Origin of the sequence: Agromyces hippuratus (genome assembly GCF_013410355.1) — a bacterium.
GTDB classification, from domain to species: domain Bacteria; phylum Actinomycetota; class Actinomycetes; order Actinomycetales; family Microbacteriaceae; genus Agromyces; species Agromyces hippuratus.
The window spans coordinates 3,801,962-3,857,383 of record NZ_JACCFI010000001.1 but is presented as its reverse complement, the minus strand read 5'-3'; the positions used below and the strand labels follow the sequence as shown (position 1 = coordinate 3,857,383).

The following is a 55,422-nucleotide window of genomic DNA, read 5'->3' as shown; positions in this document are numbered from 1 at the left end:
TCGCCGAGCCGGTGCGGATCTCGACCGCGGAGCTCGCCGACGCCGTGCCCGGATTGTGCGAGTAGTTCACGACGAGCGACTTGAGCGGCGACGCGGAGAAGTCGAGACCGCGGAACGCGAGCCATGCCCCGGGCGAGATCCCGCCCACCGTGGTTCCGCTGCCGCCGCTCTCGGTCTTGAGCGAACCACCGGACCACTGATCGTAGCTCTCGGCCTGCAGTACGCGGTAACTGTCGCCGGCGATCGCGAGACCATCGGCCGCGACCCTGATGAGGGCAGCGGCAGTGGAAAGCGTGCGCTCCGACGAGTTCTCGTCGTCCAGGGCCGACTTCGCCTTCGCAACCGCCGCCTCGAGCTTCGCGAACGTCGCTGCGGAATACCCGTCGGCCGTCACGAGGCGCGCGTCGTCGAACAGCGTCTGCAACTCGGCGCGAGTGCTCGAGGACGGCGACAACGTGAACGGCACGAGCGCCGTCGTTCCGGCACCGGTCACCTGGGCAGCCGTCGCGCCTTCGAGTGCGGAGTCGGCGAGCAGCAGGGTGAACTGCGTGCTCGTCGGGCTCTCCAGCTTGCCCTTGAACGTGATCTGGGCCGTGGTGTCGCTCATCCGCCTGACGGCGGCCGTGACGCCCCGGTCGAGACCGGGGAACGTGATCTCACCGTTCGAGAGTGCCGGACGGTTCTTGCCGGCGAACGTCGCGCCACCGCTGAGGGTGATGTCGATCGTGCTCCGCACGTCGCCCTTCGCGTCGGCCGCGAGTGTCGTCGTACTCGGTGCGAGACGGTGTCCGGCGTAGCGGACCTTGAGCGCGAGTGCACGCTCGTCGGCGCTGGGCACCGTGCCCGAGAAGGCGGCGGGCTCGAAGGTGACCGCGAGTGCGTCGGTCGAATCGTCGACGAGGTGGCGAGCAGCCGTGCCCGCCAAGGTCAGGTCGACCGAGTCCTCACCGGATTTCGTCGCCACGAGGGTCAGACCCGTCGGAACGCCGGTGACGTCGACCTGGGAAGACAGGTCCGAACCGATCTCGCCGGCGAACGTCGCCCCGCTCACCTTCACGGAGATGGCGTCGTCGATCGAACCGTCGTTCGCGCCGGACTCCTCGAAGACCTGCGATGTCGTGGAGACTGCGTCGTCCGGGTGGTACAGCGCACTGTCGACGTGGTCGTTGAGCGAGTCCGCGGCGACGCCGTCGGCTCCCCACGACGACGGGTTCGAACCCATCGTGAAGTGCAGGACGCCGCCCGCATTCATCTCCGCGGCGGTGAGCCAGGTGCGGTCCAGCGGCTGGCCGTTGAGCGTCGCGCTCTGGATGAAGTGGTTCGTCGTGCTGACGCCGGGCGCCTCGACGACGAAGTCCTTGCCGCCGGGGTAGTTGATCGTCGTGCGGTCGAAGATCGGCGTCGTGATCTGGAAGGAGTCGCCGCCCGCCATCACGGGGTACAGCCCGATCGAGCTCGACACGAAGTACCCCGACATGGTTCCCGCATCGTTGTCCATCGTCTGGAGCAGACCCTTGGGCTCGTTCTGGAACACCATGCGCTTCGACGGTGTCGTGCCACTGCCGTCGGCGGTGTACCGGACGCACACCGGTTCCGTGACCGCACGGTACGTCCAGTCCTGCGTGTTCGCGGGCTCTCCGACGTAGTTGAAGAGGAACGGGGCGTGAACCGAGATCTCGTTGGCGAAGAGGTGGAGATTGCGAGAGCAGTCGTCGGGCGCCTGGTTGCCGAAGAAGTAGTTCACGGCCTTCGCAGCGTCCTCCTTGCCGCCCATGAGATCGACCATGCCGCCGAGGTCCTGGGCGTCGTACCAGTTGTACTGCCAGAACGTGCCCTGGTAGAGGCCACTGCTCCAGCTCTCCGCGTTCTTCACCGTGAAGTCCGCCGAATCGTCGTTGCTCGAGCGCGGCATGAGGAGGCCGACTTCGTCGACACCCGCGGCGACACCGGTCGCCGCGGTCGCGTTCGCGTCCTTCTTCAGGGCGTTCTCATCGAATGCCTTCGCCCAGCGCGCGCCCTCGACGCGGTAGTGCTCGGCGTCGGCGGTCTCGCCGATCGCGTCGGCGATCACCGACAGGCCATACGCGTCGTAGGAGTAGCCGAGGAGGCCGCCGCTGACGGAGTTGAGGTTCGTCAGGCTCGCCGAGCCTCCCGTCTGTGCGACGAGCGCCGGGTAGGCCTGTTCGAGTCCCTGCAGTTCGACGCCCTTCGAGATCGCATCCGCCACGACGACCGGTGCACGCTCCCATCGCACCGTCGGCACGGACTGCACCAGGCCGCCGACCGAGCCCTTTCCGCTCTCCGCGACGCTGGCGTAGAGATCGACGAGCGACTGCACGACGTCCCGATAGACGTCGGGGAAGACCGAAGCCACGGCCGCGTACTTGTGGAAGTCGTCCCACAGCGACCACGAGTCGTAGTGCGTGTACCCCGTCGCCTCGTAGATGGCGCCGTCGGCTCCCCGATACGTCCCATCCGTCGAGGTCGCGTTCATCGGGGTGTTGGCGAGCCGGTAGAGGTGCGTGTAGAACTGGGCCTTCAGGTCACCGGTGGGGTCGTTCGTCTCGGTGGCATCGACCTCGACCTTGCCGAGGCGATCGTTCCACTCGTGCTTCGTCGCGGCACGAATGTCGTCGAACGTCTTCCCGCCGACCTCGACGGCCGCGTCGCGTTCCGCCTGCTCGGCGCTCACCGGGGAGAGCGTGATCCTGAGACCCACGTGCTCGCCGGCGGCGGCGTCGAAGTTGAGCACCGCCCCGATGTCCGTGCCGTCCTGCTTGGTCGCGGTGGAGCTGAGCCCGCCGCTCCCCCACGTCTGGACGGAGGATGTCGGAACCGTGGTCTCCGCGTAGTAGAACAACTTGTACGACGAGTTGTAGAAGAATCCGGTGAAGGATCCCGCGATCGTCGTGTTGCCGTCCGCGCTCGTGCCGATCACGAGGTCGGTGGCCTTGCGACCGTTGCCGGTGTGCTTGAGGTCGACCACGAGGGCCGCGTGTCCACCGGCATCGAAGGCGTAGTCGTGAACGCCCGTGCGAGTGGCGGCGGTCACCTGGGCGTCGATGTCCTTGCCCGACTCGTCGAGGCCGACCCGGTAGTAGCCCGCCGTGGCCGATTCGTCCTTGACGTCGTCGCTCGTGCGGATCGCCTTGTCATAGCTGCTGGTCGACGGTCGGGACGTGTAGTTCTGGTAGGTGGGTACGACGAGCACGTCGCCGGCGCCGCCTCCGCCGCCGACCCCATCGAGGGCGATGTTCGTGAAGCCCCGGAGCGTGTCCGCCGTGTACTCGTAGCCCACGTGGTTGCCGGGCGTCGTCGTCGGGGTGACGGTCGCCAGCCCGTATGGCGCGAAGGCCCCGGGGCCGTCCTGCCCGTGATCGCCCTCGGTGCCGATGAAGGGGTTGACGTACTGGGTGTAGTCCGTCGGGTCGGTTGCGGCATGCGCCGCGTTCGCCGGCCCCGCCAGGGGCACGACGACCGACGACAGCAGCGCAAGCGCGACGGTCAGGGCGACGAGTCGTGGACGGGGGGCGCGGATCGACGTGCCGGTGTTCGCCGTGGCCGGATCCGGATATGGCAGCGCTGTCATGCGGTGGACTGTAGCATACCCATCGGGCGTGCGGGTGAACTTCTCCATCACTCATCGACGCGAGCGACCCGACGCTCCACGTCATGCGCGCGGTGCCCCTCGCTACCCTTGAGGCATGCCCGCGAACAACGACGCCATCACTCCTCCCCGCACGGCCTCCGCCACCGGACTCACGACGATCGCCGGCGACGGCACGGTGCTCGACGCCTGGTTCCCAGCGCCGAGGCTCGGGGCCGAGGCATCCCCGCTCGCAGCAGAGCACGCGGCGCTCGCGGGTGACGATGCTCGCCGCAACGTGCGCGTCGACGTCGTCGAACTGACGATCGACCTCGACGCTGCACCCGTGGGCACGAGCGACGCGTACCTGCGCCTGCACGTGCTCTCCCACCTGCTCGCGGCGCCGAACACCGTGAACCTCGACGGCATCTTCGCCCACCTTCCCGCCGTGGTCTGGACCAACGCGGGCCCGGTGCATCCGACCGACTTCGACCGCTTGCGGCCCGCCCTGCAGCGCGCCGGCATCCACGCCGTCAGCGTCGACAAGTTCCCGCGCCTGCTCGACTACGTGACCCCCGAGCGAGTGCGCATCGCCGACGCCGCGCGCGTGCGCCTCGGCGCGCACCTCGCACCGGGCACGACCGTCATGCACGAGGGCTTCGTGAACTTCAACGCCGGCACGCTCGGCGCCTCGATGGTCGAGGGCCGCATCTCGCAGGGCGTCGTCGTCGGCGACGGCTCCGACATCGGCGGCGGGGCATCCATCATGGGCACCCTCTCAGGCGGCGGCACGCAGCGCGTCGTCATCGGCGAGCGGGCCCTCCTCGGCGCGAACTCGGGCATCGGCATCTCGATCGGCGACGACAGCGTCGTCGAAGCCGGCCTCTACGTCACCGCGGGCACGAAGGTCGTGCTGCATGGTGGCCCCGGCGAACGGCCGAACACCGTCAAGGCCGTCGTGCTCTCGGGCGTGCCGAACCTGCTCTTCCGCCGCAACTCGCTGAACGGCCAGGTCGAAGCGCTCTCCCGCTCCGGCGAGGGTGTGCAGCTGAACGCCGCGCTGCACGCGTAGGGACAGTCGGGTTCCGAGGCGCGTGCTCCGTCGTCGGGCGCGCCGCAGCCCGCGAAGCTCCCCCGAACCCCAGCGGTTCGGCCCACATCACAGCCCTGCAACGACCCGCCGCAACCCGAGGACTCTCGGCTACAGTTGGTGACTCGGGCCGCCATGGGGCGGCCCCTCGTCTTGCGCAGCACGAAGGAGTGGCGTGGGTACCGACGCACCGCGAACAGGCCGGCATCGGGCGATGAGATTCGTCATCGGCCTGCTCATCACCGTGCTCGTGCTGGCCGTCGTCGCGGCCGGGATCGGCTGGTGGACCGCGCAGCGCTCCTTCCCGACGACGAACGGTGCGATCGACGTTCCCGGACTCGGCGCAGAGGTGACCGTCATCCGCGACGACGCCGGCATTCCGCAGCTCTACGCCGAGACCGATCACGACCTGTTCTTCGCGCAGGGATACGTGCATGCGCAGGACCGCTTCTGGGAGATGGACTTCCGTCGGCACGTCACCGCCGGCCGGCTCGCCGAGATGTTCGGCGAGTCCCAGATCGGCACCGACACGTTCATCCGCACGCTCGACTGGCGGGGCATCGCCCAACAGGAGTACGACGCGCTCGGCGAGGTCTCGAAGGCGTACTACGACGCCTACGCCGAGGGCGTGAATGCCTACCTCGACCAGCGCGGCGGCGCCGACCTCTCGCTCGAGTACGCCGTGCTCGGGCTGCAGAATCCCGGCTACTCCCCCGAACCCTGGTCGGGAGTCGACTCGATCGCGTGGCTGAAGGCGATGGCCTGGGACCTGCGCTCGAACCTCGGCGACGAGATCGACCGCGCCATGCTCTCGACCGTGCTTCCGCCCGAAGAGGTCGCGCGCCTCCACCCCGACTTCCCCTGGGAGACCATGCCCACGATCGTGGGCGGACAGCCCGCGGCGGCCACCGCGGCGCTGTCGACGGTCCCGCTTCCGGGTGAAGCCGACACGATCGAGACGGATGCCGCCGCGGCATCCGCGCCCGACTACGTCGCCGCCCTCGCCACGCTGCGGGCGGCGATCGACGGCGTGCCCGAACTACTCGGCCCCGAGGGCGGCGACATCGGCTCGAACTCCTGGGTGGTGGGCGGTGCGCTGACCGAGTCGGGACTGCCGCTGCTCGCGAACGACCCGCACCTCGGCCCGGCGATGCCCTCCATCTGGACCCAGATGGGCCTGCACTGCGTCGAGATCACCGAGACCTGCGGCTTCGACGTCGCCGGCTACTCGTTCTCGGGCCTGCCCGGCATCGTCATCGGGCAGAACGCCGCCGTCGCATGGGGCTTCACCAATCTCGGGCCCGACGTGGCCGATCTGTACCTCGAGCGCATCGACGGCGACTCCTACGAGCTCGACGGCACGCTCATGCCCCTGACGCTCCGCGAGGAGACGATCGAGGTCGCCGGTGGCGATCCCGTCACGATCACCGTGCGATCGACGGCTCGCGGTCCGATCGTGACCGACATCGGCGACGACTTCGCGGACGTCGCGGCCGAGTACCCCGCCGCCTCCGGCCAGCCCGGAGGCGAGTACGCGGTGTCGCTGCAGTGGACCGCCCTGACGCCCGGCACGACGGCCGGGGCGATCTTCGCCCTCGACCGGGCGCAGGACTGGGAGGGCTTCCGCGCCGCTGCGGCGCTCTTCGACGTTCCCGCGCAGAACCTCATCTACGCCGATACCGCGGGCAACATCGGCTACCAGGCACCGGGCCGCATCCCCGTGCGCAAGAGCGGCGACGGTACCGTGCCCATGCCCGGATGGACGAGCGACAACGGCTGGTCGGGCACGATCCCCTTCGACGAGCTGCCCTCGGTGCTGAACCCTGCCGCCGGATACCTCGTCACGGCCAACAACGCCGCCGCCGGACCCGACGGCCCGATGCTCACGAAGGACTGGGACTACGGCTATCGCGCCGCCGGCATCGAGCGCCTGATCCGCGAACGCATCGACACCGGCGAGCCGTTCACGGTCGATTCGCTCGCCGAGATCCAACTCGACACCGGCGACGCGAACGCCGACGCCTTCCTCCCGGTCATCGCGTCGCTCGATCTCATCGGCGACGCCGGACGCGGGGCCGACCTCCTCCGCGGCTGGGACGGCAGCGCCGACGTCGAGAGCGCGCAGGCCGCCTACTTCGCCGTGTTCTGGCGCACCCTGCTCGACGATATGTTCTCCGGACTGCCCGAGTCGGCGCAGCCGCAGGGCGGCGACCGCTGGTTCAACGTCGTCGGCACCCTGCTCGGCGAACCCGAGTCCTCGTGGTGGACGAACGACGAGCTCGGCGTCGCCGGCCGCGACGCGATGATCGCGCATGCACTCGGCGCCGCCTGGGCCGAGTCGACGAGTCGCATGGGGTCGAACCCCGACTCCTGGCGCTGGGGCCGCCTGCACACGCTGACGCTCACGAACCAGAGCTTCGGCGAGTCTGGCATCGCCCCGATCGAATGGCTCTTCAACCGGGGGCCCTTCGAGCTCGGCGGCGGCTCGGCGGTCGTGAACGCGATCGGCTGGGACGCGAGCGTCGGGTACGGCGTCGACTGGGTGCCGTCGATGCGCATGGTGGTCGACCTGGCCGACCGCGACGCGTCGCGCTGGATCAACCTCACGGGCGCGTCTGGCCACGCCTTCCACGAGAACTACGCCGACCAGGCGCCACTCTGGCAGCACGGCGAGCTGCGCGACTGGGCGTTCACCCGCGAGGCCGTCGAGGCCGACGCGCAGGACACGCTCACGCTGACCCCCGCGAGCTGACCCACCCGAGACGCGAAACGCCGGCCCCGCCCGAGGGCGGGACCGGCGTTCGGTCGTGTGCTGCGGCTCAGACCGAGGGGTAGTGCCGCTCGGTCTCGCCGATGTAGAGCTGCTGCGGGCGCCCGATCTTCGTCTGCGGGTCGAGGTTCATCTCGCGCCAGTGGGCCATCCATCCGGGCAGGCGGCCGATCGCGAAGAGCACGGTGAACATGCGCGTCGGGAAGCCCATCGCCTTGTAGATGACGCCGGTGTAGAAGTCGACGTTCGGGTAGAGACGACGCTCCTTGAAGTAGTCGTCCTGCAGGGCGAACTGCTCGAGCTCCTTGGCGATGTCGAGCAGCGGGTCGGCGACGCCGAGCCCGGCGAGCACCTCGTCGGCCGACTGCTTGACGATCGTCGCCCGCGGGTCGTAGTTCTTGTAGACGCGGTGCCCGAAGCCCATGAGCTTCACGCCGTCTTCCTTGTTCTTCACGCGCTCGACGAACTTCTCGACGCCTTCGCCGGAGTCGCGGATGCGACCGAGCATCTGCAGCACGGCCTCATTGGCGCCGCCGTGGAGCGGGCCCGAGAGCGCCTGGATGCCCGCCGAGATCGAGGCGTAGAGGTTCGCACCGGTCGAACCGACGAGCCGCACGGTCGAGGTCGAAGCGTTCTGCTCGTGGTCTTCATGCAGGATGAGCAGCCGGTCGAGCGCGGTGGAGAGCACCGGGTCGACCTGGAACGGCTCCGCCATGTTGCCGAAGTTGAGCTTCAGGAAGTTGTCGACGAACGACAGCGAGTTGTCGGGGTACAGGAACGCCTGACCGATCGACTTCTTGTGCGCATAGGCCGCGATGACCGGCAGCTTCGCGAGCAGGCGCACCATGGTGAGCTCGACCTGCTCGGGGTCGTTCGGGTCGGTCGAGTCCTCGTAGTACGTCGAGAGGGCCGACACCGCGCTCGAGAGCACCGACATGGGGTGCGCCGTGTGCGGCAGCGACGAGAAGAAGCGCTTCAGGTCTTCGTGCAGCAGCGTGTGGTGGCGGATCTTCTCGTCGAACTCGCCCAGCTGGTCGGCGGTCGGCAGCTCACCGTAGATGAGCAGCCACGCGACCTCGAGGAACGTCGAGTTCGCCGCGAGTTCTTCGATCGGGTACCCGCGGTAGCGCAGGATGCCCTGCTCGCCGTCGATGTACGTGATCGCGGACCGCGTCGACGCGGTGTTGACGAACCCGTAGTCGAGCGCGGTGAGCCCGGTCTGACGGGTCAGCGTCGACACGTCGATGCTCGAGTTGCCCTGCACTGCACCATGGACGGGCAGTTCGGCGGTCGTGCTGCCGAAGCTCAGGGTCGCGGTCTGGGGGGTCTCCCCTGCCGCATTGTTCCGGACGTCGCTCACGGCGCCTCCTGTGATCGTCACTTGCGCGGTCACCTGCTTTCCGGTCTCGATCGCTCTGGCGGTCTCGACCCGAATACAGCCTAGACGGGCTCCGAACACACTGTCGCACCCGCCAACAGATCATCCTATCCGTTGGCGAGAGTCACAGTTGGCGCGGCGACACCTCACGCGATGCAGCGGATGTCACGCCGCGGCGGCGGCCCGAAGGCGCTCGGCCGCGGCGGCGATGCGCTCATCGGTCGCCGTCAGTGAGAGCCGCACATGTTCGGGGTGGTGCACGCCGTAGAAGTGGCCGGGGCCGGCGACGATGCCGAGATCGGCGAGCCTGCCGATCGAGTCCCAGCCATCGCACCCCTCGGTCGCCCAGAGGTAGAGTCCGGCCTCGCTGTGGTCGACGCGGAAGCCCGCGGACTCGAGTGCGGGCAGCAGCTGCTCGCGACGCGCGCGGTAGCGCGCCTTCTGCTCGGCGACGTGCTCGTCGTCGCGGAGCGCCGCGATCATCGCGGCCTGCAGCGGCTGCGGGAGCATGAGTCCCGCGTGCTTGCGCACGGTCGTGATGCGGCCGATGACGGTGCGGCAGCCCGCGATGAAGGCGGTGCGGTAGCCGGCCATGTTCGACTGCTTCGACAGCGAGTAGGCGACGAGCGTGTTGCGGCGGCTGTCGCCGACGACCCGCGGGTCGAGCAGGCTCGGGATCGGGGCATCCGCCCAGTCGCCCTCCCAGCCGAGCTCGGCGTAGCACTCGTCGCCGACGATGATCGCGTCGAGTTCGAGGGCGCGCTCGCGCGCGGCGCGCAACTCGTCGATCGTGAGCACGCGCCCGTCGGGGTTGCCCGGGCTGTTCAGCCACACGAGCTTCGTCGCGGCCGGCCACTCGGCGGGGTCGTCGGATGCCATCGACGTGGCGCCGACGAGCACGGCGCCCATCTCGTAGCTCGGGTAGGCCGCACGGGGGTGCACGACGACGTCGCCTTCGCCGAGTCCCAGCAGGAACGGCAGGAGCGCGACGAGCTCCTTGGATCCGACCGTGGGCAGCACGTTGGCCTCGGTGAGCCCGGTCACGCCTCGGCGGCGGGCGAACCAGTCGATGATGGCGCCGCGCAGTTCGTCGGTGCCCGTCGTCAGCGGATAGGCGTGGCCATCGGTCGCGTTCGCGAGCGCCTCGCGAACGAGCGCAGGGGTGGGGTCGACCGGCGAGCCGATCGACAGGTCGACGACCCCCTCGGGGTGCGCGGCGGCGCGCTCACGGAACGGCGCCATGAGGTCCCACGGGTAGTCGGGCAGTTCGCCGCGAGCCATGCTCAGTGCGCCTGGGGAGGGAGCACCGCGATCACGGGGTGGTCCTTCGGGATGACGCCGATCTTGGCCGCGCCGCCGGGCGAGCCGATGTCGTCGAAGAATTCGACGTTGGCCTTGTAGTAGTCGGCCCAGACGTCGGGCAGGTCGTCTTCGTAGTAGATGGCCTCGACGGGGCAGACCGGCTCGCACGCACCGCAGTCGACGCACTCGTCGGGGTGGATGTAGAGCGAGCGCTCACCCTCGTAGATGCAGTCGACGGGGCATTCGTCGATGCAGGCGCGGTCTTTGACGTCGACGCACGGAAGGGCGATGACATAGGTCACGGTGTTCGCTGTCCCTTCGAGAGGCTGGGATTCCAGTCTAGGCGTCGCGCGGCTGCCGTGACGGCAGCTTCGGCCACGCGACGACGAACACCGCGATGAGTGCGGGTGCGACCGACCAGATGGTGCCGGTGAGATCGCCCACGATCAGCACCGATCCTCCGGGCCCCGGCAGGGTGAGCACGGCGACCGCCACGATGATGCCGGCGCCGGCAGCGGCCGCGGCCGTTCGCCCGCCTGCGACGAGACGCATGCCGAGCAGCAGGGCCGCGACGCCGACGAGTGCGGCGACGAGGCCCCACGGGATCGAGACCTCGCCGAGCTGCAGCGTTGCGCGATGTCCGACCGTGCCGAGGGTGCCGTAGGCGAGTCCGACCAGGAAGGCCACGACGATCGTGCCGATTCGGCTGCTCCGGTTCGTCATTCGGGCTGCTGCGTGACGGTGTACGTGACGACCTCGCCGTCGCTCGCGAGGAGCACGATGTGCTCGCCGTTGGAGTACACGACGGCGCTCGCGGTGTCACCGTTCAGGGTGGTGTCTTCGGTGAATCCCGCGGCCTCGAGCTTCGCTGCCGCATCGGCGACGGGATCGGCCGAGCTCGACGAGACCATCACGATCCACCCTTCGGACCCGCCGGCGCCCGCGGCGAAGGTGATCTCGCCGTCGATGAGTGCGATCGATGCGGGGAAGTCGGCGGGGAGTTCGCCGCTGAGGCTGACGTCGCCGCCCGTTGCGTCTTCGATGGCGTCTTCGACGCCCTTGTTGACGAGGTCGCCGGGGTTCGGGAAGCAGCCGGTGAGCAGCGTCGCCGTCACTGCGGCGATCACCACCGCGGCGCCCGCACGGCGGTGGGTGATGGACTGTCGCATGGCGGGCTCCTCGCGTGCAGCGGTCTGGGAGACGGGGCGGGCGGCCACCACGAGGCATCCGATCGCCCCCGCTGGGAATTCTATCGCCCGACCCCGCCGAGGCGATGGCGTAGCGTGGGGCGGGACACGGAACGGGCCGTGCGGAGAGGACCGATGATGGCCGAGCCCAGCACCCACGAGAGTGCGCCCGATGTGCGCGTCGAGCGCGACGGCGGACTCGCGATCGTGACGATCGACCGCCCGAAGGCGCTGAACGCCCTCTCCCCCGACGTGCTCTCGGCCCTGCTCGGCGTCGTCGAGTCGCTCGCCGCCGAAGGCAGCGCCGTGCGCGGTGTGCTGGTCACCGGGGCAGGCGGTCGCGCGTTCGTCGCAGGGGCCGACATCCGGTCGATGGCAGGACTCACACCCGAACAGGGCGAGGAGGCGTCGCGCCTCGGCCATCGCGTGGCCGCGGCGATCGAGGGCCTCTCCGCCCCCGTGATCGCGTGCGTCGACGGCTTCGCGCTCGGCGGCGGCCTCGAGCTCGCGCTCGCCTGCGATTTCATCTACGCGACGGATGCCTCGAGCTTCGGTCAACCCGAGGTGCACCTGGGTCTCATCCCGGGCTTCGGCGGCACGGTGCGCCTCCCCCGTGCGGTCGGACTCGCCCGCGCGAAGGAGCTCATCTACACGGGCAGGCGCATCGACACGGCCGAAGCGGTCGCGATCGGCCTCGTCGTGCGGTCGTTCCCCGACCGGGAGTCGCTGCTCGCGGGGGCCAGGGCCACGCTCGCCGAAGTGGATGCGAACGCCGCGCCCGCGGTGGCCCTCGCCAAGCGCGTGCTCGTCGACGCGGCCGGGCGCCGCACGGAATCGGCGACCGACCTCGAGATCGCGGCCTTCGGTGATGCGTTCCGCACGAACGACATGCGCGAGGGCGTCGCAGCCTTCATGGAGAAGCGCGACCCCGTCTTCACCGGCGTCTGAGTCACCGAGGGCCGGTGAGGCGCCATCGGCGCCGAGCGTCCGGTCAGCCCACGCGCGACGACAGCCAGGCGACGCCGTCGAACCGCACGCCGTCGGAGCCGAACATCTCGAGGTGCAGGTGCGGGCCGGTCGACTGACCGGTCGTGCCGACGAGCCCGAGCTGCTGCCCGGCGGTGACCTGCTGCCCGACCGCGACGGCGATCGAGCCGTACTGCATGTGGGCGTACGAGCTCGTGATGAGCTCGCCGCCGATGTTGTGCTGCACCTCGACGTTGACGCCGAGTCCGCCGCCGTTCTCGGTTGCGAGCACGACCACGCCGTCGGCGATCGACATCACGGGGGTGCCGTTGCCGGGCGTGAAGTCGACGCCGTCGTGGAACGTCGAGCATCCCGAGCACGGTGCCGAACGCGGGCCGTAGCCGCCGCTGCGCTTGCCGGGGTTCTGCACCGGCCAGACGATCGCGTTCGTGTCGATGAGCTCCACGCTGCCGAGGCTCGCGACCTTCGACGTGATGGGCGGCGGTGCGGCCTCGACGTCGTACTGCTCGGCCGCGAGCTGCGACATCACGGCCTCACTGCCGACCTCGACGCTCTGCGGCGCGTACTCGATCGTGTCTTCGATCGGAGCGTAGACCGAGGCACGATCCTCCGAGCCGGTCGCGGTGACGGCCAGCGCGGGAACGCTCGTGGCGACCATCATGGCCGCGGCGAACGACATCGCGATGACGGCGAACGCCGGTCGAAGCGACGCAGTGCCGTTGCGAGCGTCGCCGGTGCGAACGTCGCCGGTGCGCGCTGCGCCCATACGGGCGAGGCTGCTCCGGATGCCGGCGGAGAGCCGGCGGGTGCGGAGTACGGGGGTGGGGCGGGCAGGGCTGGAGGTGGCCGCGCGGCGGCCGTGCTTGGGGGGAGTCATATATGGGTGCGTTACGTATTTTCTGAGTCAGGTGCGAGACAACCTCAGCTACGGTACGCACCGACTCTGGGAGGAACCTCCAATGCGCATACATGTTCCCCGCGAAACGTGAGAGCGGTCTCCCCTTGATACGACGCGAAAGATGCAACGCGAAAAGCGGATGCCCCGGGGTCGATCGACCCCGGGGCATCCGCTCGTCTGCGGTGGTGCCTGCTAGTTCTGCTTCTTCAGGCGCGACGTCGTGCGGGCACGAGCGGTCGCGTCGAGCTCGACCTTGCGGATGCGCACGGCGGCCGGCGTGACCTCGACGCACTCGTCTTCACGGGCGAACTCGAGGCATTCCTCGAGCGAGAGCTGGCGCGAGGGCGTCATCGATTCGAACGTATCGGAGGTCGACTGACGCATGTTGGTCAGCTTCTTCTCCTTGGTGATGTTCACGTCCATGTCGTCGTTGCGCGAGTTCTCGCCGATGACCATGCCCTCGTAGACCTCTTCGGTCGGGTTCACGAAGAACGTCATGCGCTCCTGCAGGGCGATGATCGCGAACGGCGTCACGACGCCCGAGCGGTCGGCGACGATGGAACCGTTGTTGCGGGTGACGATCTGGCCGGCCCACGCGTCGTAGCCGTGCGAGATCGCGTTCGCGATGCCGGTGCCGCGCGTGGTGGTCATGAACTCGGTGCGGAAGCCGATGAGCCCGCGGCTCGGCACGATGAACTCCATGCGCACCCAGCCCGTGCCGTGGTTCGACATGTTGTCCATGCGGCCCTTGCGGGACGCGAGGAGCTGGGTGATCGCACCGAGGTACTCCTCGGGGGCGTCGATCGTGAGGTGCTCGTAGGGCTCGTGCACCTTGCCGTCGACCTGCTTGGTGACCACCTGCGGCTTGCCGACGGTGAGCTCGTAGCCCTCACGACGCATCTGCTCGACGAGGATCGCGAGCGCGAGTTCGCCGCGGCCCTGCACCTCCCAGGCGTCGGGGCGGCCGATGTCGACGACCTTCAGCGACACGTTGCCGACGAGTTCGCGGTCGAGGCGGTCCTTCACCATGCGCGCGGTGAGCTTGTGGCCCTTGACCTTGCCCACGAGGGGCGAGGTGTTCGTGCCGATCGTCATCGAGATCGCGGGCTCGTCGACCGCGATGATCGGGAGGGGACGCACGTCTTCGGGGTCGGCGAGCGTGTCGCCGATCATGATGTCCTCGAAGCCCGCGACCACGGCGATGTCGCCGGGACCGGCGCTCTCGGCCGGGTAGCGGTCGAGCGCCTTCGTGAGGAAGAGCTCGGTCACGCGCACGTTCTGGACGGTGCCGTCGTGCTTGACCCAGGCGACCGTCTGGCCCTTCTTGATGGTGCCGTGGAAGACACGGAGCAGGGCGAGGCGACCGAGGAACGGCGACGCGTCGAGGTTCGTGACGTGCGCCTGCAGCGGGTGCGCGTCGTCGTAGGTCGGCGCCGGGATGTGCTGCAGGATCGCCTCGAAGAGCGGCTCGAGGTCTTCGTTGTCGGGGAGCTCGCCGTTGCCGGGCTTGTTGTGGCTCGCAGCACCGTTGCGGCCCGAGGCGTAGACGACCGGCACGTCGAGGATCGCGTCGAGGTCGAGGTCGGGCACGTCGTCGGCGAGGTCGGAGGCGAGGCCGAGCAGCAGGTCCTGGCTCTCGGCGACGACCTCGTCGATGCGCGCGTCGGGACGGTCGGTCTTGTTGACGAGGAGGATCACCGGCATGCGGGCCTCGAGCGCCTTGCGGAGCACGAAGCGGGTCTGCGGCAGCGGGCCCTCGCTCGAGTCGACGAGAAGGACGACGCCGTCGACCATCGACAGACCGCGCTCGACCTCGCCGCCGAAGTCGGCGTGGCCCGGGGTGTCGATCACGTTGATCGTGATCGGACCATCGGTGGCGTGTGCGCCCTGGTAGGTGATCGCCGTGTTCTTGGCGAGGATCGTGATGCCCTTTTCGCGCTCGAGCTCGTTCGAGTCCATCGCGCGCTCTTCGACGTGCGCGTGCGCGTCGAACGAGTGCGTCTGGTTGAGCATCGCGTCGACGAGCGTGGTCTTGCCGTGGTCGACGTGTGCGACGATCGCGACGTTTCGCAGATCGTTCCGGGTGGCGTTGGCCATGTTTGGTCCTCGAGGGTGCCGGCCCCCCGTCGCCCCCGAGCAAGAGATCAGCGCACGGAGACAGCGTGGAAGCGCTGAGATGAAGGTCTGTGGGGAGCGCAGGATGCCGCAGTGACGGCGTGCGCCCCTCTAGCGTACCCTGCCCCGCGCCCTGTGAAGCTGAGAACGCGAAAGCGCCCGGCCTCCGAGTGATCGGATGCCGGGCGCTCGCGTGGCGCGACTGCCGCTCGGTGCCTAGGCGCCGAGCTCGATGCTCGCTCCGGGGATCGCCGCGAGGAGATCCTTGGTGTACTGCTCCTGCGGGTTGTCGAACACCTCGTCGGTGGTCGCCGCCTCGACGATGCGACCCTTCTGCATCACGCAGACGTGGTCGGCGATGACGCGCACGACCGCGAGGTCGTGCGTGATGAAGAGGTACGTCAGGCCGAGTTCGGCCTGCAGATCGGCGAGCAGGCGCAGGATCTGAGCCTGCACCAGCACGTCGAGCGCCGACACGGCCTCGTCGAGCACGACGATCTCGGGCTTCAGTGCGAGTGCACGCGCGATGGCGATGCGCTGGCGCTGGCCGCCCGAGAGCTCGTTCGGGTAGCGGCTGATGAGCGTGCGCGGCAGCGACACCTGGTCGAGCAGCTCGTAGACCCGCTCACGACGCGAGGCGTTGGTGCCGACCTTGTGGGTGAACAACGGCTCGGCGATGGTGTTGCCGATGTTGCGCAGCGGGTTCAGCGAACCGTACGGGTCCTGGAAGACCGGCTGCATGCGGCTGCGGAGGTTGAAGAGCTCCTTGCCGGTCACGCTCGCCAGGTCTTTGCCGCCGACGACGATCTTGCCGCTCGTCGCGTCTTCGAGCTTCAGCAGCATCTTCGCGACGGTCGACTTGCCCGAGCCCGACTCGCCCACGAGCGCCATGGTGGTGCCCTTGGGAATCTGGAACGAGACCTTGTCGACCGCGGTGAAGTCGCCGGAGCCGCGGATCTTGAAGACCTTGGTGAGGTCTTCGACCACGATCGCCGGTGCTGCAGCCGGCGCTGCGGCCAGCGCCTCGGCACGCGCCTCGGCGGTCGCGATCAGGTCGATCGCGTCGCCTGCGGCATGTGCTGCACCCTCGGCCATCGACGACTCGGCGGCCGCGATCGAACCCGTCGCCTGGATGCGACGCGAGGCGAGGCTCGGCGCCGCGGCGACGAGACGCTGCGTGTACGGGTGCTGCGGGTTCTGCAGGATCTCGACCGACGGACCCGACTCCACGACGCGGCCCTTGTACATGACCACGAGCTGCTCGGCGCGCTCGGCGGCGAGGCCGAGGTCGTGCGTGATGAACAGCAGGGTCGTGCCGAGTTCACGGGTGAGCGACTCGAGGTGGTCGAGGATGACGCGCTGCACCGTGACGTCGAGCGCCGAGGTCGGCTCGTCGGCGATGAGCAGCTGCGGGTTGGCCGCGAGCCCCATGCCGATCAGCACGCGCTGGCGCATGCCGCCCGAGAACTGGTGCGGGAACTGCCGCATGCGACGGTCGGCGTCGCCGAGGCCCGCCTGCTTCAGCACCTGGATGGCGCGCGCCTTGACCTCTTTGCGGCCGGTGGCGATGCCGTTGGCCTTGATGGCCTCCTCGACCTGGAAGCCGATCGACCACACGGGGTTGAGGTTCGACATCGGGTCTTGGGGGACGAAGCCGATCTTGCGGCCGCGGACGACCTCCATGTCCCGCTTCGACGCCTTGGTGAGGTCCTGCCCGTCGAGGAGGATCTGACCGCCCGAGACATGCCCGGTGCCCGGGAGCAGGTTGATGATCGCGTGCGCGGTCGTCGACTTGCCGGAGCCCGACTCTCCCACGATCGCGAGGCTCTGCCCGCGGTAGAGGGTGATGTTCACCCCGTCGACGGCCTTGACGAGACCGTCCTGGGTGTTGAAGCCGACCTGGAGATCCTTGATCTCGAGGAGCGGCCGTTCGGCGCCGGAGGCGCGTTCTGTTTGCACGTTCGATCCGTTCGAAGTCTCGCTCATCGCTGTGCCCTCGCCTTCGGGTCGAGCGCGTCGCGCACGACCTCGCCGAGCATGATGAAGCTCAGCACGGTGACCGACAGTGCGATCGAGGGCAGGATCAGCGTCTGGGGCGCGGTGCGCAGCGAGGTCTGGGCCTGGCTGATGTCGTTGCCCCACGACATGATGTCGGTCGGCAGTCCGACGCCGAGGAACGACAGGGTCGCCTCGGCGACGATCGCGCCGGCGAGCGAGATGGTCGTGATGACGAGCACCGGTGCGATCGAGTTCGGCAGCACGTGGCGCAGCAGGATGCGGAATCGCGAGACACCGAGTGCCGTCGACGCCATGACGAAGTCGGCGTTCTTCACCCGCAGGATCTCGGCTCGCAGCACACGTGCAGTCGCGGGCCACGCGAACAATCCGATCGCGAGCGAGATCACCCACACGTTCCGGTACTGGGAGAGCACCGACATGATGACGACGGCGGCGAGGATGTAGGGGATCGAGAAGAAGATGTCGCCCAGGCGCGAGAGCACCGAGTCGAGCCATCCGCCGTAGAAGCCCGCGAACGCACCGAAGACGATGCCGAGCAGCGCCACGAGGAACGTCACGATGAGGCCGACGGCCAGCGACGTCGACGTGCCGTGGATGATGCGCGAGTAGATGTCGCAGCCCTGCTTCGTGAACCCGAGCGGGTGACCCTCGGTCGGCCCCGCGTTGCTGTTCGCGAGGAGGCAGCCGTTGTTCGGCGGCGTCTGCGTGAACAGGCCGGGGAACAGCGCGACGACCACGACGAGGAGGATCAGCACGGACGAGATCCAGAACATCGGGCGCTTGCGCACGTCGTTCCAGGCGTCGGTCCACAGGTTCGACGGCTTGCCCTCGGCCTTGACGGAGTCGATGGCGACGAGCGGCGTCTCTTCGAGCGGCGCGACGTAGTGCTGCTGGTCTGGTCTGGTGTTACTTGGCATAACGGATCCTCGGGTCGAGAACGGCGTACAGGAGATCGACCAGCAGGTTCACCACGAGGTAGATCAGCACCATGATCGTCACGAAGGAGACGACGGTCGGTCCCTCACCTCGGATGATCGCCTGGTAGAGCGTGCGGCCGACGCCGGGCACGTTGAAGATGCCCTCGGTCACCGTCGCGCCGACCATGAGCGTGCCGAAGTCGACGGCGAGGTAGGTGACGACGGGGATGAGGGAGTTGCGCAGGATGTGCACGGGGACGATGCGCCCACGGGAGAGGCCCTTGCTCGCTGCGGTGCGAACGAAGTCCTGCCCGTCGGTGTCGATGACCGACGCCCGCGTCAGTCGAACGATCTGGGCGAAGCTGATGGTGGCCAGCACGATGGCCGGCAATATCAGGTCTTGCGTTGGAGCCCCTGGCCCGACGGTGGTTCTGAACCACCCCAGATAGATGCCGAAGAACCACTGCATCACGAACGCGAGCACGAAGATCGGCAGCGAGATCAGGATGAGGCTCACGACGAGCGAGCTCGCGTCGAAGATGCCGCCCTTGCGCAGGCCCGAGACGAGGCCGATCGAGATGCCGGCGACCATTTCGAAGAACACTGCCATCGCCGCGAGGCGGAGCGTGACCGGGAACGTGTCCATCAGGATCTCGGAGACCGGCTGACCCGAGAACGAGACACCGAGGTCTCCCGTGAAGATGTTGCCGAGGAAGATCAGGTACTGGACGATGAACGGCTTGTCAAGGTTGTACCGCTCACGCAGGGCTTCGATGACCTGCGGGGGTGGAGTCTTGTCGCCGAACAGCGCGACGATCGGATCGCCGGGCATGGCGAAGACCATGAAATAGATCAGGAACGTGGTGCCGAGCAGGACAGGGATCGCCTGCAGCAGTCGGCGCAGGATATAGCCGGCCATGGATCAGGCCCTGCGTTCTGCGAATGTGGACATGTTGAAAGAAACCTCACCGTTTGCGAGTTCGACTCCACGATGCTACGCCGATCAGGTGAACACCGTGGATACGTGGGAGTGGGGCGGCAGCCTGCTCGGCTGCCGCCCCACGGGCGCCTCAGAGTATAACCCCGAGTCGTCCTTGATCGAGAACTACTCGCTCTTGGTGATCTGGTTGTACAGCGGCACCGAGTTCCAGCCGAACTCGACGTCGTTGACGACCTCGCTCCAAGCGCCGTTCACCGTGGAGTACCACAGCGGGACGGCCGGGAGGTCCTGGAACAGGATCTCCTGCGCGGACTGGAACTTCTCGTTCGCAGCAGCGATGTCGGTCTCGGAGAGGCCCTCCTTCAGGAGCGTGTCGACCTCGGGGTTCGAGTAGTCGCCATCGTTCGAGCCGGCACCGGTTCCGTAGAGCGGGCCGAGGAAGTTGAAGAGCGCCGGGTAGTCCGCCTGCCAGCCCGAACGGAAGGCCGTCTGGATGGTGCGGTCGGTGATCTTGGTGCGCGCCTCAGCGAACGTGGGGTACGGGTCGCCGGCGGCGTCGATGCCCAGGTCGTTCTTCAGGCCGTTCGCCACAGCGTCGACCCAGGCCTGGTGGCCACCGTCAGCGTTGTAGGCGATCTTGAAGGTGCCGTCCCAAGGAGCGATCGCGTCGGCCTCGGCCCACAGCTTCTTCGCCTCTTCGGGGTTGTAGTCGAGCACCTCGGAGCCGGGGATCTCTTCCGAGTAGCCGTCGATGACCGGCGACGTGAAGTCGTGCGCCGGGGTGCGGGTGCCGGCGAAGATCACGTCGGTGATCTCGTCGCGGTTGATCGCCATCGAGATCGCCTGGCGGCGGAGGTTGCCCTCTTCACCCGAGAAGTGCGGGAGACGCGCAGGGATCGTGAACGACTGGAAGATCGCAGCGGCCTGCGTGACCGAGCGGTCGCCGAACTCGTCCTGGAAGGTGGCCAGAGCCGAGTCGGGGATCGCGTCGAGCACGTCGAGGTTGCCGCCCTGGAGGTCGGCGTACGCGGCGTCCTGCGAGGCGTAGAAGATGATGTCGAGACCACCGTTGACCGCCTTGCGGGGGCCGTCGTAGTCGGGGTTCACGACGAGGTCGATCTTCTCGTTGTGCTTCCAGGCGCCTTCGCCGTCGAGCATGTACGCGCCGTTGCCGACCGGGTTCTCACCGAACGTGGCGAGGTCCTCGAAGGCCGACTCGGGCAGCGGGTAGAAGGCCGAGTAGCCGAGACGCAGCGGGAAGTCCGACTCGGGCTGGTTCAGCTCGACGGTGAACGTGGTGTCGTCGACGACCACGAGACCGGGAAGCTCGGGAACCGACTCCTCGTAGCTGAAGCCCTTGATGGACTCGAAGAAGTACTGCGACAGCTGCTCGTTGGCAGTGTCAGCGCCGTAGTTCCAGGCGTCGACGAACGAAGCCGCGGTGACGGGCTCGCCGTTCGTGAACTTCTGGTCGGCCTTGAGCTTGATCGTGTAGTTCTGCGCGTCGTCGGTCTCGATGGACTCGGCGACATCGTTGTGCGCAGCGCCCTTGGCGTCGTAGTAGACGAGACCTGCGAAGATCGCGTCGAGGATCTTGCCGCCACCGACCTCGTTGGTGTTGGTGGGGATCAGCGGGTTCTGGGGCTCGGAGCCGTTGGTCGTGATGACCGCGGTGGCATCGCCAGCAGGGGCCGACGGGTCAGCACCGCCGCTCGTGCAGCCTGACAGCGTCAATGCGCCGGCGGCAGCAAGAGCAATGGCTGCAACGCCGATTCTCTTGATCTTCAATGTTCCTCCTGTGAGATATGCGACGACAACACGGCTCGTGGCCGCGCTGGAGCGCTGGTAGATCGAGACTATGAACCTCACCTCCGGTAAGCAAACCAGAAGGGCAAACCGTTACCGACGCGCAACCTAGCGACACACACCTCGGCGGATTCCGGCGCGAATCCGCACGAATGTTGCGTCTGAGCCGCTCATGCGATGATTGCCGCATGTCTTCTGCACGGCGGCTGCGGCTCGAGGTCGTCATCGTGCTCGGACTCTCGCTCGGGGCATCCGCCGTCTACTCGATCGTCTCGATCATCGCGAAGGTCACCGCCGAGACCCCGCTCGGCGAGCAGTCGGTCGCACTGAACCCCTCTCGTGCGCCCCGTGAATGGCTCGATTTCACCTACCAGTTCCTCGACGTCTTCTTCGGGCTCTTCGCCGTCGCGCTCGTGCTCTACCTGCTCTGGGCTCCCGGTACGAACCCGTTCCGCTGCATCGGCCTCGACCTGACGAGACCGGGTCGCGACGCGGCATCCGGTGTGCTGCTGGTGCTCGCCATCGGCGTGCCGGGGCTCGCGCTCTACGCGCTCGGCCGCTCGGGAGGCATCACCGTCGCGGTCGAGGCGTCACCGGCCGACTGGCTGTGGTGGACGGTGCCGATCCTCGTGTTCCGGGCGCTCGAAGCGGCGCTGACCGAGGAGGTCATCGTCGTCGGCTACCTCTTCACCCGATTCAGGGAACTCGGCGTCGGACCGTGGGCGACGATCCTCTCGAGCGCCGTGCTGCGCGGCACCTACCACCTCTACCAGGGCTTCGGACCGTTCTTCGGCAATGTCGCGATGGGCGTCGTCTTCGGCTGGTGCTACCAGCGCTGGGGGCGCACGATGCCGCTCGTCATCGCCCACTGGATCCTCGACGTCGTGTCGTTCGTCGGCTATCCGCTCGCGGTCGGCTGGTGGCCGGAGTTCTTCGCCGTCTCTGCCGGCTGAGCGGTTCGCACAGGCTGATCCGCGCGAACCGGATGCCGCGTGCGGGTCGCCCTCGGCACGTGCTCGCTGCGTCCGAGTGCGACGACCGTCGCGGGCATCGGCGGCAGCGCCTCCTCGGCGGCCTCGACCCGCAGGTCGGAGTCGGTGCCGCGCACACGCGCCAGGTCGAGCCCGCTGCGCCGAGACGGCGAGCAGACGGGCGAGTAGAAGCCCTCGTCGCCGAAGACGCTGCCGCTCGCGAAGTCGGTGATCGACTGGGCCCTGCGCAGCGCCTCGGCCGTGGCCGGGTCGCGTCGCTGGAGGAGGCCCGCTCGCTGCTCGAGACCGAGGCCGCGGCCCGCGAGCACCGAAGTGCCGACGAGCAGCCCCACGAACCCGACGGTCGTGAGCACCGTGATCAGATCGACGGACATCATGCCCCCTCTGCTTCGAGAGAACCCGGGCCCTCCGACAGAACCCGCGGGTAATTTCGAGAGAACCTCAGTGTACTCCCGGGGGCCCTGCTCGGGGTCGCCCTGATCCCTCGATCCGTGGCGCTCGCGAGCATGGAGGCACCCCTCGATGCGAGGGCGCCGGCCCCGCTGCCGGACACCAGAGACGGAACGGAACCATGTCACTCGCCGCAGCATTCGCCGCAGGCCACCTCGCCGCCCGCGCCTCCGACCGCCGCTTCCGCGCGACCGAGGCCGAGATCGACGCGGCGCACGAGCGCGTCGCCGCCCGGCGCAGCGCCCTCGTCACGGTCGCCGCGCCCGGCCCGGCTCCGGCGCGCGGCCGGCGCGACTACACGGAGCACGGTCGCCACGCCGCGCCGCGCCCCGCCTAGTCCTCCGATGCCGTCAGCCGCCGCCGACCCCGTGCCGGGGTCAGCGGCTCCTGAGCCGTCCGCTCGCTACGCGAACGCCTCGACCGGCGGGCAGGCGCACACGAGATTGCGGTCGCCGAATGCCTGGTCGATGCGGCGCACCGGCACCCAGTACTTGCCGCGCACGAGCGAGTGCACCGGGTAGACGGCCTGCTCGCGGGTGTAGGCGTGGGCCCACTCCCCCGCGATGACCGACTCCGCGGTGTGCGGCGCGTTCACGAGCGGGTTGTCGTCGGCGGGCCACTCGCCCGCGGCGACGGCGTCGGCCTCTGCCTTGATCGCGACCATCGCCTCGACGAAGCGCTCGAGCTCGGCCAGGTCCTCCGACTCGGTCGGCTCGATCATGAGCGTGCCCGCGACCGGGAACGACATCGTCGGCGCGTGGAAGCCGTAGTCGACGAGGCGCTTGGCCACGTCGTCGACCGTCACGCCCGTCGCCGCCGTGAGGGGCCGGAGGTCGAGGATGCACTCGTGCGCGACGAGTCCGTTGTCGCCGGTGTAGAGCACGGGGTAGTGCTCGCGCAGGCGCGAGGCCACGAAGTTCGCGGCGAGCACCGCCGAGGCGGTCGCCTGCTTCAGGCCCTCGGAGCCCATCATGCGCACGTAGGCCCACGAGATCGGCAGGATCGACGGGCTGCCGTAGGGAGCCGCCGAGACGGGGCCGCCGTCGTGCGTGACGCCGCCCGAGTGGTCGGCGCGCTGGGCCATCGGGTGACCCGGCAGGTAGGGCGCGAGGTGCGCCTTGGCCGCGACCGGGCCGACGCCGGGGCCGCCGCCGCCGTGCGGGATGCAGAACGTCTTGTGCAGGTTCAGGTGCGACACGTCGCCGCCGAAGTCGCCGAAGCGGGCGAAGCCGAGCAGGGCGTTGAGGTTCGCGCCGTCGACGTACACCTGGCCGCCGGCGTCGTGCACGGCCTGCGTGATGGTCTTCACCTCGTGCTCGTAGACGCCGTGCGTCGACGGGTAGGTGATCATGAGGGCAGCGAGGTTCGCAGCGTGCTCGGCGATCTTCGCGCGGAGGTCGTCGAGGTCGACGTTGCCGAGCTCGTCGGTCGCCACGACCACGACGCGCATGCCGGCGAGCACCGCGGATGCCGCGTTGGTGCCGTGCGCGCTCGACGGGATGAGGCACACCGTGCGCTCGGTCTCGCCGTTGGCGTGGTGGTACCCGCGGATCGCGAGGAGGCCGGCGAGCTCGCCCTGGCTGCCCGCGTTCGGCTGCAGCGACACCGTGTCGTACCCGGTGACCTCGGCGAGCCAGGTCTCGAGCTGTTCGATGAGGCCGAGGGTGCCGACGACGTCGGCCTCGGGCGCGAAGGGGTGCAGGTTCGCGAACTCGGGCCACGTGACCGACTGCATCTCGGTCGCGGCGTTGAGCTTCATGGTGCACGAGCCGAGCGGGATCATGCCGCGGTCGAGCGCGTAGTCGCGGTCGGCGAGCGTCTTCAGGTAGCGCATCATCTGCGTCTCGGAGTGGTGCGTGTTGAAGACGGGGTGCTCGAGGTAGCCGCTCGTGCGCCGCAGCTCGCCGCTCGCGACGGCCGGCAGGGTCGCGGTCTCGACCGCGACCTCGGTGCGCTCGGGCAGCCCGAACGCCTGGGCGACGAGCGAGAGCTCGGCTTCGGTCGTGGTCTCGTCGACGGCGACGTGCACGGTGGCCTCATCGGCCTCCCACACGTTCACGCCGAGGGCGCGGGCGCGCTCGACGATGTTGCCGGCGAGCCCGGGCACGTGCACCCGGATCGTGTCGAAGTACGTGTCGTGCGCGAGGGTGAGGCCGTAGCCGGTGAGCACCTCGGCGAGCGCGGTCGCCTTCGCGGCCGTCGAGACCGCGATGTGACGGATGCCGCGGGGCCCGTGGTACACCGCGTACATCGACGCCATGACGGCGAGCAGCACCTGCGCGGTGCAGATGTTCGAGGTCGCCTTCTCGCGGCGGATGTGCTGCTCGCGGGCCTGCAGGGTGAGGCGGTACGCGGGCGCGCCCACCGCGTCTTTGGAGACGCCGACGAGGCGGCCGGGCAGCTGTCGCTCGAGGCCCTTGCGCACGGCCATGTAGCCGGCGTGCGGTCCGCCGAAGCCCATGGGCACGCCGAAGCGCTGCGAGGTGCCGACGGCGACGTCGGCGCCGAGCTCGCCCGGGCTCGTGATGAGCGCGAGCGCCAGCAGGTCGGCGGCGGCGACGGCGAGGGCGCCCTGCGCTTTCGAGGCGGCGATGACGGACGCCGGGTTCCACACGCGTCCCGACGCACCCGGGTACTGCACGAAGAGACCGAAGTGCTCGCCGAAGGCGGCGACATCCGTGCCCTCGACGAGGTCGGCGACGACGAGCTCGATGCCGACCGCCTCGGAACGCGACTCGAGCAGCGCGAGGGTCTGCGGCAGCACATCGGCGTCGACGACGAAGCGGTTCGAGGTCGACTTCGATGCGCGGCGGGCGAGCAGCATGCCCTCGACGACCGCGGTGCCCTCGTCGAGCATCGACGCATTGGCCGTGTCGAGGCCCGTGAGGTCGGTGACCATCGTCTGGAAGTTGATGAGCGCCTCGAGCCGGCCCTGCGAGATCTCGGGCTGGTAGGGCGTGTACGCCGTGTACCAGCTCGGGTTCTCGAGCACGTTGCGCTGGATGACCGACGGCGTGACGGTGCCGGAGTAGCCGAGGCCGATCATCGAGGTGCGCACGGTGTTCTGCTCGGCGAGCGCCGCGAGCTCGGCGAGCGCCTCCCGCTCGGTGGCGGCGGCGGGGATCGCCGAGTTCAGCACCTCCCCCATGCGGATCGACGTGGGCACCGCGGCGGCCATGAGGGCGTCGAGGGAGTCGTAGCCCAGCTCGGCGAGCATGAGCCCGTGGTCGCTCGGGCTGGTGCCGATGTGGCGGCGCCCGAAGGCGTCGAGGTCGAATGCTGAGGAGGTGGGGGTGCTCATGCGGGTGCTTACTCTCCGACCAGTGCGCGGTACTCGGCGTGGGTGAGGAACTTCGGCAGGCTCGAGGCGTTCACCTTGATGAGCCTGCCCTCGCCGAACGGGTCGCTGTTGACGAGCTCGGGCGAGTCGACGACGGTCTGGTTCGCCTCGACGACCTCGCCGCTGACGGGGGCGAACAGCTCGCCGACCGACTTCGTCGACTCGATCTCGCCGACGACGGTGCCCTCGGTCACGGTCGTGCCGGCCGCGGGCAGTTCGACGAACACGACGTCGCCGAGCTTGTCGGCGGCGTAGTCGGTGATGCCGATCGTCGCGACGTCGCCGTCGATGGCGATCCACTCGTGCTCTTCGGTGTAGTGCAGTGCGGTCTGGTCGGTCATGGGGTGCTCCTTGCGGTGGGTTGGTTGCCGAGGCGCCCGATTCCGTGCGGAGTCGGGCGACTCGAGGTCAGGCGGTGGCGGTGCGTTTGTAGAACGGCAGTGCGACGACGGATGCCGCGACGCGCGTGCCCCGCACGTCGACGAAGAGCTCGCGGCCTGGCTCGGCGGCGTCGGGTGCCACGAGTGCCATGGCGATCGGGTGGCCGAGCGTCGGCGAGAGCGCCCCGCTCGTGACGACGCCGATGCGGGTCGCGTCGGCGCCCTCGCCGTCGTAGATCTCGTAGTCGGCGCGAGCTGCGCGGCGGCCTTCGGCTGCGAGGCCGACGAGCACCGGGGCATCCGCTGCCGGGCCCCGCTCGATGGCGGCGCGACCGACGAAGGCGTCGGGCTTGGCGAGGGCGACGACGCGGCCGAGGCCGGCCTGCACGGGCAGGATGTCGCGGCTCAGCTCGTGGCCGTAGAGCGGCATGCCCGCCTCGAGGCGCAGCGTGTCGCGGCTCGCGAGCCCGCAGGGCGTCACGCGGGGGCCGCCGGTCTCGGCGAGCGCCTCCCACAGACGTGCTGCGCGCTCGGGGGCGAGGTAGAGCTCGAACCCGTCTTCGCCGGTGTACCCGGTGCGCGCGACGAGCACGGGCTCGCCCTCGAACGTCGCCGGGAAGGCGCGGTAGTACTTGAGGGCTTCGAGCTTCGCGTCGAAGTCCTCTTCATCGTTGCCGGGCCCGTCGATGCCGAAGCCCGGCGTCTCGAGCAGCACCGCGCGGGCGTCGGGGCCCTGCAGGGCGATGAGCGCGACGTCGTCGCTCTCGTCGGAGACGATCGTGTCGAAGCCGGCCGCGCGGGTGCGGAGCTCGTCGGCGACGACGGCCGCGTTCGAGGCGTTCGCGACGACCATGTAGCGGTCGTCGCCCGTGCGGTAGACGACGAGGTCGTCGATGATGCCGCCGTCTTCGGCGAGCAGCAGGGAGTACTTGGCCTGGCCGATCTCGATGGCCGAGAGCCTGCCGGCGAGCGCGTGGTCGAGCGCGGCGGCGGCCTGCGGGCCGATGAGCACGATCTCGCCCATGTGCGAGAGGTCGAAGAGGCCGGCCGCCGTGCGCACCGCGTGGTGCTCGGCGAGGTCGCTGGAGTAGCGCACGGGCATCTGCCAGCCGGCGAAGTCGGTGAAGCTCGCGCCCGCTGCGCGGTGCACGGCATCGAGCGGGCTCAGCCGTTCGGTGCTCGACGACTCGAGGCTGGTGGTACCGGGTTCGTTGGTCACGAGAGTTCTCCAGACGTGCCGGCGCTCGCCGGCGTTGTCACGGTCGCGGAAGCGGCACCGTGTGGGAACTCCCCCTCTGTCATGAGCCTGAGAGTTTCACGCGGGGTCGCGCTTTCACCGTGGGCGGGAGGCCGCGAGCCATCGCGGAATCCACTTTTCAGAGCGGCCTCGTCATCGCGGTGTAGTGACCTGAGAGATTGGCGGGGAGGCTTGCTCCTTCGGTGCCGGCTCAGTGCTTGCCGGCTCTCCCGCGACGCGTCGATGGCCCGGTATGAGATTGTGCTCCGATCCTAGCAGCGGGGCGCTTCGGCGACGGCTGGGCATCGACTGTGATTCAGAGGGTCGGCGTTCGTGTTCTGGTCATTCTGACTGTAAGCTGTCGATCGTTCGAGTTCGAGTCATCCTGACCAGAAGAACGGAGGCGTCGGATGCCGCAGCAGACGAAGCCGATCGGCGAGGTGCCGACCCGTCTCGCCGTCTCCACGGTGATCTTCGCCCTGCGCCCCGACCGCAGCGGTCGCCCCGTGCTCTGGACCCCACTCGTGCGCCGAACGCGTGAGCCCCAGCTCGGACTCTGGGCGCTGCCCGGCGGCTGGCTGCCGCCCGCCGAGGAACTCGAGGCCGCCGCCGCCCGCACCCTGCGCCTGACGACCGGCCTCGCTCCCACCTACCTCGAGCAGCTCTACACCTTCGGCGAGGTCGACCGCTCCCCCGGCGCCCGTGTCGTCTCGGTCGTCTACTGGGCACTCGTGCAGAGCGACGAGGCCGCACGCGCCACGGCGGGGCCCAACGTGCGATGGGTGCCGGCCGACACGCTGCCCGGGCTCGCGTTCGACCACAACCGCATCATCGAGTACGCCCTCTGGCGCCTGCGAACCAAGGTCGAGTACTCCCAGATCGCGCATGCCTTCCTCGGCGAGACCTTCACGCTCGCCGAGCTCCGCGAGGTCGTCGAGGCGGTGCTGCAGCGCCCGCTCGATCCCGCGAACTTCCGCCGCACGATGCTCGCCTCCGGCCGACTGCGCGAGACCGGCGAGCGGCTGGCCGGCGCGAGGAACCGGCCTCCGAAGCTCTACCGCTACGACTCCACCGCCCTCGCGGCGACCCCCGAACCGACTGCGCGAACCGAATCCCTGAGAGAGCGACCGGCATCATGACCATCTCCATCGACGACCTGCAGACCGACGACACGCGAGCGGCGGCATCCGTCGACCGCACCATCCGTCTCATCACGGCGGGTGCCACCACCGGCGCATCATGCTCGCCCGAACTCGCGAAGGGACCGTGGGAGTTCGACTCGGGCCCCGTCTCGTACGGGCCCGGGTCGTCGATGGGCGACGTCATCCCCACGGGCTCGCCCCGTCAGGGCGCCCTGCCCGAGTCGTACCGCACGGCTTCCGCCGACGAGCTGCACGCGCGCATCCGCGCCGCGAAGGCGACCCTCGGCGACCGCGCAGTCGTGCTCGGCCACTTCTACCAGCGCGACGAGGTCATCGAGCACGCCGACTTCGTGGGCGACTCGTTCCAGCTCGCGAACGCCGCGCTCACGCGGCCGGACGCTGAGGCCATCGTGTTCTGCGGCGTGCACTTCATGGCCGAGACCGCCGACCTGCTCTCGACACCCGAGCAGGCCGTGATCCTCCCGAACCTCGCCGCCGGCTGCTCGATGGCCGACATGGCCGACGAGAGCTCGGTCGAGGAGTGCTGGGAGCAGCTCGCCGAGGTCTACGGTGACCTGTCCGCGACCGACGCCGACGGCAAGGTGCCCGTCATCCCGGTCACGTACATGAACTCGTCGGCGGCGCTCAAGGGCTTCGTCGGCCGCCACGGCGGTATCGTCTGCACCTCCTCCAACGCCGAGACGGTGCTCGAGTGGGCGTTCGAGCGCGGGCAGCGGGTCCTGTTCTTCCCCGACCAGCACCTCGGCCGCAACACCGCGAAGGCGATGGGCGTGCCGCTCGAGCAGATGCCGATGTGGAACCCGCGCAAGGCGCTCGGCGGCAGCACGGCGGGCGAACTGGGCGACGCCCGGGTCATTCTCTGGCACGGCTTCTGCTCGGTGCACCGCCGGTTCACGGTCGACCAGATCGCGCAGGCCCGCATCGACCACCCCGGCGTGCAGGTCATCGTGCACCCCGAGTGCCCCATGCCCGTCGTCGACGCAGCGGATGCCGCGGGCTCGACCGACTTCATCGTGAAGGCGATCCAGGCGGCCCCCGCGGGCTCGACCTTCGCGATCGGCACCGAGATCAACCTCGTGCAGCGCCTCGCGGCCGAGTACCCGCAGCACACGATCTTCTGCCTCGACCCCGTCGTGTGCCCGTGCTCGACGATGTACCGCATCCACCCCGGGTACCTCGCCTGGGTGCTCGAGGAGCTCGTGGCGGGCCGGGTCGTCAACCGCATCACCGTGGCCGACGACGTGGCCGAGCCAGCACGCGTCGCGCTCGAGCGGATGCTCGCGGCGAAGCCGCCGGTCGCGGCTCCGCAGCCGGTCGCGGGAGCCTGACATGGCGCGCGTGCTCGTGATCGGAGGCGGCATCGCCGGACTCTGGGCCGCCGTGAAGGCCACCGATGCCGGGCACACCGTCGAGCTCGTCACGAAGGCCGAGCTCGCCGAGGGCAACACGCGCTACGCGCAGGGCGGCATCGCGGCGGCCCTCTTCCCCGACGACTCCGCCGAGCGACACTTCGCCGACACGATCGAGGCCGGTGCCGGACTCGCCGATCCGGCCGCCGTGCGCGTGCTCGTCGACGAAGGACCCGACCGCGTGCGAGATCTCATCCGCTTCGGCGTCGCGTTCGACCGCGGCGAGTCCGGACTCGAACGCGGCCTCGAGGCCGCCCACTCGCGCGCCCGCGTGCTGCATGCCGGCGGCGACGCCACCGGCGCGGCGATCGAGCACGCCCTCGTCGCCACTGTGCGGCGGCGAGCCGTCGCGATCGACGAGCAGACGATGCTCGTCGACCTCCTCGTCGAGGGCGGTCGCGTGGTCGGGGCCCGGCTGCTCGGGGCATCCGGAGCCGTCGTCGAGCGCCGCGCCGACGCGGTCGTACTGGCCACCGGCGGCAGCGGATGCCTCTTCCGGCATACGACGAACCCGGCGGTCGCGACCGGCGATGGCGTGGCTGCTGCCTGGCGCGCCGGCGCCCTGGTCGCCGACCTCGAGTTCACCCAGTTCCACCCGACCGCGCTGGCCGCCCCCGGCACCCCGCTCATCTCCGAGGCCGTGCGCGGCGAGGGCGCGGTGCTCCGCGACGCGAACGGCCGCCGCTTCCTGCTCGACGTCGATCCGCGCGGCGAACTCGCGCCCCGCGACGTCGTCGCCCGTGCGGTCTGGCGGCGCTCCCTCGAGCAGGGCGGCGCTCCCGTACTGCTCGACGCCACCGCGCTCGGCGGGGCCGAGCTCGCCCGGCGCTTCCCCGGCCTCGACGCCGTGGTGCGCGCGGCCGGCTTCGACTGGTCACGGCAGCCGGTGCCCGTGACGCCCGCGGCGCACTACGCCATGGGCGGCATCGCGACCGACCTCGACGGGCGCACGAGCCTGCCCGGCCTCTTCGCCGTCGGCGAGGTCGCCCGCACCGGCGTGCACGGGGCGAACCGACTCGCCTCCAACTCGCTGCTCGAGGCGGCGGTGTTCGCCGACCGCGCCGTGCGGGCGATCACGACGGCTGTGCCGGCGATCACGACGGCCGTGCCGGCGAGCACAGCTACGGAACCGTCGGCGCAACACGCCGGGGCCGACGCCCACGAGGCCGCGACCGCCGGCATGTCGGCGCGATCCTCCGAAGTCGTGCGCGGGGCGGCGTCGGTCGTGCGCGACGAGTTGCAGAGCCTGATGTGGAGGCACGTGGGGCTCGAGCGCGACGAGGCCGGGCTCGCCGAGGCATCCGCTCGTCTCGACGCGTGGCACGCGCCCCTACCGCACGACCGCCGAAGCGCCGAGGATCGGAACCTCCTCGATCTCGCCCGCCTGACCGTCGCGGCCGCGCGTGCCCGGCGCACGAGCTGCGGCGCGCACTTCCGCGCCGACGACCCGAACGTCGTCGCCCACGCCCTGCCGACCCCGCTCGAACGAGAGGCCGCCTGATGACCGACGCACGTGAGCTCGACCGAATCGTCGGCGCAGCGCTCGACGAGGACGCCCCGTGGGGCGACCTCACCTCAGAGGTGCTGATCCCCGCCACCGCGACCGCGACGGCCGTGCTCATGGCCCGCGAGCCGGGCGTGCTCAGCGGCATGGAGGTGTTCGCCGCGGCGTTCCGGCTGGTCGACCCGGCGGTCGTCGTCGAACCGCTCTCCGCTGACGGCGAGCCGTTCGAGGCCGGCGCGGTGCTCGCCCGAGTGACCGGCCCGGCCCGCGGCATCCTGCGCGCCGAGCGCGTGGGCCTGAACCTCGTTCAGCGCATGTCGGGCATCGCGACGCTCACCGCTCGGTACGTCGCCGAGACGGCCGGCACCCGTGCGCGCATCGTCGACACCCGCAAGACGACCCCGGGGCTGCGCAGCCTCGAACGCCAGGCCGTGCGCGACGGCGGCGGCCGCAACCACCGCCGGTCGCTCTCCGACGCGGTGATGGCGAAGGACAACCACCTCGCGGTGCTCACCGCCGGCGGTCACGACCTCGCGACCGCCCTCCGAGCCGCGCGCGAGCGCATGCCGCACACGGCCCACCTCGAGGTCGAGGTCGACCGGCTCGACCAGGTCGAGGCGGTGCTCGCGGGCGGCGCCGACACCGTCATGCTCGACAACTTCACGCCCGACGGGCTCCGGGCGGGCGTCGCACTCATCGCCGGGCGCGCGATCGTCGAGGCCTCCGGCGGCGTCTCGCTCGAGACGGTGCGCGAGATCGCATCGACCGGCGTCGACGTGATCTCGGTCGGGGCGCTCACCCATTCGGTGCGGTCGCTCGACCTGGGCCTCGATGTCGCGGTGGCGACATGATCTTCCTCGATCACGCCGCCACGACGCCCGTGCGCCGCGAGGCGCTCGAGGCGATGTGGCCGTACCTCTGGGGCTCCTTCGGCAACCCGTCGAGCCACCACGCACTCGGCGACGAGGCCTCCCGCGCCCTCGCCGGCGCCCGTGCCGCGGTCGCCGCGGTCGTCGGCTGCCGCCCCGGTGATGTCGTCTTCACGAGCGGCGGCACCGAGGCCGACAACCTCGCGGTGAAGGGCCTCGCCCTCGCGAACCCCCGCGGGCGCCACCTCGTGGTCTCGCCGATCGAGCACGAGGCGGTGCTCGAGTCCGCGGCATACCTCGCCCGGGTGCACGGCTTCGAGGTCTCCGAGGTCGCGGTCGACGAGGGCGGCCTGGTCACGCCCGAGGCGCTCAGCCGCGTCATCCGGCCCGACACGGCCCTCGTGTCGGTGCAGCTCGCGAACAACGAGATCGGCACGGTGCAGCCGATCGCCGAGCTCGCCGCCGTCGCGCACGCCGCCGGGGCCCTCGTGCACACGGATGCCGTGCAGGCGGCCGGCTGGCTCCCCCTCTCGCTCGACGCGCTCGGCGTCGACGCCCTCTCGCTCGCCGGTCACAAGGTCGGCGCGCCCAAGGGCACGGGTGCGCTCATCGTGCGCGGGCGGCTCCAGCTCGAACCGGTGCTGCACGGCGGCGGGCAGGAGCGAGGCCGCCGGTCGGGCACCGAGAACGTCGCCGGGGCGGTCGCCTTCGCCACGGCCCTGCGACTGGCGGAGGCCGAGCGAGCGGATGCCGCGGCGCGCGTCGCCGCGCTCGGCTCCGAGTTCGCGGCGTCGATCGCGGCGCACGTCCCCGGGGCCCGGTCGACCGGCGACCCCGAGCACCGCCTGCCTGGCACGGTGTCGTTCGTCTTCCCCGGCACGAGCGGCGAGGCCGTACTGCTCGAGCTCGAGCGCGACGGCGTCGTCTGCTCGAGCGGATCGGCGTGCGCGGCCGGCAGCGACGAGGCCTCGCACGTGCTCACGGCGATCGGGCTGCCCGCCGAACTCGCGCAGACGGCCGTGCGGTTCACGCTCGGCGCGGAGACGACGGCCGAAGAGTTGACGGATGCCGCGGCATCCGTCGCTCGTGCCGTGTCGGCTGTGCGCGGTATCGTGGCCACATGAGCGAATCGACACCTGCAGCTGACAAGGCGAACGAGCGGCGCATCGAGAACGAGCTCGCTCCCGAAGAGCAGCTCCTCGAGGGCTGGCTCCCCCGGCCCACTCCCACCGACGGCCCGGCTCCGGCTCCGTAAGCCGCCCCGCGACGACCGAGTTTCCCACCTGCCCGAAGCGCTTCGAGAGCGCTCGGTTCCATGCATTCCGATCGATGTCGGAATCGGGGAATAGCGAGTCACCCGACGCGGGTTGACCAACGTATTCGACGCAATTCCCGGCGCAGTTCTGCGCCGACATCGATTGGACGCATCTTCCTTGACCGAACGCGCCGTTCCCGAACTCCGTGACCCCGACGTCGCCCCTGCGGGCGACACCACCATGCACGAGCACTCCGACGTCGAGGCGCTGCACGGCGCCCGCAACAACCGGGTGATCTGGCTCCTCCTCGCCGCCTCCTTCGTCGTCATCCTCAACGAGACGATCATGGGCGTGGCGATCCCGCACCTCGTCGTCGACCTCGGCATCTCGATCTCCGAGGCGCAGTGGCTGACCACCGCGTTCATGCTGACGATGGCCGTCGTCATCCCGATCACCGGCTACCTGCTGCAGCGTTTCGCGACCCGCCCGATCTTCATCGCCGCCATGAGCCTCTTCTCGGCGGGCACGCTCATCGCGGCCATGGCGCCGGGCTTCGAGGTGCTCCTCGTCGGCCGGGTCGTGCAGGCGAGCGGCACGGCCATCATGATGCCGCTGCTCATGACGACGCTCATGACCCTGGTCGCTCCGAGCGACCGCGGCCGGCTCATGGGCCGCGTCGCGATCGTGATGTCGGTGGCTCCCGCAATCGGCCCGACCATCTCGGGCCTCATCCTGAACTCGCTCTCGTGGCGGTTCATGTTCTGGCTCGTACTGCCGATCGCGCTCGCGATGCTCGTCATCGGCATCCGCCGGGTCGAGAACGTCAGCGAGCCCCGCAAGATCCCCATCGACGTGTTCTCGGTGGTGCTGTCGGCCCTCGGCTTCGGCGGCCTCGTCTACGGACTCAGCCAGATCGGCGCCGAGACCGGCGGCAGCAGCCTCGGCGCGGCACCCATGTGGATCGCGTTCGGCGTCGGTGCGGTCTCGATCGGCGCGTTCATCTGGCGCCAGCTGAGCCTGCAGAAGCACGACCGCGCGCTGCTCGACCTGCGCACCTTCCTGTCGCGCAACTTCTCGATCTCGATCGGCCTCATGACGATCATGATGGCGGCGCTGTTCGGCACGATCATCCTGCTGCCGATCTACCTGCAGAACGTGCTGCACCTCGAGCCGATCATGACCGGGCTGCTGCTCCTGCCGGGTGGTCTCACGATGGGCCTCCTCGGCCCGACCGTCGGCCGCCTCTTCGACCGGCTCGGCCCGACCCCGTTGCTCGTGCCGGGTGCGTTCGTCGTGAGCGGCGTGCTGTGGTCGCTCACGATGGTGACCGACACGACGTCGCCGTGGCTGCTGCTCGTCGCCCACGTCGTGCTCTCGGCCGGTCTCGCGTTCATGTTCACCCCGCTGTTCACCTCGGCGCTCGGCTCCGTCGAACCGAAGTTCTACTCGCACGGCTCGGCGATCGTCGGCACCGTGCAGCAGGTGGCCGGCGCAGCGGGCACGGCGCTCTTCGTGACGATCATGGCGACGCAGACGCTCACCGCGACCACGGCGGGCGCGACGGCCGAGGCGGCCGCGGCATCGGGTATCCGCTCCGCGTTCATGGTGGGCGCGATCCTCTCGCTACTCGCGATCGTGGGGGCGTTCTTCGTGCGCAAGCCCGCCGACATGATGGAGGGCGCGCCGATGGCGCACTGACGCTCCGGCGTCGCGACCGCAGACGACGAAGGGGGCCCGGCACATGCCGGGCCCCCTTCGTCGTTCACTACGTCGTCGTAAACGCCGCCTTCGTGAACTCCACCGTCGGCCGCAATTCGGGCGGCAGCTGCGCTGCGAGGTGTCAGCCGCAGTTCGGGCGGCAGCCGCGCTGCGAGGTATCAGCCGCAGTTCGGGCGGCAGCCGCGCTGCGAGGTATCAGCCGCAGTTCGGGCGGCAGCTGCGCTGCGAGAGGGCGTCGACGAGCACGGTGCCGAGGTCTTCGGGCTTCGAGGCCGAGTACGCGGCACCCTTCGTCGCCTGGGCGATGCGCTGCATCGCGGCGAGATCGGTGTCGGGTCCGAAGCCGATCATGATGACGGGCACGGGCTTCGTCGGGTCGTCGATCTTCGCGAGCTCGGCGAGCAGCGTGTCGATGTCGATGCCGTTCTCGTCTTCGTTCTTGCCGTCGGTGAAGAGCAGCACGGAGTTGACCTTCTCGGGGTCGTAGGTCTCGCGCACGCGCTGCACCGCGGCGAGCGTCGTGTCGTAGAGCCCGGTCGCGCCGCCGAGCCTGGCCGGGAGCGATTGGATGATCCCGGCGATCTCCTGCGAGTGCGCGGCATCGCCGAGCGGTGCGATGGGCGAGAGGTCCTCGTAGTCGAGGTCGCCGTTGCGGGCGGTGGAGAAGACCCAGACGCCGAGTTCGACCTCCCCGGAGAACTTCTGCATCGCGCCGACGGCGGCCTGCTGGAAGATGTCGATGCGGCGCAGGCCGTTCTCGGCGGGCTCCTCCATCGAGCCCGACACGTCGATCACGGCGAGCATGCGCGAGCGCAGCGTCAGCACCGACCACGCGCGAAGGATCTCGAGCTGGGCTGCGCCGTCGAGCGCCGCCGACGCCGAAGGTGCTTCCGCTCCCAGGCCGGTGATGTCGAGCTCGCCGGTGCCGTCGGGCGCCCGGAAGCCATCGGCGGCCAAGGTCTTCGTGGCCTTGCGGACCGCGGCCTCGAACGCATCGAGCAGTTCGGCGCGCGTCGCGACGCCCTCCTCCGCTGCAGCGGCATCGGAGGCCGCGTCCTCGTCGGTTGCGGCATCCGGCGCGAACATGCGCACGAACGGGTAGTCGAGCGACACCGTGCCGTCGACGGGATAGGCGGCGACCAGCGCCTCAGCGGGATCGTCGAGGTTGTACGCGGCGACCTGCGCCTCGCTCGTGACGACGACCGCGGGATCCTGGGCCGCGCTCACGGTGCCGAACGCGGCGCCGGTCGACGCGGGGATGGACTTGCCGAGCTCGATCATCGCGCCGGCGAACTGTCGCGGGTCGTCGGGAGAGGAGTGGCCGCGCAGGGCCAGCAGCCCGGCGAGGCTCGCGGCGGATGCCTCGGGGTCGGGCAGGATCGTCGGCAGCGTGCCGCCGAGCACGCGGGCCCAGCTCACGGGTTCGGCGGCGAGCTCGGTGGCCTTCGTCGCGGCGCCGGCGAAGACGACCGGCGACGACGCGATCGACTCACGCACGTCGACCTCGGGCGGCGACTGACCGAGCGAGGTGGCGGTCGCGTTCATGCGGTCGAGCCACACGCTCGACTCGGGAATCCAGACGTCGGCCTCCTGGCCGCCCGAGGCGACGACGGCGGCCGTGTCGGCCGAGTCCTGCGCGGTGATCTCGGTCGTGACGCAGAGATCGGAGCCCGCGTCGAACTTCTCCGCGATCTCGGTCAGCGCCGGCGCGATCGAGGTGTCGGCGACCACGGCGAGCTGCTCGGTCTCGGCGCAACCGGCTTCGGCGGACGCGAAGAGGGGGTTCAGGTAGCCGCCGACCCAGAGGAAGACGCCGGAAGCGACGATTCCGACGACGACGACTGCACCGATGATGGACAGGATGAGTTTGCGGCCCGGCTGCTTCGCCGTTGCCGCGACACTGTGACGTCCCACGGACACTCCAAGCCGACGAGTGGGGGCCTCGTCGAATCCTCAGTTCGGGTTCCCCAGATCGGGGAGGGATTTGGTTCAGTGTAAGCGACGAGTTGCAAGACGCGAACTTCACTCGGATTCGGCCCCGGGTTCACGGGGCACGTCGTCGGAGGCATCCGACCGCCGGGCGGTCTCGAACCCTTGGCGGGGCGGCGGCGTGGTGGGAGCATTGAATGGAGCCGAACGGTCGCGAGATGGCCGACGAGCGGCTCGATGGGCGCACCACATGGAGCACTTCAGGAATCGAACCGATGCCGGTCGGCGGCTCGCAGCGGCCCTCGAGGGCGTCGACCTCGGAAAGCCGGTGGTGCTCGGCCTTCCGCGTGGCGGGGTGCCCGTCGCCGCACCGGTCGCGGCGGCGCTCGGCGCACCGCTCGACGTGCTCGTCGTGCGCAAGCTCGGAGTGCCCGGGCAGCCCGAGGTGGCGATGGGGGCGATCGGCGAGCAGGGCGCCCGAGTACTGAACGACGACATCGTCGACTCCGTGTTCGTCTCCCCCGGCGAGCTTCGCGACATCGAACGCGTCGAACGGGCGGAGCTCGAGGCGCGGGTCGCCCGCTTCCGTGGCGGCGCGCCGCCCATCTCGCTCGAGGGGCGGACGGCGGTGATCGTCGACGACGGCGTCGCGACGGGCGCCACCGCACGGGTCGCGGCGGTCGTCGCGAAGGCCCGCGGAGCCACTCGAGTGGTACTCGCGATCCCGGTCGGCGCCTCCGACTCGATCGGATCGCTCGCCGCCGACCCGGCGGTCGACGAGATCGTCTGCCTGTCGGTGCCGCCGGGCTTCATGGCGGTCGGCATGCACTACCTCGACTTCGCCCAGACGACCGACGCACAGGTGGCCGAACTGCTCGCGGCGGCGCGGGCCGGCGACTGAGCCGCGAGAGTGACGGCGACGGATCGGCCGCGCAGCCGCGCGCCCCTATGCGGGATCGGCGCCGCGCACCCCGACCACGACGGTCGCGTCGGCGTCGTCATCGTGCAGGATCCGGGCGTCCAGCCCACCCTGCTCGAAGAACGCGGCGGCGACGGGCGCCTGACGCTCGCTCGTCTCGATCAGCAGCGCACCGCCGGGGGCGAGCCACGAACGAGCGGATGCCGCGACCCGGCGATGCACGTCGAGACCGTCTCCCCCGCCGTCGAGGGCGATGCGTGCCTCGTGCTCGCGCGCCTCGGGCGGCATCATCGCGATCGCCTCGCTCGGCACGTACGGGGCGTTGACGGCGAGCACGTCGATGCGACCCCGGAGTTCGGCGGGCAGCGCGTCGTAGAGATCGCCCTCGACGACGAGGCCGCCGATCGGTTCGAGGTTCAGTCGCGCCGCCTGCACGGCGACCGGGTCGAGGTCGGCCGCGACGAGGTGCAGCGGCCCGGCGGCATCCGCGATCGCAGCACCGATGGCGCCGGCACCGCAGCAGAGATCGATCACGACGGGCGTGTGCGCGGCGCCGACAGGTGCGTCCGCGGCGTGCTTGGCGAGACGTGCAGCTTCGGCCGCGAGGAACTCGGTGCGGCGTCGCGGCACGAAGACGCCGGGCAGCACGCGAATGCGGAGGCCCGCGAACTCGGCCCAGCCGAGCACCTGCTCGAGGGGTTCGCCGGCGACGCGGCGTTCGACCATGGCCTCGAGCTGACCGCCTTCGGCGCCCGTCTCGAGCAGCAGGGCCGCCTCGTCTTCGGCGAACACGCATCCGGCGGCTCGCAGGCGGGTCACGATCTCGGTTTCAGTCTCAGTCGGCATCACTCGAAAGCGTATCGACGTTCGAAGCAGAGCTGATGCTAGAGTCCTCGACATGACCTCGTCGAACCAGAACTGGTGGCCCGTCTCCTAGGCGGCCACGCGTTTCGACGTACTGACGACCGCCCGAGGGCGGTCGTTTTCGCGTTTGCGGAGGGCGGCGCCCGAGAGCCCGACCGGAGAACCCCATGACGCGACTGCTCGCTTCACTGCTCGCCGCCACCGACCCTGCACCGTTCGCCGTCGTGCGACGGGAGCACGAGCCGACGCTCGACGTGCTCGTCGGCGACGTCGTCGACGTCGACCGCCTCGCCGACATCCCGCTCGACGGTGCCGAGGTGCTGGCACTCGTGCCGTTCCGCCAGGTGCGCGAGCGCGGCTTCGTCGCACGCGACGACGGCGCGCCGCTGAGATGCCTCGTCGTGCGCGAGCGGGAGACGATCGGCCTCGACGAGGCGATCAGCCTGCTGCCCGAGCATCCGATCGCCGTCGACGACCTCGCCGTCGACGTGAGCGATGCCGAGTACGCCGAGCGCGTGCGCCGGGTGATCGACGACGAGATCGGTCGGGGCGAGGGTGCGAACTTCGTGATCCGTCGCGAGTTCACGGGGCGCATCGAGGCATCCGCCGCCCACTCGGTGCTCGGTTGGCTGCGCGCCCTGCTCGAGCACGAGGCGGGCGCCTACTGGACCTTCGCGGTGTACACCCCCGGCCTCTCCGCCGTCGGTGCGACGCCCGAACGGCACGTGTCGTCGATCGACGGGGTCGTCTCGATGAACCCGATCAGCGGCACGTTCCGCCATCTCGCCGGGCCGCCCGCCGACGACGATCTCGTCGCCTTCCTCGGCGACGTGAAGGAGCGCGAGGAGCTCGTCATGGTCGTCGACGAGGAGCTCAAGATGATGAGCGCGGTGTGCCCCGACGGCGGGCGCATCCGCGGTCCGTTCCTGAAGCGGATGTCGCGGCTGACGCACACCGAGTACCTGCTCGAGGGGCGCAGCGATCTCGACCCCCGCGAGGTGCTCCGGCTCACGATGTTCGCGCCGACCGTGACGGGATCGCCCATGGGCAACGCCTGCACGGTGATCGCGCGCCACGAGTCGACCGCCCGCGGATACTACGCGGGGGTGCTGGCGCGCTTCACGCCCCGAGTCGGCGGCTACGACCTCGACGCGCCCATCCTCATCCGCACGGCGTACGTCGACGGCGAGGGCGGGGTGCGCGTGCCGGTCGGGGCGACGCTCGTGCGGCACTCCGACCCCGACGGCGAGGTGGCGGAGACGCACGCGAAGGCCGCCGGCGTGCTGACGGCGCTCGGGGCGATTCCACGCGCGGACCCGGCGTCGGCGAAGCGGCCGACGCCGGCGCCGAGCACGACTGACGCCTCGGCGTTCCGCGACCGTGGGCGTGAGGACGACCGCATCGCCACACTCCTCGACTCGCGCAACGACCACCTCGCGACGTTCTGGAGCGCGCCGCAGGCGGCTCATCCGTCGCGCCGCGCGACCGCGCTCGTCATCGACGCGGGCGACGACTTCACGACGATGCTCGCCCACCAGCTGCGGCACCTCGGGGTCGAGGCCCGTGTCGTGCCGTGGAACGAGGCCGTGCCCGAGGCATCCGACGACCTGGTGGTGTTCGGCCCCGGGCCGGGCGACCCGCGCAATTCGGCCGATCCTCGCATGGCGCGCCTGCACGAGCTGATGGTCGAGCGCCTCGCGAGCGGCGCGCCGATGCTCGCCGTGTGCCTCAGCCACCAGGTGCTCGCCACCCTCGCCGGGCTGCCGGTCTCGCCGCTGCCGGCACCGCGACAGGGCGTGCAGCTCGACATCGACCTCTTCGGAGCGCCGGCGTCGATCGGCTTCTACAACACCTTCGCGGCGCTGGCCGACAACGGTTCGATCACCCCGAGCCTCGATCTCGAGGTGGCGGCGGATGCCGCGACGGGCGTGGTGCACGCACTCCGCGGACCGCGCGTGGCGTCGGTGCAGGGACACCTGGAGTCGGTGCTCTCGCCCGACGGGCTCGCGGTGCTCGCGGGGCTCCTCGACGGGCTGCTCGGTGGTGAGGTGGTGCTGCCCGTCGACGACGCGGCATGCCACGAGCCCGTCACCGCCGGAGGTGCAGCCTGACCATCGGGATCTCCGGATCCGCCTCGCCCGTGGCGTCTTGGATCGAGCGCCGAAGCACCGCCCATGCCGCAGGCCGACGCTCCGCGTACCGCACGATCAGGGCGCGGCTCTCGTCGCGGCCGAGGAGCTCGGCGCGTGCCGGCACCCGCCGGCGCCACCCGATGCTCACGCCGCAGCGGGGCTCAGCCGCGAGGTTCCGGTACCACTGCGCATGCGGCCCGAATCCCGACGCCACGACGACGCGGTCGGGCGCCTCGCGATCGGCCGCTTCGATCACGACGAATCTGGATTCGCCGCTCTTCCTGCCGCGATGCTCGAGCAGCAGGAGCCGTCCGCCGAAGACGAATCCGAAGCCCGCCCGGAAGATCGGAATGGGCAGCCGCACCATCCATCGTGTCGTGAGGATCTTCGCGCCGAGGTCCATGCTCCACCATCTCACGTGAGTCGATCGAGGACCGACAGCACCCGGCCGGGGCCGGATCATCCCGCACTCCGCCGCGATCCGCAAGGCGTTGCCGCCGAGGGCTCAGCGCGGTTGGCTGGTGCGACCCGACCGGAGGAGGCGGATCACCGTGGACACGAGCACCATCGTCTGGATCATCGTCGGCATCGTCGTCGTCATCGCGATCGTCGTCGTCATCATCGTCATGGCGACGGGCAATCGGCGGCGCGAGGCCCGTCTCGAGGCCGATCGTCGGCGCGCAGCCGACCTCAGGCAGAGCGCGGCGGAGACCGACGCAGCTGCGCGTCAGCGTGAAGCAGACGCCGCAGCGGCCGCGGCCGACGCCAAGCAGGCCGAGGCCGCGGCGGCGCAGGCTCGGCTCGACTCGGAGCGCCTCGCCCGCGAGAGCTCGGAACGCAGCGCCGCCGCGGCGGACCTCCACACCGAGGCCGACGACCGCCTGAAGAAGGCCGACCGGCTGGATCCCGACGTCGACACCACCGCACGAGATGGCGACGTCGACACCACCGCACGAGATGGCGACGTCGAGACGGGTCCTGGCCGGCACGGCACGTCGCCCTCGGTCTAGCTCCCCACGCCGACTGCTCGAGCGCGGGCCCGCCGCACGGCAGCGGGCCCGCGCTCGAGCGCGGGCCGGCGCCTCAGCCGAGCGCGATGACTGCGTCGAGCGTCTCGTCGCCGAGCGCACGGTCGGCGTAGATCACCCGGTCGAGGTGCGTCGTGCCGCCGGGCGTCGACGGGTGGTCGTCTTCGGGGCCGCCGAGGCGCGCCGAGCGGCCCTGCCACTGCAGTTCGAGCCCGATGCGCTCGAGCACGCGGACCGAGCCGGCGTTGTTGCCGAGCACGCGCGCCGTGACCGGGGTGTCGGGCCGGGTCGCCTGAGCCGCGGCGAGCGACACGGTCGCCGCCTCGGTCGCGAAACCGTGGCCCCAGGCCTCGGGTGCGAAGCGATAGCCGAGGTTCCAGGCGTCGAAGTCGAGCATCTTGGCCCCGGCCGAGCCGAGGAAGACGCCTGCTGGAAGCTCGCCGAGGGGTTCGCGGAGAAGCACCGCGCAGTGCGCGAACCCATACGCCCGCCGACTGTCGATCGAGGCCTGGATCGCCCGCTCGGACTCGTCACGGCTCGTGTGCCGGCCGCTCGGCAGGTGCTCCCACGTGCGAGCATCGCCGTACACGGCGTAGTACGCGTCGACATCGTCGAGCGCGAGTGGGCGCAGCAGCAGCCGCTCGGTCTGCAGGGTCTGCGCCATCGGCGGCCGTGGGGCCTGAACGGTCTGGTTCTCTTCGATCATCGCTTCGAGTCTCGCAGCGGCAGCCGACACTCAGCTGTCGGTGACCCGACCGCCTTCGACGTGCCAGCGGCGGTCGAGACGCACGTGCTCGAGCATGCGACGGTCGTGCGTGACGAGCAGCAGCGTGCCCTCGTACGAGTCGAGGGCATCTTCGAGCTGCTCGATCGCCGCGAGGTCGAGGTGGTTCGTCGGTTCGTCGAGCACGAGCACGTTGACGCCGCGTGCCTGCAGCAGCGCGAGCCCGGCGCGCGTGCGCTCACCGGGCGAGAGCGCGTCGACCGGGCGCAGCACGTGGTCGGCCTTCAGCCCGAACTTCGCCAGCAGAGTGCGCACCTCGCCGGCCGAGTACTCGGGCACGAGTGCCTCGAACGCGTCGGCGAGCGGTGCCGCCCCGGTGAGCTGGGTGCGCGCCTGGTCGATCTCGCCGATGGCGACGGATGTCCCGAGGCTCGCCGTGCCCCCGTCGGCCGCGCGCCGCCCGAGCAGGAGAGTGAGCAGCGTCGACTTGCCGGCCCCGTTCGGGCCGGTGATGCCGATGCGCTCCCCCGCGTCGACCTGCAAGGAGACAGGGCCGAGCGTGAAGTCGCCCTGCTGCACCACGGCCTCGTTGAGCGTCGAGACGACCGAACTCGAGCGCGGCGCCTGGCCGATCGTGAACTCGAGCTGCCACTCCTTGCGCGGTTCCTCGACCTCGTCGAGGCGCGCGATGCGGCTCTCCATCTGGCGAACCTTCTGCGCCTGCTTCTCGCTCGACTCGGTCGCGGCCTTGCGCCGGATCTTGTCGTTGTCGGGCGACTTCTTCATCGCGTTGCGCACGCCCTGGCTCGACCACTCGCGCTGGGTGCGCGCCCGTGAGACGAGGTCGGCCTTCTTCGCGGCGAACTCCTCGTAGTCGTCGCGCTGCTGCCGCCGTGCGGTCGCGCGCTCCTCGAGGTAGGCGTCGTATCCGCCGCCGTAGATGCGGTTCGAGTGCTGGGCCAGGTCGAGCTCGAGCACTCGCGTGACCGAACGGGCGAGGAACTCGCGGTCGTGGCTCACCAGCACGACGCCGCCGCGGATGCCTCGGACGAACGCCTCGAGCCGCTCGAGCCCGTCGAGGTCGAGGTCGTTCGTGGGCTCGTCGAGCAGCACGAGGTCGAAGCGCGAGCAGAGCAGGGCTGCGAGCCCCACTCGGGCCGCCTGACCGCCCGAGAGCGAGGTCATCATCGAGTCGGCCGAGAGGTGGGCGTCGGCGCCGCCGAGGCTGAGCCCGAGTTCGGCGAGCACGGCCGGCAGCCGCTCGTCGAGGTCGGCGGCGCCGGAGGCGAGCCAGCGCTCGAGGGCCACGGAGTACTCGTCGGCGGGGTCGGGTGCGCCGGGCGCCGGGGCATCCGTCGACCCGAGCGCCAGCGCTGCGGCATCGAGACGAGCGGATGCCTCGGCCGCACCGGTGCGCCGCGCGACGTAGGCCGCGATGGTCTCACCCTCGACGCGCTCGTGCTCCTGCGGCAGCCAGCCGACGAACGCGTCAGCCGGCGAGAGGTGCACGGTGCCGGCCTGCGGTTCGAGCTCGCCCGCGAGGATGCGGAGCAGGGTGGACTTGCCCGCGCCGTTGACGCCGACGATGCCGACGACATCGCCGGGGGCGACCGTGAGGTCGAGACCGTCGAAGAGTGTGCGGTGGGCGTAGCCACCGGCGAGGCCCTGGGCCACGAGTGTTGCAGTCACCGGTCAACCCTAGTCAGCGGGCGCTGTGAGTTCAGCGCCGCCAGCGGTACGGCGTCGTCGTCGAGACCCTGATGAGCCCCGACCGCTCGAGGATCGGCCGCGAGAACTCCGTGGAGTCGGAGTTGATGAGCCGCTTGCCCATGGCGATCGCCGACTTCGCGCGTGCCGCGGTCAACGCCCGGTAGACACCGCGTCCGCGCCATTCCTCACGGGTCGCACCGCCCCAGATGCCCGCGAACTCGGTGCCCGGCACCGGTTCGAGCCGGCCTGCGCTGACGATGCGGCCGTCGGCCTCGGCGACCCAGAGTTCCATGCCGTCGCCTCGGTCGAGGCGGGCGAGCACCGCGTCGGCCGTCTCCTCGGAGTGGACGTCGCCGAACACCTCGCCCTGCATGCGGCACATGGCGCGGACATCGGGTTCCTCCGTGACGCGTCGCACGGTCACGCCCTCGGGCAGCGGCACCTCGGCGACGAGGGCACTCGCCTCGCCGATCATGATCGACTCGACGTCGTCGGCCTCGAAGTCGTTGGCGAGGAGGGTGCCGTGCAGGCCGGGCGCGGCATCGTGGCCGCGCGTCTTCCACTCCACTCGCGTGATCTCGGGATCGGCGGTGAAGTGGGCGAGCGCGCCGACCACGAGGCCGGCGATCTCGGTCGCGGTCGCACCGTCGAGGTCGCGGTAGGTCACGAATCCGCGGCCTCCCGCGAAGGTCACGAGGCGCAACGGTCCGAGCCGCTCGACCCCGATCGCGCTCGGCGTCTCGGCGTCGGTGCGGAGTTGGTCGTCGTAGGCGCGCAGCAACTCATCGGCGAGGATCATGGCCCCCATACTGGGGGCACGACCCGCCGATCTGCAAAGCTTCGAGGAATGCTCGCGCGAGCCCGAGTTGCTCGGCGAACTGTCGGGTCGGGTCAGCGAGCCGCTCGCCACTCCTCGGCGAGCATCGCGTAGGTGTAGCCGTCGACCCATCCGAGCTCCGCGTGCCAGGAGTCGCGCACGCCGTGCTGCTCGCGCCGCATGCCCAGCTTCTCCATGATGCGCCACGAGGCCGTGTTGTCGGCGAAGCATCCGGCCGTGACCCGGTGCACGCCGAGGTCGCCGAACGCGAGGTCGAGCAGCGCGCGGGCGATCTCGGTCGCGTAGCCGTTGCCCGCGTGGGCCGGATCGAGGATGTATCCGATGCCTGCCTCGGCTCGGCGCCAGGGGCCGTCGTCGATGTGCGACTGCCCCATGGCGTCGGTGATCCAGAGCGCGCCCGTGCCGACGACCTCGTCGCCGAGCACCGCGACGGCGGAGTGGTCGTTCGGGTCGCCTGCACCGTCGAGCCAGGTCTTGCGGAACGCCCGCGGCTCGACCTCGGTGCGGATCAACCAGCGGGTGACCTCGGGGGTGTTGCGCCACTCGAGGATCTGGTCGAGATCGGCGTCGGTGGGCTGGCGGAGCGTCAACGGCCCCGCTGGGCGCGGCCACTGCACGTCTGAAGTCGTCATGCCCCCTGCTTAGCAGGCGAGCACCCCGGTGCACGAGTCGGAGGAATCACTTCACGAGTCGGGAGAGCACGCGATCGGCGAGCGGCTTACCGCCCGTCTGGCAGCCCGGGCAGTACTGGAACGTCGAGTCGGCGAAGATGACCTGGCGGATCGTGTCGCCGCACACCTCGCAGGTCTGCCCGGTGCGCCCGTGCACGCGCATGCCGCGACGCTTGGCGTCTTTGAGCTCGGCGGGCGGCCGACCGGATGCCACGGCAACCGCCTCGGCGAGGGTCTCGCGCATCGCGGTGTAGAGCGTCTCGACCTGCTCGGGCGTGAGCTTCGCGGCGAGTGCATAGGGCGACATCTTCGCAGCGTGCAGGATCTCGTCGGAGTAGGCGTTGCCGATGCCGGCGAACACCGACTGGTCGCGCAGCACCCCCTTGATCTGCGTTCGGCGGCCGTCGAGCACGGCGGCGAAGTCGGCGAGGGTGAAGTCGGGAGCCGTGGGGTCGGGCCCGAGCCGCGCGATGCCCGGCACCTCGCCGGGGTCGCCCACGACGTACACGGCGAGCGACTTCTTGGTGCCGGCCTCGGTCAGGTCGAACCCGGAGCCGTCGTCGAGCCGCACGCGCAGGGCGAGCGGCGAACGGCCGGGCTTCACGGGGGTCGACGGCACCTCGTCGTACCAGCGCAGCCAGCCGGCCCGCGCGAGATGGAACACGAGGTGCGGCCCGCCCGTGTCGAGGTCGACGAACTTGCCGTGGCGTCGCACGCGCTCGATGCGCTGCCCCTCGAGCGCCGAGAGCGGCGGATCGAAGGTCTTCAGCGCCGAGATCGCCGCGACTCGAAGGGAGGCGAAGGCGTGACCCGCCGCCCGCTCGTCGAGGAACGCGGCGAGCGCCTGCACTTCGGGAAGCTCGGGCACACCGACATCCTGCACCCGGCCGCCGACAGCCGCACCCTCACCGGCGCCTGCGGTCGCAGGTCACTCCGTCGCGAAGTCCAGCTTCGAGTCGGTGACCGCGATGACCGACCACGTGCCGCCGTCGGCGTCGGTGAACTCGTACGCCGGAACCACGAGCACGCTGCCATCGGGTTGCCACTGGCTCGAGAGCCCGAGGCGTGCGCTGACGATCTGCACGTCGTTCACGGGCCACGAGACGGAGCTTCCCGCTGCGGGCGTGGCCGGCGGCTCGGTCGGAGGCACCCACTCCTCGACAGGGAAGTCGACCGGCGCGTCGGCCGCATCGAACCGCATTGCGGTCATCTGCGCACCGAACCGCATGTCGGAGAGCCGCTCGAAGCCCTCCTGCTCGCTGACGACCTCGTAGTCGCCCATCGTCACGAGGTCGGCGAGAGCGCCGGAGGCGCTGACGATGCCCGCCTTCGTGAGCTCGAGCGACCATGCCTGGTCGATGCGCTGACCGTCGACGACCGGCCACGCCTGCGCCGCCTGCGTCACCGCACCCTCCCACGTCTCAGAGGTGTACTCGAACGCGTCGGCGTCACGCCCGACGGCCGTGATGAGCGATCGGAGCGCGTCGATCGCGGCGGCCTCGCTCGGCAGGTCGGCGACGGGCGGCTCGCACATCGGCATCTCGGGAACGACCGCGCCGTCGGGAGCGGCCGGCTCGACCTGCATCGGCTCGCAGGCCCACGGGTTGTTCAGCGGGTCGGAGTACGAGAAGCCGAGCGTGCCATCGAGCCCGACGTAGAGCGCCGGGCCGGAACCGTCCTGCGGGCCGATGATCCAGCTCCCGTCCTTCAGCTCGGGGGTGCCCTCGACACCGAGCGCTGCGGCGAGCGCGGCGACGGTCTCGGTGTTCGATGCGGCTCGCGCATCGTAGGCGTATGCGGCGGCCGAACCGCCGGCGGTCGAGAGTCCGGAGGCGCTGAACGTGTTGCGACCGTAGCCGTAGGGCATCATCATGTCGTTGACGCCGCTCGACCCGGCCATCTTGCGACCGGCGGCGTCGAAGGCGGCGGACTCCTGCGTTGCGCCGTCTTGCGCTGCACCGCCCTGCGCATCGCCCATCTGCAGTGAGATCGGAGCGGCGGCGAGTTCGGTCGATCCGGCCGTCAGCGTTCCGATGCCGAACCCCGCACCGCCGACGATCGCCACGGACGCGGCGACCGCCGCGACGACGAGCCAACGCGGGCGGCGCCGGGCGCGCTCGGACTCGAGATCGGCGACCTCGGCCGGCGCCGCCTGCGGCGCCGCCGTCTGTGCGATGACGTCCTCGGCGAATCCGGGGCGAGGTTCGACGTCGGCCGCTGGGTCGGCGGCGCGCAGTCGTGCGACCGGGTCGAGATCGTTGTCGTCGTTCATGTCGAACACCCTTCGTGCGTGCGGTTCACTTGGGGATATGTCCCGAGCGGGAAGAACCTTGCATCGACCGCCGGAACCGGGCTAGGCAGTACACCTAGAACGACATCCGCTCGCCCCAGGCCTCACGCAGGCGCTTGCGGGCCCGTGACAGCGCAGCATCCGCGCCGGAGCGCGAGATGCCGAGCACGTCGGCGAGCTCCTGGCCGTCGAGGCCCTCCCACGCGTGCAGCAGCAGGATGCGCCGGTCGCGCTCGCCGACGCTCTCGAGCGCGCCGCGCAGCTCCGCGTCGAAGAGTGCGCTGAGCTCGGGGTCGTGCTCGATGCGCGCGCTCCCGGTCTCGGGAACCACTTCGACGGGCAGGTCGATGTGCTTGCGACGCCCGTTCGCGAGCGTGAACCCCGCGGTGCGGTAGAGCCAGGGCAGCACCGCGTCACGCGGCACATCGGCGCGGCGACGCCACGCGGTCGCGAAGACGTCCGCGGCGAGGTCCTCCGCGTCCTGGCGCGGGCCCCGACGGGCGAAGTAGCGCACGAGGGCGGTCGAATGCTCGCGGACGACCTCGGTGAACCATGCCGTGTCGGCACTCGACGCGGCCGCGTCTGCGGGCTCGGGCATCGCCACCTCCTCGGCTGCGTCGGCGCGTGCTGCGGTGCTGGCGATCCTCACACCCGGTATATGTCGCGTCAGCCGCGAGTCTTGCACGGCCCCGCGCGAAACTATTCCGCGGCACGCAGCGGCAGGTGCTCCCCGCCGGTCTGGCAGGTCGGGCAGTACTGCGCGGTCGTGCTCGCGAACGAGAAGTCGAGCACGGTGTCGCCGCAGGCCGGGCACGTCTCGCCGGCCCGGCCGTGCACCCGCATCGACGCGACCTTCGCGGCCTTGAGCTGGTCGATCGGCACGCCCCGCTGCCGTTCGATCGCACCTCTGACGGTGCCGACCGTGGCTTCGAAGAGGCGATCGAGCTCGCCCTCGGTCAGCGCGGCAGCGTGCGCCACCGGCGAGACCTTCGCGAGATGCAGGATCTCGTCGGAATAGGCGTTGCCGACGCCGGCGATCGACTCCTGCTCCTGCAGCACGGCCTTCACCTGCTTGCGGCGCCCGGCGACGACGCGGTCGAAGTCCTCGCGCGTGAATCCTGGGTCGGCGGGGTCGGGTCCGAGCTTCGAGACCGCCGGCACGTCCTTCGGGTCGTCGACGACGAAGCAGCCGAGCGACACCCAGTCACCGGCATCCGTCAATTCGACGACCGTTCCGTCGTCGAAGGCGAGCACGACGAGTGTGGGCGGCGCGTCGGCGACGGATTCGTCCGTCTCGCCGTTCGCGTATCGCGCCCAGCCGTGCCGACCCAGTGAGACCACGAGGTGCTGGGCGTCGCCGACCGCGAGGTCGACGTGCTTGCCGTGTCGGGTCGCCCCGCTCACGCGTTCGCCGCGCAGCGACGACGGCGGCCTGGTGCGCGTCTTGGCCGCACGGAACTCCACGACGTCGACGTCGGTGATCTCGCGGCCCGCCAATCGCGTGCCCAGATCTTCGACGAGCGCCTGCACCTCGGGCGACTCGGGCATGCCGCCAGCATCGCACACGGGGTGACTGCGGTGATAGCCCCATGAGCCCGGTGCGCGGGTGCCGCGCCCCCCGGCGCGGCACCCGCTCCCCTGCAGGCCCTACACCTCGGGAGGTGGGGCCTGGTCTTCGGTCCGCGTGACGCGCTGGCCCGCCACCGGATCGGTGGTCGTGCTCGTCGTGGAGATGCTCCGACGACGGCGCATCATGAAGACGAGACCGAAGATGATGACGACCGCCCCCGCGATCATCAAGATGTAGCCGACGAGATCGAGGTCGATCCAGTCGACGGTGACGTTCAGCGCGAAGGTGAGTACCGCGCCGATCGCCACGAGCAGAATGCCGAGGCCGATGCTCATGTCATGTCCTCCGGTTCAGTCGTGGGCGGATGAGCCGCCGGGCTACTTCCCAGCGTCGTCGAACGCGTCCTTGACCTTGTCTGCGGCCTTCTTGGCGTCGGCCTTGACCTGGTCGGCCTTGCCTTCGGCCTCCAGTCGCTCGTTGTCGGTCATCTTGCCGATGCCCTCCTTGACCTTTCCGGTCATGCGGTCAGCGGTGTTGCCGATGTCGTCCTTGGCGCTCATGGCGTCCTCCTCGGGAATCGATACCGCCGGCGCACCTGTTCAGTGCGTCGGCTCCTCCACGGTAGGCAGAGTGCCATACGGTCGGCAACGGGTTGACAAGGCGGCCGACGGCACCTACGGTCGCGCGCGGATGTCGGTGGGTGCTGAGACACTCTCACTATGACGACGATCGAACTGCGAGAGACCCGGCACCTCGCTGTGGGCGACACACTCGTCAGCGTCTCCGGCGGCAATTACGAGATCACGAAGCTCGCGCGCGTCGGCCGCGGCATCCGCGTGCACTACCTCGCCGACGACGGCGCGGCAGGGCGGTTCACGGCCGCACCCGAGGCAGTCAGCCGGGTACTCAGCGGCGGGCACGACAGCCCGGCACGGCACGTCGCCTGACCCCTTCCAAGACCTGGCGTTCGATTGCACCCGCGGCACCATATGATCTCGTCGTGGAAACCATCGCCGCCCGTGCCGCACTGAACCTCGATCCGGTGCGCGCGCTCGCGCCCGAGCAGATCGAATCGGCGTATCGCGCCGAGGCCTGGGCGCGGCATCCGTCGCGGTATCCTGACGCCGAGAGCCGGTACGCGGCCGAATCGTGGGCGATGACCCTGCAACAGGCTCGAGCGGCCCTGCTGGCCGAGAGCGCCGCGTTCGGCGCTGCGAGCACGGCGCCGCCCGTTCCGCGACGCGGCCTCTCGACCGGCTGGATCGCCGGCATCGTCGCGGGGGCGTCCGTCGTCGTCATCGGGCTCGTCGTCGCCCTCGCCTTCGGCGTCTCGGCGCTCACCCAGCGCGTGACCGAACTCGCCGAGCCGGAGTTCGATTCGGGCACGACCTCGGAGACCGTCGAGCGGTTCTCCGCAGCGGAGACGGGCTTCACCTTCCCGGCCGCGATCGAGTACTACGACGACGGGCGCTACGCAGGCCAGTGCTCCGCCGAGTACGAGCAGGGATGCTGGATGGCCGCCGTCATCCCCGAGGGCGACTGCAGCATCATGATCGTCTCGGTCGCGTTCGCCGAGACGCTGGAGCAGGAGGAATCCGACTACGTCCAGACCCTTCGCTTCTTCGACGTCGTCGCGGGCGAGCCGACGCCGGTCGTGTACGGCGACGACGACTACGCCTCCTCGTGGCTCGCCGACATCACCTGCAACGAGGGAACCGCGTAGTCGCGGCGCTCTTCGGGCACGAAGAAGCCCCGATCTCGCCGCGGTGCATGCGCGCGGAGATCGGGGCTTCGAACGCGACTACTTGATGACGAAGAGCACGGGCTCCTCTTCGGTGGGCGTGTCGTACTGCGACCACTTCACGCCGGCCGGCACGTTGCCGCCCGGTGCGACGGCAGCGGCGTAGCAGTTGGTGATCACCTGGGTCTTGACCTCTTCCTCGTCACCGAACGAGTCGCTCGGGCAGGCGTCGAAGCCGACCAGGATGAGGCTCTGCACCCGGTCGCCGTTGGCGTCGACCACGTCGAAGTCGCTCGGCTGGGTGAACGGCTGCAGGTCGCCGCTGACGTAGCGGGACTCGACGTTGGCGAAGTACACGTCCATGCCCTTGAGCTCGGGGATCTCGGCGACGAGGGTGTCGACATCGGCCTGGGCCGCCTTGTCGATGCTCTTCAGGTGGTGCGACAGCACCGACTCGTTGTCGTCGTAGTCGAGGTACGGGATGTTCCCCCAGGTGCCGGCGGGAACCGTGGAACCCGGCGCTGCGTCGGCGCCGCCGTCGAAGGCGGCATCCGCGGGCGCGGCCTCGGGGGTCTCCGACGGCTCCGCCTCGGCAGACGGGGTCACCTTGACGGCACGGTCGGCAGGACTCGACGCGCATCCGGTCAGTGCGAGAGCCGCGATGGCCAACCCCGCGAATGCAACACTCAGTTTCTTCATCGTTCTCCTTGTCAGTGGCAGCCAAGCCTCTTGGCCACCGGCCCCCCTCCGGGCCTCGGTCAGCGCACGACGACCACCATCACGCTGGACGCGCGGATGTGGTCGGAGGCTGTGCGAGGACGAGTGCAGGGACTCGATCAACTCGCGATCAGCCTAGGGTGCGCCCAGGCCGGGAGACCGCAGGTTGCGGAGCGCGACACGCACCGAGATCGAATCGATACCGGCGGGGTCGCGAACGGATGTCGGTGGGTGTCGAGTCGCCCCCGCGGGCACGTTCACCGGGGTGCGATGTTCAGCTTCCCGGCCGCGCTCGAGCACTACACCGACGACCGCTACATGGAGCAATGCTCGACCGAGTTCGAGCAGTGCTGGGTGACCGGCATCATTCCCGAACGCGACTGCAAGATCATGACGGTCACGATCGGCTACGCGTCGGACAACGAACAACTGACGCCCGACCACGTCCAGACGTTGAGGTTCTCCGACGTGGTCGCGGGTGAGACGGTCGCCGCGGTGTCGGGCAACGATGACTATTCGCTGGCGTGGGTCGTCGATGTCACCTGCCACAACCGGTCCGAGTAGCCCGGGCCGCTCGGCGCCTCAGTCGAAGACCGGCGAGAGGAAGCGTCGCTCGTAGCGCCGGATGCACTTCGTCGCGACGGCGAACTCGTAGGCCTCGATGCATTCGGGATCGTCGGCGGCGGCCAGCCGGTACTGCTCGTAGTCGGCCAGCGACGGGAATGTGAACAGCGCGAACGCCTCGTCGCTGTCGCCCTCGCTCGGGAGGAAGTACCCGTGGTGCACCCCGCCGAGCCGATTGACGAGGCGGATCCATCGCTCGCCGTACTCGCGGAATTCCGCGATCTTGTCGGCATCGATCTCGTAGCGCAGGTGCACGGTGATCATCAGGGGCGACTCGTCTCTGTCGGCAGGGTTCTGGGGCGCAGGGCGCGCATCGAGTATGGCACCGGGCTCGCCCGCCACGCGCCCTGGAGCGCCGACTCACGTAACCTGAAGACGGACCGCGATTGGCGCGGGCCGACGAGAGGCTCCCCGTGAACATCATCCTGCTTCGACGATTCGTCGCAGTCGCCGAGGAGCTGCACTTCCCCCGTGCCGCCGACGCCCTCGGCATCCCGCTCGCTTCGCTCTACTCGTCGATCGAGAAGCTCGAGGCCGAGGTCGGGCACCCGCTCTTCACCCGGCAGGGCGAGACTCAGCTCACCAGGGTCGGAGTCCTCCTCCTCGACGAGGCCAGGGCGGAGATCGCCGCTGCACCCGCTCCCGCCGAGAAGCCGGCGGTGAAGGCCGGCGGCAAGGCGAAGGCCTCGAAGGGCAAGGGCCGTGCCCCCATCGTGAAGGGCAAGCCGAAGCCGTACAAGAAGCGTCAGGGGCGCTGACGGCGGCGAACTGCACGGCCCGACGCCCGGAACGCGGTGATGAAGCGCTCAGCGCACCCAGTCACGCCTCAGCAGCCCGTACACCCAGGAGTCGGACACATCGCCGTTGACGATGCAGTCCTCGCGCAGCGTCCCCTCGCGCGTGAACCCGAGTTTCTCGAGCACTCGGGCCGACGCCGGGTTGCGGGTATCGGTTTCGGACTGCACCCGATTGAGGTCGAGTGCGTCGAACGCCCAGCCGAGCACGGCGCGCGCCGCCTCCGTCGCGTAGCCGTGTCCCCACGCTGCCCGGGTGAAGCAGTACCCGAGGGAGGCGCTGCGAAAGTCGGGGTTCCAGCTGTTGAAGGTGCACCAGCCGACGAAGGCCTGGTCGGCGGAGCGTTCGATCGCGACGCGCGCACCACTGCCCTCCTCCGCCATCCGTCGGCATCCGTCCATGAAGCGTGCGACCGAGGCACGGTCGACCCACGGCGGCGAGTCCCAGTAGCGAAGCACGTCGGCGTCGCTCTGCAACGCGAAGAGGGCATCGGCGTCGTCGTCGGTGAACGGCCGGAGTCGCAGTCGCTCGGTGTGCAGGATCGGGGTCGGCAGGGTCACGAGGCCATCCTGTCAGTACCGCCCGACCGGAGCGCCACGACGCAACATGCCGGCGCGCGTTCGTCTCGGTAGGGTGACGCCATGACCGTGAAGATGGACAACGTCGGCATCGTCGTCGAGGATCTCGCCGCCGCGATCGAGTTCTTCCGCGAGCTCGGACTCGAGCTCGAAGGGCAGACCGTCGTCGAGGGCGAGTGGGCCGGACGCGTCACCGGCCTCGGGAACCAGCGGGTCGAGATCGCGATGATGCGCGCACCCGACGGCCACAGCCGTATCGAGCTCTCGCGCTTCATCGAGCCATCCGTCGTCGCCGACCATCGGAACGCCCCGGTGAACGCGCTGGGCTATCTGCGCGTGATGTTCGCCGTCGACGACCTCGATGATCTGCTCGCCCGCCTGCGCGAGCAGGGCGCGGAACTCGTCAGCACCGAGGTGGTGCGCTACGAAGACGCGTACCGGCTCTGCTACGTGCGCGGACCCGAGGGCATCCTCATCGGACTCGCCCAGGAGCTCGGCTGAGGCCGGTCAGGCCTTCTTGACGACGCTCGACTTCAGCTGGGTCGGGCCGACGCCGTCGACCTTGCAGTCGATGTCGTGATCGCCGACCCCGTCGATGAGCCGGATGCCCCGCACCTTCGTGCCCACCTTGATGACGGTCGACGAGCCCTTGACCTTCAGGTCCTTGACGACCGTGACGGTGTCGCCGTCGGCGAGCACGTTGCCCACGGCATCGGTGATGACGCGCGGGCCGGACTCCGAGGCATCCGCTGCTGCCTCGTCGGCAGCCCACTCGTGCGCGCACATGGGGCACACGAGCAGGGCGCCCATCTCATAGGTGTGCTCGCTCGAGCACTCGGGGCAGATCGGCAGCGACTCGCTCATACGTTGAAGCGGAACTCGACCACGTCGCCGTCCTGCATGACGTAGTCCTTGCCCTCCATGCGGGCCTTGCCCTTCGCGCGGGCCTCGGCGACGGAGCCCGTCTCGACGAGGTCG

54 protein-coding genes and 1 riboswitch (2 of these 55 only partly in view) are annotated in these 55,422 nt (G+C 70.1%); of the genes, 20 read left to right on the top strand and 34 right to left on the bottom strand.

Annotated elements, in window-relative coordinates:
* On the bottom strand, nucleotides 1-3,589 hold the 5' portion of the coding sequence (locus BJY17_RS18065; RefSeq protein ID WP_179552596.1) for a GH92 family glycosyl hydrolase. 1,085 nt of this gene lie to the left of the window's left edge; only the first 3,589 of its 4,674 coding nucleotides appear in the window; the start codon lies at nucleotides 3,587-3,589; the stop codon falls past the left edge of the window.
* 115 nt (nucleotides 3,590-3,704) lie between these two features.
* On the opposite strand from BJY17_RS18065, the gene dapD reads away from it, so the two are divergent.
* Both dapD and BJY17_RS18055 read left to right on the top strand, forming a co-directional pair.
* On the top strand, nucleotides 3,705-4,658 hold the full coding sequence (dapD, locus tag BJY17_RS18060) for a 2,3,4,5-tetrahydropyridine-2,6-dicarboxylate N-succinyltransferase (protein ID WP_179552595.1): 954 nt from the start codon (nucleotides 3,705-3,707) through the stop codon (nucleotides 4,656-4,658).
* Nucleotides 4,659-4,890: 232 nt separating this feature from the next.
* Nucleotides 4,891-7,428: a penicillin acylase family protein gene (locus tag BJY17_RS18055; protein ID WP_179552594.1), complete on the top strand. Its 2,538-nt coding sequence runs from the start codon at nucleotides 4,891-4,893 to the stop codon at nucleotides 7,426-7,428.
* Nucleotides 7,429-7,495: 67 nt separating this feature from the next.
* Here BJY17_RS18055 and BJY17_RS18050 read toward each other — a convergent pair whose 3' ends face one another.
* From BJY17_RS18050 to BJY17_RS18030, 5 genes are all read right to left on the bottom strand, one after another.
* Nucleotides 7,496-8,806 (bottom strand): citrate synthase, encoded by a 1,311-nt coding sequence (locus BJY17_RS18050; protein ID WP_179552593.1) that lies wholly within the window; start codon nucleotides 8,804-8,806, stop codon nucleotides 7,496-7,498.
* 183 nt (nucleotides 8,807-8,989) lie between these two features.
* On the bottom strand, nucleotides 8,990-10,105 hold the full coding sequence (dapC, locus tag BJY17_RS18045; protein ID WP_179552592.1) for a succinyldiaminopimelate transaminase: 1,116 nt from the start codon (nucleotides 10,103-10,105) through the stop codon (nucleotides 8,990-8,992).
* 2 nt (nucleotides 10,106-10,107) lie between these two features.
* Nucleotides 10,108-10,428, bottom strand: coding sequence for a ferredoxin (gene fdxA, locus BJY17_RS18040; protein WP_074261420.1), 321 nt, complete (start codon nucleotides 10,426-10,428; stop codon nucleotides 10,108-10,110).
* Nucleotides 10,429-10,465: 37 nt separating this feature from the next.
* Nucleotides 10,466-10,849, bottom strand: a complete 384-nt coding sequence (locus tag BJY17_RS18035; protein WP_179552591.1) for a DUF6113 family protein — start codon at nucleotides 10,847-10,849, stop codon at nucleotides 10,466-10,468.
* Nucleotides 10,846-11,295, bottom strand: a complete 450-nt coding sequence (locus tag BJY17_RS18030) for a hypothetical protein (protein ID WP_179552590.1) — start codon at nucleotides 11,293-11,295, stop codon at nucleotides 10,846-10,848. Before BJY17_RS18030 ends, BJY17_RS18035 begins: the two co-directional genes overlap by 4 nt.
* 156 nt (nucleotides 11,296-11,451) lie before the next feature.
* Between BJY17_RS18030 and BJY17_RS18025 the strand changes: the two genes are divergently transcribed.
* Complete coding sequence (locus tag BJY17_RS18025; protein WP_179552589.1) at nucleotides 11,452-12,261, top strand: enoyl-CoA hydratase/isomerase family protein; 810 nt, start codon at nucleotides 11,452-11,454, stop codon at nucleotides 12,259-12,261.
* 43 nt (nucleotides 12,262-12,304) lie between these two features.
* Here the strand turns inward: BJY17_RS18025 and BJY17_RS18020 are convergent, their stop codons facing one another.
* The 6 genes from BJY17_RS18020 to BJY17_RS17995 all read right to left on the bottom strand — a co-directional run bounded on the left by BJY17_RS18020 (nucleotide 12,305) and on the right by BJY17_RS17995 (nucleotide 20,977).
* Nucleotides 12,305-13,177 carry a M23 family metallopeptidase gene (locus tag BJY17_RS18020; protein ID WP_179552588.1) on the bottom strand — a complete coding sequence of 291 codons (873 nt, stop codon included), beginning with the start codon at nucleotides 13,175-13,177 and terminating at the stop codon, nucleotides 12,305-12,307.
* 213 nt (nucleotides 13,178-13,390) lie between these two features.
* The gene (gene typA, locus BJY17_RS18015; RefSeq protein WP_074261425.1) at nucleotides 13,391-15,295 is read right to left on the bottom strand and encodes a translational GTPase TypA; all 1,905 of its coding nucleotides are present in this window, start codon (nucleotides 15,293-15,295) and stop codon (nucleotides 13,391-13,393) included.
* 234 nt (nucleotides 15,296-15,529) lie between these two features.
* Nucleotides 15,530-17,299 (bottom strand): dipeptide ABC transporter ATP-binding protein, encoded by a 1,770-nt coding sequence (locus BJY17_RS18010; protein ID WP_179552587.1) that lies wholly within the window; start codon nucleotides 17,297-17,299, stop codon nucleotides 15,530-15,532.
* Complete coding sequence (locus BJY17_RS18005) at nucleotides 17,296-18,249, bottom strand: ABC transporter permease (RefSeq protein ID WP_179552586.1); 954 nt, start codon at nucleotides 18,247-18,249, stop codon at nucleotides 17,296-17,298. The genes BJY17_RS18010 and BJY17_RS18005 overlap by 4 nt, the downstream gene beginning before the upstream one ends.
* Nucleotides 18,239-19,168, bottom strand: a complete 930-nt coding sequence (locus BJY17_RS18000) for an ABC transporter permease (protein WP_074261428.1) — start codon at nucleotides 19,166-19,168, stop codon at nucleotides 18,239-18,241. The genes BJY17_RS18005 and BJY17_RS18000 overlap by 11 nt, the downstream gene beginning before the upstream one ends.
* A 186-nt stretch (nucleotides 19,169-19,354) precedes the next feature.
* The gene (locus tag BJY17_RS17995) at nucleotides 19,355-20,977 is read right to left on the bottom strand and encodes a peptide ABC transporter substrate-binding protein (protein ID WP_179552585.1); all 1,623 of its coding nucleotides are present in this window, start codon (nucleotides 20,975-20,977) and stop codon (nucleotides 19,355-19,357) included.
* 206 nt (nucleotides 20,978-21,183) lie between these two features.
* Here BJY17_RS17995 and BJY17_RS17990 point away from each other — a divergent pair, with 206 nt between their 5' ends.
* Complete coding sequence (locus BJY17_RS17990; RefSeq protein WP_179552584.1) at nucleotides 21,184-21,948, top strand: CPBP family intramembrane glutamic endopeptidase; 765 nt, start codon at nucleotides 21,184-21,186, stop codon at nucleotides 21,946-21,948.
* Here BJY17_RS17990 and BJY17_RS17985 read toward each other — a convergent pair.
* Entirely contained in the window at nucleotides 21,894-22,361 is a 468-nt protein-coding gene (locus BJY17_RS17985) for a hypothetical protein (RefSeq protein WP_179552583.1), read from the bottom strand. The genes BJY17_RS17990 and BJY17_RS17985 overlap by 55 nt on opposite strands.
* A 197-nt stretch (nucleotides 22,362-22,558) precedes the next feature.
* Here BJY17_RS17985 and BJY17_RS17980 point away from each other — a divergent pair, with 197 nt between their 5' ends.
* The gene (locus tag BJY17_RS17980) at nucleotides 22,559-22,774 is read left to right on the top strand and encodes a hypothetical protein (protein WP_179552582.1); all 216 of its coding nucleotides are present in this window, start codon (nucleotides 22,559-22,561) and stop codon (nucleotides 22,772-22,774) included.
* A 66-nt stretch (nucleotides 22,775-22,840) separates the two neighbouring features.
* Here BJY17_RS17980 and gcvP read toward each other — a convergent pair whose 3' ends face one another.
* The 3 genes from gcvP to gcvT all read right to left on the bottom strand — a co-directional run bounded on the left by gcvP (nucleotide 22,841) and on the right by gcvT (nucleotide 27,376).
* Nucleotides 22,841-25,738, bottom strand: a complete 2,898-nt coding sequence (gene gcvP / locus BJY17_RS17975; protein WP_179552581.1) for an aminomethyl-transferring glycine dehydrogenase — start codon at nucleotides 25,736-25,738, stop codon at nucleotides 22,841-22,843.
* Nucleotides 25,739-25,746: 8 nt separating this feature from the next.
* Nucleotides 25,747-26,118, bottom strand: coding sequence for a glycine cleavage system protein GcvH (gcvH, locus tag BJY17_RS17970; protein ID WP_179552580.1), 372 nt, complete (start codon nucleotides 26,116-26,118; stop codon nucleotides 25,747-25,749).
* Nucleotides 26,119-26,185: 67 nt separating this feature from the next.
* Nucleotides 26,186-27,376 carry a glycine cleavage system aminomethyltransferase GcvT gene (gene gcvT / locus BJY17_RS17965; protein WP_179552579.1) on the bottom strand — a complete coding sequence of 397 codons (1,191 nt, stop codon included), beginning with the start codon at nucleotides 27,374-27,376 and terminating at the stop codon, nucleotides 26,186-26,188.
* 167 nt (nucleotides 27,377-27,543) lie between these two features.
* Nucleotides 27,544-27,637: riboswitch (glycine riboswitch) on the bottom strand.
* Nucleotides 27,638-27,804: 167 nt separating this feature from the next.
* On the opposite strand from gcvT, the gene BJY17_RS17960 reads away from it, so the two are divergent.
* From BJY17_RS17960 to BJY17_RS17935, 7 genes are all read left to right on the top strand, one after another.
* Nucleotides 27,805-28,533, top strand: a complete 729-nt coding sequence (locus BJY17_RS17960) for an NUDIX hydrolase (protein ID WP_179552578.1) — start codon at nucleotides 27,805-27,807, stop codon at nucleotides 28,531-28,533.
* Entirely contained in the window at nucleotides 28,530-29,885 is a 1,356-nt protein-coding gene (nadA, locus tag BJY17_RS17955) for a quinolinate synthase NadA (protein ID WP_179552577.1), read from the top strand. The genes BJY17_RS17960 and nadA overlap by 4 nt, the downstream gene beginning before the upstream one ends.
* 1 nt (nucleotide 29,886) lies before the next feature.
* On the top strand, nucleotides 29,887-31,467 hold the full coding sequence (gene nadB / locus BJY17_RS17950; protein ID WP_179552576.1) for an L-aspartate oxidase: 1,581 nt from the start codon (nucleotides 29,887-29,889) through the stop codon (nucleotides 31,465-31,467).
* Nucleotides 31,467-32,321: a carboxylating nicotinate-nucleotide diphosphorylase gene (gene nadC, locus BJY17_RS17945; RefSeq protein ID WP_179552575.1), complete on the top strand. Its 855-nt coding sequence runs from the start codon at nucleotides 31,467-31,469 to the stop codon at nucleotides 32,319-32,321. The genes nadB and nadC overlap by 1 nt, the downstream gene beginning before the upstream one ends.
* Nucleotides 32,318-33,463 carry a cysteine desulfurase family protein gene (locus BJY17_RS17940; protein ID WP_179552574.1) on the top strand — a complete coding sequence of 382 codons (1,146 nt, stop codon included), beginning with the start codon at nucleotides 32,318-32,320 and terminating at the stop codon, nucleotides 33,461-33,463. The genes nadC and BJY17_RS17940 overlap by 4 nt, the downstream gene beginning before the upstream one ends.
* Nucleotides 33,460-33,594 carry a hypothetical protein gene (locus tag BJY17_RS18845; protein WP_281371192.1) on the top strand — a complete coding sequence of 45 codons (135 nt, stop codon included), beginning with the start codon at nucleotides 33,460-33,462 and terminating at the stop codon, nucleotides 33,592-33,594. The genes BJY17_RS17940 and BJY17_RS18845 overlap by 4 nt, the downstream gene beginning before the upstream one ends.
* Before the next feature lie 241 nt (nucleotides 33,595-33,835).
* On the top strand, nucleotides 33,836-35,293 hold the full coding sequence (locus BJY17_RS17935) for a DHA2 family efflux MFS transporter permease subunit (protein WP_179552953.1): 1,458 nt from the start codon (nucleotides 33,836-33,838) through the stop codon (nucleotides 35,291-35,293).
* A gap of 216 nt (nucleotides 35,294-35,509) precedes the next feature.
* Here the strand turns inward: BJY17_RS17935 and BJY17_RS17930 are convergent, their stop codons facing one another.
* Complete coding sequence (locus tag BJY17_RS17930) at nucleotides 35,510-37,228, bottom strand: substrate-binding domain-containing protein (RefSeq protein WP_179552573.1); 1,719 nt, start codon at nucleotides 37,226-37,228, stop codon at nucleotides 35,510-35,512.
* Nucleotides 37,229-37,493: 265 nt separating this feature from the next.
* Here BJY17_RS17930 and BJY17_RS17925 point away from each other — a divergent pair, with 265 nt between their 5' ends.
* Nucleotides 37,494-38,144, top strand: a complete 651-nt coding sequence (locus BJY17_RS17925; RefSeq protein WP_179552572.1) for a phosphoribosyltransferase — start codon at nucleotides 37,494-37,496, stop codon at nucleotides 38,142-38,144.
* Nucleotides 38,145-38,189: 45 nt separating this feature from the next.
* Here the strand turns inward: BJY17_RS17925 and BJY17_RS17920 are convergent, their stop codons facing one another.
* Nucleotides 38,190-39,008, bottom strand: coding sequence for a putative protein N(5)-glutamine methyltransferase (locus tag BJY17_RS17920; protein ID WP_179552571.1), 819 nt, complete (start codon nucleotides 39,006-39,008; stop codon nucleotides 38,190-38,192).
* Between the two features lie 185 nt (nucleotides 39,009-39,193).
* On the opposite strand from BJY17_RS17920, the gene BJY17_RS17915 reads away from it, so the two are divergent.
* The gene (locus tag BJY17_RS17915) at nucleotides 39,194-41,137 is read left to right on the top strand and encodes an anthranilate synthase family protein (protein ID WP_179552570.1); all 1,944 of its coding nucleotides are present in this window, start codon (nucleotides 39,194-39,196) and stop codon (nucleotides 41,135-41,137) included.
* Here BJY17_RS17915 and BJY17_RS17910 read toward each other — a convergent pair.
* Nucleotides 41,115-41,561, bottom strand: coding sequence for a nitroreductase family deazaflavin-dependent oxidoreductase (locus tag BJY17_RS17910; protein WP_179552569.1), 447 nt, complete (start codon nucleotides 41,559-41,561; stop codon nucleotides 41,115-41,117). The genes BJY17_RS17915 and BJY17_RS17910 overlap by 23 nt on opposite strands.
* A 148-nt stretch (nucleotides 41,562-41,709) precedes the next feature.
* On the opposite strand from BJY17_RS17910, the gene BJY17_RS17905 reads away from it, so the two are divergent.
* Entirely contained in the window at nucleotides 41,710-42,168 is a 459-nt protein-coding gene (locus BJY17_RS17905) for a hypothetical protein (RefSeq protein ID WP_179552568.1), read from the top strand.
* Between the two features lie 73 nt (nucleotides 42,169-42,241).
* Here BJY17_RS17905 and BJY17_RS17900 read toward each other — a convergent pair whose 3' ends face one another.
* The 10 genes from BJY17_RS17900 to BJY17_RS17855 all read right to left on the bottom strand — a co-directional run bounded on the left by BJY17_RS17900 (nucleotide 42,242) and on the right by BJY17_RS17855 (nucleotide 50,549).
* A complete protein-coding gene (locus BJY17_RS17900) occupies nucleotides 42,242-42,892 on the bottom strand; it encodes a GNAT family N-acetyltransferase (RefSeq protein WP_179552567.1) in 651 nt (216 codons plus the stop codon).
* A gap of 30 nt (nucleotides 42,893-42,922) precedes the next feature.
* Entirely contained in the window at nucleotides 42,923-44,599 is a 1,677-nt protein-coding gene (locus BJY17_RS18840) for an ABC-F family ATP-binding cassette domain-containing protein (protein WP_179552566.1), read from the bottom strand.
* 31 nt (nucleotides 44,600-44,630) lie between these two features.
* Nucleotides 44,631-45,419, bottom strand: a complete 789-nt coding sequence (locus BJY17_RS17890; protein WP_179552565.1) for a GNAT family N-acetyltransferase — start codon at nucleotides 45,417-45,419, stop codon at nucleotides 44,631-44,633.
* Nucleotides 45,420-45,511: 92 nt separating this feature from the next.
* Nucleotides 45,512-46,090 carry a GNAT family N-acetyltransferase gene (locus BJY17_RS17885; protein ID WP_179552564.1) on the bottom strand — a complete coding sequence of 193 codons (579 nt, stop codon included), beginning with the start codon at nucleotides 46,088-46,090 and terminating at the stop codon, nucleotides 45,512-45,514.
* A 46-nt stretch (nucleotides 46,091-46,136) separates the two neighbouring features.
* A complete protein-coding gene (locus BJY17_RS17880) occupies nucleotides 46,137-46,997 on the bottom strand; it encodes an Fpg/Nei family DNA glycosylase (protein ID WP_179552563.1) in 861 nt (286 codons plus the stop codon).
* A gap of 60 nt (nucleotides 46,998-47,057) precedes the next feature.
* A complete protein-coding gene (locus BJY17_RS17875) occupies nucleotides 47,058-48,401 on the bottom strand; it encodes a hypothetical protein (RefSeq protein ID WP_179552562.1) in 1,344 nt (447 codons plus the stop codon).
* Nucleotides 48,402-48,495: 94 nt separating this feature from the next.
* On the bottom strand, nucleotides 48,496-49,017 hold the full coding sequence (locus tag BJY17_RS17870; RefSeq protein WP_179552561.1) for an RNA polymerase sigma factor: 522 nt from the start codon (nucleotides 49,015-49,017) through the stop codon (nucleotides 48,496-48,498).
* A gap of 101 nt (nucleotides 49,018-49,118) precedes the next feature.
* Nucleotides 49,119-49,967, bottom strand: a complete 849-nt coding sequence (locus BJY17_RS17865; RefSeq protein ID WP_179552560.1) for a DNA-formamidopyrimidine glycosylase family protein — start codon at nucleotides 49,965-49,967, stop codon at nucleotides 49,119-49,121.
* 99 nt (nucleotides 49,968-50,066) lie between these two features.
* On the bottom strand, nucleotides 50,067-50,324 hold the full coding sequence (locus tag BJY17_RS17860; protein ID WP_179552559.1) for a DUF6458 family protein: 258 nt from the start codon (nucleotides 50,322-50,324) through the stop codon (nucleotides 50,067-50,069).
* 42 nt (nucleotides 50,325-50,366) lie between these two features.
* Nucleotides 50,367-50,549, bottom strand: coding sequence for a CsbD family protein (locus BJY17_RS17855; protein ID WP_179552558.1), 183 nt, complete (start codon nucleotides 50,547-50,549; stop codon nucleotides 50,367-50,369).
* Nucleotides 50,550-50,708: 159 nt separating this feature from the next.
* Here BJY17_RS17855 and BJY17_RS17850 point away from each other — a divergent pair, with 159 nt between their 5' ends.
* Entirely contained in the window at nucleotides 50,709-50,936 is a 228-nt protein-coding gene (locus tag BJY17_RS17850; RefSeq protein ID WP_179552557.1) for a hypothetical protein, read from the top strand.
* A 53-nt stretch (nucleotides 50,937-50,989) separates the two neighbouring features.
* Complete coding sequence (locus BJY17_RS17845; protein ID WP_179552556.1) at nucleotides 50,990-51,712, top strand: hypothetical protein; 723 nt, start codon at nucleotides 50,990-50,992, stop codon at nucleotides 51,710-51,712.
* 78 nt (nucleotides 51,713-51,790) lie between these two features.
* Here the strand turns inward: BJY17_RS17845 and BJY17_RS17840 are convergent, their stop codons facing one another.
* Nucleotides 51,791-52,429, bottom strand: a complete 639-nt coding sequence (locus BJY17_RS17840; RefSeq protein WP_179552555.1) for a hypothetical protein — start codon at nucleotides 52,427-52,429, stop codon at nucleotides 51,791-51,793.
* A 30-nt stretch (nucleotides 52,430-52,459) separates the two neighbouring features.
* Between BJY17_RS17840 and BJY17_RS17835 the strand changes: the two genes are divergently transcribed.
* The gene (locus BJY17_RS17835; protein WP_179552554.1) at nucleotides 52,460-53,011 is read left to right on the top strand and encodes a hypothetical protein; all 552 of its coding nucleotides are present in this window, start codon (nucleotides 52,460-52,462) and stop codon (nucleotides 53,009-53,011) included.
* A gap of 18 nt (nucleotides 53,012-53,029) precedes the next feature.
* Here BJY17_RS17835 and BJY17_RS17830 read toward each other — a convergent pair whose 3' ends face one another.
* Nucleotides 53,030-53,335 carry an NIPSNAP family protein gene (locus BJY17_RS17830; RefSeq protein ID WP_179552553.1) on the bottom strand — a complete coding sequence of 102 codons (306 nt, stop codon included), beginning with the start codon at nucleotides 53,333-53,335 and terminating at the stop codon, nucleotides 53,030-53,032.
* Between the two features lie 149 nt (nucleotides 53,336-53,484).
* Between BJY17_RS17830 and BJY17_RS17825 the strand changes: the two genes are divergently transcribed.
* The gene (locus BJY17_RS17825; RefSeq protein ID WP_179552552.1) at nucleotides 53,485-53,829 is read left to right on the top strand and encodes a LysR family transcriptional regulator; all 345 of its coding nucleotides are present in this window, start codon (nucleotides 53,485-53,487) and stop codon (nucleotides 53,827-53,829) included.
* Between the two features lie 48 nt (nucleotides 53,830-53,877).
* On the opposite strand, the gene BJY17_RS17820 is transcribed toward BJY17_RS17825, so the two are convergent.
* Nucleotides 53,878-54,426: a GNAT family N-acetyltransferase gene (locus BJY17_RS17820; protein WP_179552551.1), complete on the bottom strand. Its 549-nt coding sequence runs from the start codon at nucleotides 54,424-54,426 to the stop codon at nucleotides 53,878-53,880.
* Nucleotides 54,427-54,507: 81 nt separating this feature from the next.
* Here BJY17_RS17820 and BJY17_RS17815 point away from each other — a divergent pair, with 81 nt between their 5' ends.
* On the top strand, nucleotides 54,508-54,945 hold the full coding sequence (locus BJY17_RS17815) for a VOC family protein (RefSeq protein WP_179552550.1): 438 nt from the start codon (nucleotides 54,508-54,510) through the stop codon (nucleotides 54,943-54,945).
* Between the two features lie 6 nt (nucleotides 54,946-54,951).
* Here BJY17_RS17815 and BJY17_RS17810 read toward each other — a convergent pair whose 3' ends face one another.
* A complete protein-coding gene (locus BJY17_RS17810) occupies nucleotides 54,952-55,308 on the bottom strand; it encodes a zinc ribbon domain-containing protein YjdM (RefSeq protein WP_179552549.1) in 357 nt (118 codons plus the stop codon).
* Nucleotides 55,305-55,422, bottom strand: partial view of a redox-regulated ATPase YchF gene (gene ychF, locus BJY17_RS17805; protein WP_179552548.1) — the 3' end only. It continues 956 nt past the right edge of the window; 118 of the gene's 1,074 nt are visible here — the last part of the coding sequence; its start codon lies off the right edge, out of view; it ends in the stop codon at nucleotides 55,305-55,307. The genes BJY17_RS17810 and ychF overlap by 4 nt, the downstream gene beginning before the upstream one ends.

Bases quoted from the DNA above. Each gene is read 5' to 3' on its own strand.
- dapD (WP_179552595.1), top strand. From the start codon at position 3,705: ATGCCCGCGAACAACGACGCCATCACTCCTCCCCGCACGGCCTCCGCC.
- BJY17_RS18055 (WP_179552594.1), top strand. From the start codon at position 4,891: ATGAGATTCGTCATCGGCCTGCTCATCACCGTGCTCGTGCTGGCCGTC.
- dapC (WP_179552592.1), bottom strand. From the start codon at position 10,105: ATGGCTCGCGGCGAACTGCCCGACTACCCGTGGGACCTCATGGCGCCG.
- BJY17_RS18035 (WP_179552591.1), bottom strand. From the start codon at position 10,849: ATGACGAACCGGAGCAGCCGAATCGGCACGATCGTCGTGGCCTTCCTG.
- BJY17_RS18030 (WP_179552590.1), bottom strand. From the start codon at position 11,295: ATGCGACAGTCCATCACCCACCGCCGTGCGGGCGCCGCGGTGGTGATC.
- BJY17_RS18025 (WP_179552589.1), top strand. From the start codon at position 11,452: ATGGCCGAGCCCAGCACCCACGAGAGTGCGCCCGATGTGCGCGTCGAG.
- BJY17_RS18020 (WP_179552588.1), bottom strand. From the start codon at position 13,177: ATGACTCCCCCCAAGCACGGCCGCCGCGCGGCCACCTCCAGCCCTGCC.
- typA (WP_074261425.1), bottom strand. From the start codon at position 15,295: ATGGCCAACGCCACCCGGAACGATCTGCGAAACGTCGCGATCGTCGCA.
- BJY17_RS18010 (WP_179552587.1), bottom strand. From the start codon at position 17,299: ATGAGCGAGACTTCGAACGGATCGAACGTGCAAACAGAACGCGCCTCC.
- BJY17_RS18005 (WP_179552586.1), bottom strand. From the start codon at position 18,249: ATGCCAAGTAACACCAGACCAGACCAGCAGCACTACGTCGCGCCGCTC.
- BJY17_RS18000 (WP_074261428.1), bottom strand. From the start codon at position 19,168: ATGGCCGGCTATATCCTGCGCCGACTGCTGCAGGCGATCCCTGTCCTG.
- BJY17_RS17990 (WP_179552584.1), top strand. From the start codon at position 21,184: ATGTCTTCTGCACGGCGGCTGCGGCTCGAGGTCGTCATCGTGCTCGGA.
- BJY17_RS17985 (WP_179552583.1), bottom strand. From the start codon at position 22,361: ATGTCCGTCGATCTGATCACGGTGCTCACGACCGTCGGGTTCGTGGGG.
- BJY17_RS17980 (WP_179552582.1), top strand. From the start codon at position 22,559: ATGTCACTCGCCGCAGCATTCGCCGCAGGCCACCTCGCCGCCCGCGCC.
- gcvP (WP_179552581.1), bottom strand. From the start codon at position 25,738: ATGAGCACCCCCACCTCCTCAGCATTCGACCTCGACGCCTTCGGGCGC.
- gcvH (WP_179552580.1), bottom strand. From the start codon at position 26,118: ATGACCGACCAGACCGCACTGCACTACACCGAAGAGCACGAGTGGATC.
- BJY17_RS17960 (WP_179552578.1), top strand. From the start codon at position 27,805: ATGCCGCAGCAGACGAAGCCGATCGGCGAGGTGCCGACCCGTCTCGCC.
- nadA (WP_179552577.1), top strand. From the start codon at position 28,530: ATGACCATCTCCATCGACGACCTGCAGACCGACGACACGCGAGCGGCG.
- nadB (WP_179552576.1), top strand. From the start codon at position 29,887: ATGGCGCGCGTGCTCGTGATCGGAGGCGGCATCGCCGGACTCTGGGCC.
- nadC (WP_179552575.1), top strand. From the start codon at position 31,467: ATGACCGACGCACGTGAGCTCGACCGAATCGTCGGCGCAGCGCTCGAC.
- BJY17_RS17940 (WP_179552574.1), top strand. From the start codon at position 32,318: ATGATCTTCCTCGATCACGCCGCCACGACGCCCGTGCGCCGCGAGGCG.
- BJY17_RS18845 (WP_281371192.1), top strand. From the start codon at position 33,460: ATGAGCGAATCGACACCTGCAGCTGACAAGGCGAACGAGCGGCGCATC.
- BJY17_RS17935 (WP_179552953.1), top strand. From the start codon at position 33,836: ATGCACGAGCACTCCGACGTCGAGGCGCTGCACGGCGCCCGCAACAAC.
- BJY17_RS17925 (WP_179552572.1), top strand. From the start codon at position 37,494: ATGGAGCACTTCAGGAATCGAACCGATGCCGGTCGGCGGCTCGCAGCG.
- BJY17_RS17920 (WP_179552571.1), bottom strand. From the start codon at position 39,008: ATGCCGACTGAGACTGAAACCGAGATCGTGACCCGCCTGCGAGCCGCC.
- BJY17_RS17915 (WP_179552570.1), top strand. From the start codon at position 39,194: ATGACGCGACTGCTCGCTTCACTGCTCGCCGCCACCGACCCTGCACCG.
- BJY17_RS17910 (WP_179552569.1), bottom strand. From the start codon at position 41,561: ATGGACCTCGGCGCGAAGATCCTCACGACACGATGGATGGTGCGGCTG.
- BJY17_RS17900 (WP_179552567.1), bottom strand. From the start codon at position 42,892: ATGATCGAAGAGAACCAGACCGTTCAGGCCCCACGGCCGCCGATGGCG.
- BJY17_RS17890 (WP_179552565.1), bottom strand. From the start codon at position 45,419: ATGATCCTCGCCGATGAGTTGCTGCGCGCCTACGACGACCAACTCCGC.
- BJY17_RS17885 (WP_179552564.1), bottom strand. From the start codon at position 46,090: ATGACGACTTCAGACGTGCAGTGGCCGCGCCCAGCGGGGCCGTTGACG.
- BJY17_RS17875 (WP_179552562.1), bottom strand. From the start codon at position 48,401: ATGAACGACGACAACGATCTCGACCCGGTCGCACGACTGCGCGCCGCC.
- BJY17_RS17870 (WP_179552561.1), bottom strand. From the start codon at position 49,017: ATGCCCGAGCCCGCAGACGCGGCCGCGTCGAGTGCCGACACGGCATGG.
- BJY17_RS17865 (WP_179552560.1), bottom strand. From the start codon at position 49,967: ATGCCCGAGTCGCCCGAGGTGCAGGCGCTCGTCGAAGATCTGGGCACG.
- BJY17_RS17860 (WP_179552559.1), bottom strand. From the start codon at position 50,324: ATGAGCATCGGCCTCGGCATTCTGCTCGTGGCGATCGGCGCGGTACTC.
- BJY17_RS17855 (WP_179552558.1), bottom strand. From the start codon at position 50,549: ATGAGCGCCAAGGACGACATCGGCAACACCGCTGACCGCATGACCGGA.
- BJY17_RS17850 (WP_179552557.1), top strand. From the start codon at position 50,709: ATGACGACGATCGAACTGCGAGAGACCCGGCACCTCGCTGTGGGCGAC.
- BJY17_RS17840 (WP_179552555.1), bottom strand. From the start codon at position 52,429: ATGAAGAAACTGAGTGTTGCATTCGCGGGGTTGGCCATCGCGGCTCTC.
- BJY17_RS17830 (WP_179552553.1), bottom strand. From the start codon at position 53,335: ATGATCACCGTGCACCTGCGCTACGAGATCGATGCCGACAAGATCGCG.
- BJY17_RS17815 (WP_179552550.1), top strand. From the start codon at position 54,508: ATGACCGTGAAGATGGACAACGTCGGCATCGTCGTCGAGGATCTCGCC.
- BJY17_RS17810 (WP_179552549.1), bottom strand. From the start codon at position 55,308: ATGAGCGAGTCGCTGCCGATCTGCCCCGAGTGCTCGAGCGAGCACACC.